At 65.1% G+C, this 54,876-nt stretch carries 55 protein-coding genes and 1 pseudogene (1 of these 56 only partly in view); 24 read left to right on the top strand and 32 right to left on the bottom strand.

Going from position 1 to position 54,876, the window contains the following annotated elements:
• Window positions 1–124: 124 nt before the first annotated feature.
• Window positions 125–904, bottom strand: a complete 780-nt coding sequence (locus IF809_RS10830; RefSeq protein ID WP_128968413.1) for a protein phosphatase CheZ — start codon at window positions 902–904, stop codon at window positions 125–127.
• Between the two features lie 316 nt (window positions 905–1,220).
• On the opposite strand from IF809_RS10830, the gene IF809_RS10835 reads away from it, so the two are divergent.
• Entirely contained in the window at window positions 1,221–2,036 is an 816-nt protein-coding gene (locus IF809_RS10835; RefSeq protein ID WP_128968412.1) for a L,D-transpeptidase, read from the top strand.
• A 69-nt stretch (window positions 2,037–2,105) separates the two neighbouring features.
• Here the strand turns inward: IF809_RS10835 and IF809_RS10840 are convergent, their stop codons facing one another.
• The 6 genes from IF809_RS10840 to IF809_RS10865 form a co-directional block, all read right to left on the bottom strand.
• On the bottom strand, window positions 2,106–2,924 hold the full coding sequence (locus tag IF809_RS10840; RefSeq protein WP_462837579.1) for a DUF2076 domain-containing protein: 819 nt from the start codon (window positions 2,922–2,924) through the stop codon (window positions 2,106–2,108).
• A gap of 125 nt (window positions 2,925–3,049) precedes the next feature.
• Window positions 3,050–3,895: a ChbG/HpnK family deacetylase gene (locus IF809_RS10845; protein ID WP_128968410.1), complete on the bottom strand. Its 846-nt coding sequence runs from the start codon at window positions 3,893–3,895 to the stop codon at window positions 3,050–3,052.
• Window positions 3,892–4,938 (bottom strand): glycosyltransferase family 2 protein, encoded by a 1,047-nt coding sequence (locus IF809_RS10850; protein ID WP_128968409.1) that lies wholly within the window; start codon window positions 4,936–4,938, stop codon window positions 3,892–3,894. The genes IF809_RS10845 and IF809_RS10850 overlap by 4 nt, the downstream gene beginning before the upstream one ends.
• Before the next feature lie 86 nt (window positions 4,939–5,024).
• Window positions 5,025–6,002 (bottom strand): ATP phosphoribosyltransferase, encoded by a 978-nt coding sequence (gene hisG / locus IF809_RS10855; protein WP_128968408.1) that lies wholly within the window; start codon window positions 6,000–6,002, stop codon window positions 5,025–5,027.
• Between the two features lie 3 nt (window positions 6,003–6,005).
• Window positions 6,006–7,157, bottom strand: a complete 1,152-nt coding sequence (locus tag IF809_RS10860) for an ATP phosphoribosyltransferase regulatory subunit (RefSeq protein ID WP_462837580.1) — start codon at window positions 7,155–7,157, stop codon at window positions 6,006–6,008.
• Between the two features lie 340 nt (window positions 7,158–7,497).
• A complete protein-coding gene (locus IF809_RS10865) occupies window positions 7,498–8,253 on the bottom strand; it encodes a 16S rRNA (uracil(1498)-N(3))-methyltransferase (protein ID WP_128968406.1) in 756 nt (251 codons plus the stop codon).
• A 209-nt stretch (window positions 8,254–8,462) separates the two neighbouring features.
• Here IF809_RS10865 and IF809_RS10870 point away from each other — a divergent pair, with 209 nt between their 5' ends.
• On the top strand, window positions 8,463–9,125 hold the full coding sequence (locus IF809_RS10870) for a hypothetical protein (RefSeq protein ID WP_462837645.1): 663 nt from the start codon (window positions 8,463–8,465) through the stop codon (window positions 9,123–9,125).
• Window positions 9,122–10,054, top strand: coding sequence for a 4-hydroxybenzoate octaprenyltransferase (gene ubiA / locus IF809_RS10875; protein ID WP_462837581.1), 933 nt, complete (start codon window positions 9,122–9,124; stop codon window positions 10,052–10,054). Before IF809_RS10870 ends, ubiA begins: the two co-directional genes overlap by 4 nt.
• 110 nt (window positions 10,055–10,164) lie before the next feature.
• On the opposite strand, the gene IF809_RS10880 is transcribed toward ubiA, so the two are convergent.
• Window positions 10,165–10,683, bottom strand: a complete 519-nt coding sequence (locus tag IF809_RS10880) for a DUF6101 family protein (protein WP_128968404.1) — start codon at window positions 10,681–10,683, stop codon at window positions 10,165–10,167.
• 279 nt (window positions 10,684–10,962) lie between these two features.
• Here IF809_RS10880 and IF809_RS10885 point away from each other — a divergent pair, with 279 nt between their 5' ends.
• The 6 genes from IF809_RS10885 to lpxK all read left to right on the top strand — a co-directional run bounded on the left by IF809_RS10885 (window position 10,963) and on the right by lpxK (window position 16,510).
• The gene (locus IF809_RS10885) at window positions 10,963–12,366 is read left to right on the top strand and encodes a TldD/PmbA family protein (RefSeq protein WP_128968403.1); all 1,404 of its coding nucleotides are present in this window, start codon (window positions 10,963–10,965) and stop codon (window positions 12,364–12,366) included.
• On the top strand, window positions 12,353–13,165 hold the full coding sequence (locus IF809_RS10890; protein WP_128968402.1) for a 3'(2'),5'-bisphosphate nucleotidase CysQ: 813 nt from the start codon (window positions 12,353–12,355) through the stop codon (window positions 13,163–13,165). Before IF809_RS10885 ends, IF809_RS10890 begins: the two co-directional genes overlap by 14 nt.
• A gap of 62 nt (window positions 13,166–13,227) precedes the next feature.
• Window positions 13,228–13,470 (top strand): DUF4170 domain-containing protein, encoded by a 243-nt coding sequence (locus IF809_RS10895; RefSeq protein ID WP_028134338.1) that lies wholly within the window; start codon window positions 13,228–13,230, stop codon window positions 13,468–13,470.
• Window positions 13,467–14,180, top strand: coding sequence for a lysophospholipid acyltransferase family protein (locus IF809_RS10900; protein ID WP_128968401.1), 714 nt, complete (start codon window positions 13,467–13,469; stop codon window positions 14,178–14,180). The genes IF809_RS10895 and IF809_RS10900 overlap by 4 nt, the downstream gene beginning before the upstream one ends.
• On the top strand, window positions 14,143–15,501 hold the full coding sequence (locus IF809_RS10905; protein ID WP_453993307.1) for a 3-deoxy-D-manno-octulosonic acid transferase: 1,359 nt from the start codon (window positions 14,143–14,145) through the stop codon (window positions 15,499–15,501). Before IF809_RS10900 ends, IF809_RS10905 begins: the two co-directional genes overlap by 38 nt.
• Window positions 15,494–16,510 (top strand): tetraacyldisaccharide 4'-kinase, encoded by a 1,017-nt coding sequence (gene lpxK / locus IF809_RS10910; RefSeq protein ID WP_462837582.1) that lies wholly within the window; start codon window positions 15,494–15,496, stop codon window positions 16,508–16,510. Before IF809_RS10905 ends, lpxK begins: the two co-directional genes overlap by 8 nt.
• Before the next feature lie 13 nt (window positions 16,511–16,523).
• On the opposite strand, the gene IF809_RS10915 is transcribed toward lpxK, so the two are convergent.
• The gene (locus IF809_RS10915) at window positions 16,524–16,751 is read right to left on the bottom strand and encodes a DUF2093 domain-containing protein (RefSeq protein ID WP_128968398.1); all 228 of its coding nucleotides are present in this window, start codon (window positions 16,749–16,751) and stop codon (window positions 16,524–16,526) included.
• Between the two features lie 168 nt (window positions 16,752–16,919).
• Between IF809_RS10915 and IF809_RS10920 the strand changes: the two genes are divergently transcribed.
• Window positions 16,920–17,750 carry a dienelactone hydrolase family protein gene (locus IF809_RS10920; protein WP_462837583.1) on the top strand — a complete coding sequence of 277 codons (831 nt, stop codon included), beginning with the start codon at window positions 16,920–16,922 and terminating at the stop codon, window positions 17,748–17,750.
• Between the two features lie 60 nt (window positions 17,751–17,810).
• Window positions 17,811–17,960: a hypothetical protein gene (locus IF809_RS10925; protein ID WP_128968396.1), complete on the top strand. Its 150-nt coding sequence runs from the start codon at window positions 17,811–17,813 to the stop codon at window positions 17,958–17,960.
• 221 nt (window positions 17,961–18,181) lie between these two features.
• On the opposite strand, the gene xseA is transcribed toward IF809_RS10925, so the two are convergent.
• Entirely contained in the window at window positions 18,182–19,816 is a 1,635-nt protein-coding gene (gene xseA, locus IF809_RS10930) for an exodeoxyribonuclease VII large subunit (protein WP_462837584.1), read from the bottom strand.
• Between the two features lie 121 nt (window positions 19,817–19,937).
• Here xseA and IF809_RS10935 point away from each other — a divergent pair, with 121 nt between their 5' ends.
• The 4 genes from IF809_RS10935 (at window position 19,938) to IF809_RS10950 (ending at window position 22,597) form a co-directional block, all read left to right on the top strand.
• On the top strand, window positions 19,938–20,948 hold the full coding sequence (locus tag IF809_RS10935; protein ID WP_462837585.1) for an alpha/beta hydrolase: 1,011 nt from the start codon (window positions 19,938–19,940) through the stop codon (window positions 20,946–20,948).
• A 205-nt stretch (window positions 20,949–21,153) separates the two neighbouring features.
• On the top strand, window positions 21,154–21,705 hold the full coding sequence (locus IF809_RS10940) for a hypothetical protein (RefSeq protein ID WP_462837586.1): 552 nt from the start codon (window positions 21,154–21,156) through the stop codon (window positions 21,703–21,705).
• Window positions 21,705–22,004, top strand: coding sequence for a winged helix-turn-helix domain-containing protein (locus tag IF809_RS10945; protein WP_462837587.1), 300 nt, complete (start codon window positions 21,705–21,707; stop codon window positions 22,002–22,004). Before IF809_RS10940 ends, IF809_RS10945 begins: the two co-directional genes overlap by 1 nt.
• 134 nt (window positions 22,005–22,138) lie before the next feature.
• Window positions 22,139–22,597 (top strand): GIY-YIG nuclease family protein, encoded by a 459-nt coding sequence (locus IF809_RS10950; protein WP_462837588.1) that lies wholly within the window; start codon window positions 22,139–22,141, stop codon window positions 22,595–22,597.
• A 166-nt stretch (window positions 22,598–22,763) separates the two neighbouring features.
• Here IF809_RS10950 and IF809_RS10955 read toward each other — a convergent pair whose 3' ends face one another.
• Entirely contained in the window at window positions 22,764–23,978 is a 1,215-nt protein-coding gene (locus IF809_RS10955) for a hypothetical protein (RefSeq protein WP_462837589.1), read from the bottom strand.
• Window positions 23,979–24,036: 58 nt separating this feature from the next.
• On the bottom strand, window positions 24,037–24,795 hold the full coding sequence (locus tag IF809_RS10960) for a hypothetical protein (protein WP_462837590.1): 759 nt from the start codon (window positions 24,793–24,795) through the stop codon (window positions 24,037–24,039).
• A gap of 386 nt (window positions 24,796–25,181) precedes the next feature.
• Between IF809_RS10960 and IF809_RS10965 the strand changes: the two are divergent.
• The 5 genes and pseudogenes from IF809_RS10965 to IF809_RS10985 form a co-directional block, all read left to right on the top strand.
• Window positions 25,182–25,372: pseudogene (locus IF809_RS10965) on the top strand (phosphoribosylamine--glycine ligase); the annotation flags it as partial.
• 1,029 nt (window positions 25,373–26,401) lie between these two features.
• Complete coding sequence (locus IF809_RS10970; protein ID WP_462837591.1) at window positions 26,402–26,590, top strand: DUF3606 domain-containing protein; 189 nt, start codon at window positions 26,402–26,404, stop codon at window positions 26,588–26,590.
• 4 nt (window positions 26,591–26,594) lie between these two features.
• Window positions 26,595–26,915, top strand: a complete 321-nt coding sequence (locus IF809_RS10975; protein ID WP_462837592.1) for a hypothetical protein — start codon at window positions 26,595–26,597, stop codon at window positions 26,913–26,915.
• A gap of 124 nt (window positions 26,916–27,039) precedes the next feature.
• Window positions 27,040–28,323 carry a phosphoribosylamine--glycine ligase gene (purD, locus tag IF809_RS10980; protein WP_462837593.1) on the top strand — a complete coding sequence of 428 codons (1,284 nt, stop codon included), beginning with the start codon at window positions 27,040–27,042 and terminating at the stop codon, window positions 28,321–28,323.
• Window positions 28,324–28,529: 206 nt separating this feature from the next.
• Complete coding sequence (locus IF809_RS10985; protein WP_462837594.1) at window positions 28,530–29,435, top strand: alpha/beta fold hydrolase; 906 nt, start codon at window positions 28,530–28,532, stop codon at window positions 29,433–29,435.
• On the opposite strand, the gene IF809_RS10990 is transcribed toward IF809_RS10985, so the two are convergent.
• Window positions 29,432–29,890, bottom strand: a complete 459-nt coding sequence (locus IF809_RS10990) for a nucleoside deaminase (protein WP_453993276.1) — start codon at window positions 29,888–29,890, stop codon at window positions 29,432–29,434. The genes IF809_RS10985 and IF809_RS10990 overlap by 4 nt on opposite strands.
• Before the next feature lie 121 nt (window positions 29,891–30,011).
• On the opposite strand from IF809_RS10990, the gene IF809_RS10995 reads away from it, so the two are divergent.
• On the top strand, window positions 30,012–31,937 hold the full coding sequence (locus tag IF809_RS10995; RefSeq protein ID WP_462837595.1) for a pseudouridine synthase: 1,926 nt from the start codon (window positions 30,012–30,014) through the stop codon (window positions 31,935–31,937).
• Between the two features lies 1 nt (window position 31,938).
• A complete protein-coding gene (gene rsmD, locus IF809_RS11000) occupies window positions 31,939–32,493 on the top strand; it encodes a 16S rRNA (guanine(966)-N(2))-methyltransferase RsmD (protein ID WP_128968387.1) in 555 nt (184 codons plus the stop codon).
• Window positions 32,494–32,613: 120 nt separating this feature from the next.
• Here rsmD and mutL read toward each other — a convergent pair whose 3' ends face one another.
• From mutL to IF809_RS11040, 8 genes are all read right to left on the bottom strand, one after another.
• Window positions 32,614–34,428 (bottom strand): DNA mismatch repair endonuclease MutL, encoded by a 1,815-nt coding sequence (gene mutL, locus IF809_RS11005; RefSeq protein ID WP_462837596.1) that lies wholly within the window; start codon window positions 34,426–34,428, stop codon window positions 32,614–32,616.
• A 110-nt stretch (window positions 34,429–34,538) separates the two neighbouring features.
• Complete coding sequence (gene arfB, locus IF809_RS11010) at window positions 34,539–34,955, bottom strand: alternative ribosome rescue aminoacyl-tRNA hydrolase ArfB (RefSeq protein WP_128968385.1); 417 nt, start codon at window positions 34,953–34,955, stop codon at window positions 34,539–34,541.
• Between the two features lie 115 nt (window positions 34,956–35,070).
• Window positions 35,071–36,522 carry a M16 family metallopeptidase gene (locus tag IF809_RS11015; protein ID WP_128968384.1) on the bottom strand — a complete coding sequence of 484 codons (1,452 nt, stop codon included), beginning with the start codon at window positions 36,520–36,522 and terminating at the stop codon, window positions 35,071–35,073.
• Window positions 36,441–37,832: a M16 family metallopeptidase gene (locus IF809_RS11020; protein WP_128968383.1), complete on the bottom strand. Its 1,392-nt coding sequence runs from the start codon at window positions 37,830–37,832 to the stop codon at window positions 36,441–36,443. Before IF809_RS11020 ends, IF809_RS11015 begins: the two co-directional genes overlap by 82 nt.
• Before the next feature lie 193 nt (window positions 37,833–38,025).
• Window positions 38,026–38,751 carry a hypothetical protein gene (locus IF809_RS11025; RefSeq protein ID WP_128968382.1) on the bottom strand — a complete coding sequence of 242 codons (726 nt, stop codon included), beginning with the start codon at window positions 38,749–38,751 and terminating at the stop codon, window positions 38,026–38,028.
• Between the two features lie 95 nt (window positions 38,752–38,846).
• On the bottom strand, window positions 38,847–39,341 hold the full coding sequence (lspA, locus tag IF809_RS11030) for a signal peptidase II (RefSeq protein WP_453993269.1): 495 nt from the start codon (window positions 39,339–39,341) through the stop codon (window positions 38,847–38,849).
• 9 nt (window positions 39,342–39,350) lie between these two features.
• Entirely contained in the window at window positions 39,351–42,359 is a 3,009-nt protein-coding gene (gene ileS / locus IF809_RS11035) for an isoleucine--tRNA ligase (protein ID WP_462837597.1), read from the bottom strand.
• 230 nt (window positions 42,360–42,589) lie between these two features.
• On the bottom strand, window positions 42,590–43,561 hold the full coding sequence (locus IF809_RS11040) for a bifunctional riboflavin kinase/FAD synthetase (RefSeq protein WP_453993265.1): 972 nt from the start codon (window positions 43,559–43,561) through the stop codon (window positions 42,590–42,592).
• A gap of 232 nt (window positions 43,562–43,793) precedes the next feature.
• Between IF809_RS11040 and IF809_RS11045 the strand changes: the two genes are divergently transcribed.
• Window positions 43,794–44,189: a response regulator gene (locus tag IF809_RS11045; protein WP_008567674.1), complete on the top strand. Its 396-nt coding sequence runs from the start codon at window positions 43,794–43,796 to the stop codon at window positions 44,187–44,189.
• A gap of 92 nt (window positions 44,190–44,281) precedes the next feature.
• Here IF809_RS11045 and IF809_RS11050 read toward each other — a convergent pair whose 3' ends face one another.
• The 9 genes from IF809_RS11050 to uvrC all read right to left on the bottom strand — a co-directional run bounded on the left by IF809_RS11050 (window position 44,282) and on the right by uvrC (window position 53,014).
• Window positions 44,282–45,136: a TIGR01459 family HAD-type hydrolase gene (locus IF809_RS11050; RefSeq protein ID WP_128968378.1), complete on the bottom strand. Its 855-nt coding sequence runs from the start codon at window positions 45,134–45,136 to the stop codon at window positions 44,282–44,284.
• A gap of 15 nt (window positions 45,137–45,151) precedes the next feature.
• A complete protein-coding gene (locus IF809_RS11055) occupies window positions 45,152–46,612 on the bottom strand; it encodes an EAL domain-containing protein (RefSeq protein ID WP_462837598.1) in 1,461 nt (486 codons plus the stop codon).
• A 135-nt stretch (window positions 46,613–46,747) separates the two neighbouring features.
• Window positions 46,748–47,884: a YihY/virulence factor BrkB family protein gene (locus tag IF809_RS11060; protein WP_462837599.1), complete on the bottom strand. Its 1,137-nt coding sequence runs from the start codon at window positions 47,882–47,884 to the stop codon at window positions 46,748–46,750.
• A 1-nt stretch (window position 47,885) separates the two neighbouring features.
• Entirely contained in the window at window positions 47,886–48,470 is a 585-nt protein-coding gene (locus IF809_RS11065; RefSeq protein ID WP_462837600.1) for a phage holin family protein, read from the bottom strand.
• Window positions 48,471–48,548: 78 nt separating this feature from the next.
• Window positions 48,549–49,508, bottom strand: coding sequence for a 50S ribosomal protein L3 N(5)-glutamine methyltransferase (prmB, locus tag IF809_RS11070; RefSeq protein ID WP_462837601.1), 960 nt, complete (start codon window positions 49,506–49,508; stop codon window positions 48,549–48,551).
• Window positions 49,508–49,990 (bottom strand): molybdenum cofactor biosynthesis protein MoaE, encoded by a 483-nt coding sequence (locus IF809_RS11075; protein ID WP_453993255.1) that lies wholly within the window; start codon window positions 49,988–49,990, stop codon window positions 49,508–49,510. Before IF809_RS11075 ends, prmB begins: the two co-directional genes overlap by 1 nt.
• Window positions 49,991–49,993: 3 nt before the next feature.
• On the bottom strand, window positions 49,994–50,245 hold the full coding sequence (gene moaD, locus IF809_RS11080) for a molybdopterin converting factor subunit 1 (protein WP_128968373.1): 252 nt from the start codon (window positions 50,243–50,245) through the stop codon (window positions 49,994–49,996).
• The gene (gene pgsA / locus IF809_RS11085; protein ID WP_128968372.1) at window positions 50,242–50,859 is read right to left on the bottom strand and encodes a CDP-diacylglycerol--glycerol-3-phosphate 3-phosphatidyltransferase; all 618 of its coding nucleotides are present in this window, start codon (window positions 50,857–50,859) and stop codon (window positions 50,242–50,244) included. Before pgsA ends, moaD begins: the two co-directional genes overlap by 4 nt.
• A gap of 94 nt (window positions 50,860–50,953) precedes the next feature.
• Window positions 50,954–53,014 (bottom strand): excinuclease ABC subunit UvrC, encoded by a 2,061-nt coding sequence (gene uvrC / locus IF809_RS11090; protein ID WP_128968371.1) that lies wholly within the window; start codon window positions 53,012–53,014, stop codon window positions 50,954–50,956.
• A gap of 251 nt (window positions 53,015–53,265) precedes the next feature.
• Here uvrC and IF809_RS11095 point away from each other — a divergent pair, with 251 nt between their 5' ends.
• Entirely contained in the window at window positions 53,266–53,889 is a 624-nt protein-coding gene (locus tag IF809_RS11095) for an outer membrane protein (RefSeq protein ID WP_462837602.1), read from the top strand.
• 86 nt (window positions 53,890–53,975) lie between these two features.
• On the opposite strand, the gene IF809_RS11100 is transcribed toward IF809_RS11095, so the two are convergent.
• Together IF809_RS11100 and IF809_RS11105 are read right to left on the bottom strand one after the other, a co-directional pair.
• Window positions 53,976–54,191, bottom strand: coding sequence for a cold-shock protein (locus IF809_RS11100; RefSeq protein ID WP_008544396.1), 216 nt, complete (start codon window positions 54,189–54,191; stop codon window positions 53,976–53,978).
• A 264-nt stretch (window positions 54,192–54,455) separates the two neighbouring features.
• Window positions 54,456–54,876, bottom strand: the final stretch of a protein-coding gene (locus tag IF809_RS11105) for a 23S rRNA (adenine(2030)-N(6))-methyltransferase RlmJ (protein WP_128968369.1). The gene runs 440 nt beyond the window's last position; only the last 421 of its 861 coding nucleotides appear in the window; its start codon lies beyond the right edge, outside the window — the gene reads right to left on this strand; its stop codon occupies window positions 54,456–54,458.

Genomic DNA, 54,876 nt, shown 5'->3' on the forward strand with positions numbered 1-54,876 from the left:
TGCGGCGAGGGTTTGCGAAGCATCCCTCAATGAATCAAAAGTCCCCGCCAATGGCGAGGACTTTGTCAGCGGTCTGACGCCGGCCCCAAGGCCGGCGTTTTGCTTTGTCCGTATTCGCGCTCTCTCAGTCGAACAGCGCGTCGATGTCGTCCTGCGAGGCGTGGCCGGCATCGCCGGCGAGCTTCGGGCCGTTGAGGAGCTTCTCGTCTTCGCTGCGGTTGTCGACCGGCGCCGGCACGTGAGCCTTGATCGCGTCGACGCCGCCCCAGATCTCCATCATCGCGTTGATGTGCTGCTCGATGAACTTCATCGTGGTCATGACCTTGCTGATGCGCTGGCCGGTCAGGTCCTGGAAGTTGCAGGCTTCGAAGATCGAGATGACGCGTTCCTGAATGTCGTCGGCGAGCCGCTTCTGCTGATCCACCGAGTCCACCTTGGACATCGCGCTCGCGGCCTGGTCGATCGACTCCGCGGCTTCGAGGATCTGCTGCGTCGCCTGTTCGGTGCCGCCGACCACTGCGCCGAGTTCGCCATTGACCTTGGCCATCTCGCCGCCGTCGAAGCTCTTGCCGTGCAGGGTCGCGATCTCGCGCTTGGTGCGGTCGATGGCGTCGTGGATGAGGTCGAGTTCGACCTTCAGCTTCTCGCACTGCTCGATCTGGGCCCGATAGGTATCGAGCATCGTGCGTGCTTCGGAAAGCTCGTGGGCAGTGGAGGCATCGATCGCAGCCATCGCTGCGCTGCCGGACAGCGGCGCCGTGCCTTTCGCCATCTGTGCGCGGATCGCGCGTAGCTCTGCCATGATCTCGCTGTGCATCGGACCTGCCTCTTCAGTCACGTCAAGAATGGGCATCTCGCCGCCGGCGATATCCTCGACACGAAAACGTTTGCGGTGAACAGCCATCAGGATACTCCCCCCACCTCATTCACGGGTCTTTGTAGGCAGAAGCACTTTAACACGAGGTTCACAGCCGGAACTGAGAAACGGCCGCGCGCGAGGGCGTGCAAACGGGCGATTAACCATGCGGCGCGCGCCTTCACCGAAAATAAACGCTGATCGCCGAATTGGGCCGCCGCTCGCGACGTGGTGAATCGAAATGCCCGATCCGTTTACCAAACGAAACCGAGTTTGCTCTTTATTGACCACGTCGAGGGCGCGAACATTCAGCCAGCGCGTCCGGCGGCGAATGCAACTAGACGAAACAGTACAGAGTACGTCGATGTTCAAGAAAATGTCTGTCGCGCTGCTCGGCAGCGCATGCGCCTTCATTGTCGGCGCTCCCAGCGCCAGCGCATTCGACAATACCGTTCCGAACGATCCGCCCGCGGTGCTCTATCAGCCGCAGGTCGCTCCGGCCCCGGTGCGCGTGGCTTCCAACGGCAATATGGGCGGCGGCTTCATCGAATTCCTGTTCGGCGACGGCCCCGGGCGCGGCCCGGCCTATGCGCCGCAGCAGCCGATCTACCAGCAGCAGCCGGCTTACGCCGATCCGCGCCGCCTGCCGCCAATGGGCGAGCCGCAGATGCAGGGCGGCTATCAGCAAGGTGCAGGCTATCAGCAGGAGGCGATCGATCCGCGGCAGCGTCCGTTCGATCCGAAATTCGAGAAACAGCTTGTCGACTATACCGGCAAGGAAAGCGCCGGCACGATCGTCGTCGATTCCACCAACAAGTTCCTCTACCTCGTCGAGGGCAACGGCCGCGCGCTGCGTTACGGCATCGGCGTAGGTCGCGAGGGCTTCACCTGGAGCGGCGTGAAGTCGATCACGGCCAAGCGCGAATGGCCGGATTGGACGCCGCCGGCGGAAATGATCGCGCGCCGTCCCGATCTGCCCAGGCACATGGAGGGCGGCCCGGAAAACCCGCTGGGTGCGCGTGCGATGTATCTCGGCTCCACGCTCTATCGCATCCACGGCTCGAACGAGCCCTGGACCATCGGCACCAACGTCTCCTCCGGCTGCATCCGCATGCGCAACGAAGACGTCATCGACCTCTACGGCCGTGTCAATGTCGGCACCAAGGTCGTGGTGATGTGATCGTCTGCTGTTCGACGTGAAACGGCCGCCTCATCGGCGGCCGTTCTTGTTTGGCACTGTCGAGCAGCCTCACGCGAAATCGCTGCCGCCGTCATCTCCGCCGCCGAAGTCGCTGTCGTCGGCCATGTCCGTATTGCCGTTGTCGTTGTTGTCGTAGTCCTGATCGTTGTCGTCGCGATCGTTCGAGCCTTGATCGAAGAAGCTCTGGCGCGAGTCGCGATTCGAGCCGATGTCGTCGAGGCCGGCATCGCGGGCGAGCGAGCTGTTCGACTGGTCACCGCCCCAAGGGCTGCCGCCGCCGCGCTCCTCGATGATGGTGGTGTCGCCGAAAGCCTGATGCGAGCCGCCGCCCATCATGCCGCGGATGCTGGAGAGCAGCAGCGATCCGCCGACCACGCCGGCCGCCGCGGCTGCCGCCGTACCCAGGAACGAGCCGCCACCGCCGACCGGAGGTGCGCCATAACCTTGTCCATAACCCTGGCCTTGCCCGTAGGCCTGACCATAGGGCGGCTGGCCGTAGCCCGGCTGGGTCTGCTGCATCGCCTGGCCACTGTTCCAGACCGGCCGCTGCTCACGCGGCGGCACGTTCGGAACCGACCCGCGCGATTGGCTTCCGCCGAACAGCGTGTCGCGCATGGTGTCGAGGAAGCCGCCGGACTGGGCTTTCTCGGGCGCCTGCGCCGCTTCCAGCTCCTGGATGCGGTTGTGGGCGCGCTTCAGTGCTTCGTCCTGCAGCAGCGTGGTCTGCACCAGCGCGTAGACGGCGCCCGGCGCCTTGCGCAAACCGTCCGAAATCGCGGCGATCGCGTCGGGATCGCGCGGTGCATTTTCCAGTTTCGAAAGCCGGTCGAAAAGATCGTCGACGAGCTGGCGTTCCTGCGGCGTCATGGTCTGTCTCCCTCGCGCGAAACAAGCGCAAGCGGGATGTAGGGTTCCATTGTGGCCCCAACAGTGGCGGCCGGATTAAATTTCGGTATGCGACAGACTGGCCGGTGGGGCGGCTTTCACCGGTTTCATGCCAATGTCACATGGCTGGTCGCGAGAAGCCGCGCAAAGGCGTCGCTGGCGAGATAGGCGTGCTCGCGCTCGCGGACGTCAGTCATCGGGTCGAGACCGGTCAGGACCTCGTCGACGAAGCCGGGATGGCACATCACCAGGCCGCCCTCTGGAAGGCCTTCGATGAATTGCCGCATCAGCTCGCCGAAATCGGCCGCGCGCGTGAAATCATAGGCGCCGGCAAAGGCCGGATTGAATGCGAGACCGGCGCGCGCTGCGCGGCGGCGGAATTGCGCGCTGAGGACATCGAGCACCATCGCTTTTGGCGAAGCCAGCCGCTGTGCCAGCGGCAGGTTGCGGCCGCCCTGGCGGACCCAGGCCTTTGGCGCGGCCTCGCTGACCGCCTCGACGAAGCCGTCGCGCACCTGCGGAAACAGCTGCACGTGCTGATGGCCGTCGACGAAGTCGGGTGCGCGGCCGAAGGCTTCCCCGAAGGCCACGAGCTGCGCTCTCACCTCGTTGCGGAAGAACTCGCTGTCGAGCCGCCGCATCAAGCCGGCGCGCAACAGTTTTGGAAAGGCCATGAACATGTCGCCGTCGAGCGGACGGAAATGCATGGTGAGCGGGCGGAACGGGGCCGACAGCGTCACGTGCAGTCCAATCGCGCAGCGCGGGCTCGCCTTCACTGCTGCCTGAAGCGCCTCGATCTCGCCGCGCTCGATCGCGGGGCCGACCATCATCACCGAGGTGGCGTTGAGGCGGCCGCGCTCGATCAGGTCGCGGATGGCGCGGTTGACCCCGGGGCTGATGCCGTAATCGTCGGCGCAGAGCCAGATCCGCCGCAGGCTCGCGGCCGCGCTCATTCGGCCGCGGTCCTGTTGGATGCGTCGCCGGCGGTGTCGGCGTCAAAATGCTTTTCGCTGTGCTCGGCGACGAAGTAGATCGGACGCGCCTTCAGCTCCGAGAGGATCTTGCCGATATATTCGCCGACGATGCCGATCATGATGAGCTGCACGCCGCCGATCGTCATCAGGCCGACCACGAGCGAGGGATAGCCAGGGACCTGCTTTCCTGTGGTGAAAACTTCCCAGAGGATGGAGAGGCCGAACAGGAAGGCGACTCCGGCGAGCGCGACTCCGAGCAGGCTGGCGAAGCGCAGCGGCGCCACCGAGAACGACGTGAGGCCCTCGATCGAGAGGCCGAGCAGACGCGCAGCATTGAAGGTGGTGACGCCATGGGCGCGCGCCGCAGGCTCGTAATCGACGCGGATCTGGCGGAAGCCGATCCAGCTGGCGAGGCCCTTGAAGAAACGGTTGCGCTCCGGGAGTTGCCGCAGCGCCGTCACCGCGCGCGGCGAGAGCAGGCGGAAGTCGCCGGCATCTTCCGGAATCTTCTGGCGGGCGCCCCAGTTGATCAACGCGTAGAAGCCGTGCACGGCGACCCGGCGCAGGAACGTCTCGTTGTCGCGATGAGCCTTGGCGGTATAGACGACGTCATAGCCGTCATCGATCCAGTGACGCACCAGCTGCTCGATCAGCGCAGGCGGATGCTGGCCGTCGCCGTCCATGAACATGACCGCGCCGAGGCGGGCGTGATCGAGGCCGGCCATCAGGGCGGCCTCCTTGCCGAAATTGCGCGACAGCGACACCACCTGAACGTCGATCGCGTCGGCCGGCAGGCTGCGTGCGATCGACAGCGTCGCGTCCGCGCTGCCGTCGTCGACATAGACGACCTCGCAGGCGAGCCGATAGCGCTGCCGCAAGGTCTTGGCGAGATCGCAGATGCGCTGGTGCAGGGCGGCGAGGCCTGCCGCCTCGTTGTAGACGGGGACGACAATCGACAGCCCCTTCGCAGCGGCATTCGCTGCGGTGGTGGTCAGGGCGGAAACGTCAGAGCCCAGCGTCATCGATCAAGGTTCCAGAGGCGTTCAAGGTCATCCAACAGCATATGGTAGCTGCCGCTTGCTGTCGCTACGCTGAACGAACATGAGACTCACCGCCGCAGGAAAGCCTCGAGCTTGGCGAACAGCGGGTTCTCCCGGTCGAACACGTAGTCGAGCGAGACCACCGAGACGGTCTCGGCGCCATGTTCGCGCAGGAAGCTCGCCAGCGCATAGAGCTGCCCTGGCGGGCAGTGCAGCGTCAGCATACCCGATGAGGTCGGCCCGCCGAACGGAGCTTCGACGCCGAACCGGCTATGGGCCTCGCCGAGAAGGGCGGCGTCGCATTGCCGGAAGCGGGTCCGGACCTCGCGGTATTTGTTGGCGCGCGCGCGTGCCGCGATGTGGTCGAGGATGACGCGCGCGGTCTCGAGGGCCTGCGGCGACCAGTCGGCGTGCTTTGACGCCACCAGATTGGCCTGGCTGCGCAGCATCACGCCGTCGTCGAGCACCCGCAAGCCGTTGGCGGCGAGCGTCGCGCCCGTGGTGGTGATGTCGACGATCAGCTCGGCGCTGCCGGCCGCCGGCGCGCCCTCGGTCGCACCGGCGCTCTCGACGATGCGGTAATCGGTGATGCCGTGGGTCTGGAAGAAGGTGCGGGTGAGGTTGACGAACTTGGTCGCGACCCGCATCCGCATGTGGTGCTGCTCGCGGAAGCCGGTGGTGACGTCGTCGAGGTCAGCCATGGTGCGGACATCGATCCAGGCTTGCGGCACCGCGACCACGACGTCGGCATAGCCGAAGCCGAGCCCGTCGATCAGCGAGACGTGCTTGTCGGCGTCCGCGATGTTCTCGCGCACCAGGTCTTCGCCGGTGACGCCGAGATGCGCGAAGCCACGCGACAGTTGCGAGGCGATTTCGCTCGCCGACAGATAGGTGACCTCGACATTGTCGAGTCCCGCGATCGTGCCGCGATAGTCGCGAGCGCCGCCGGCCTTCGACAGCTTGAGTCCTGCGCGGGCGAAGAAGGCTTCGGCGTTTTCCTGAAGGCGGCCCTTGGAGGGAACGGCCAGAACGAATGGCGCGCTCATGGCTTAAGCTCCCACCTTTCGGCCGATCCTGGTCAGCGCGTCTACCCAGACCGAGAAGCCGACGGCCGGAATCGGAGTTGGCGATCCGAGCTGGGTCATCAGCCCGTCATAGCGGCCGCCGGCGACCAGCGGTTCGGCACCATTGCCCCTGTGATGCAGCTCGAACTCGAAGCCGGTGTAGTAGTCGAGCCCGCGGCCGAACGCGGTCGAGAAGCGCGTGGTCTTCACCTCGATGCCGCGCGCGGCCATGAAGCCGACCCGGCTTTCGAACTGGTCGATCGCGCCGGCAAGATCGAGCTTGGCGTCAGCGGTGAGCGCACGCAGCTCCGCGACGGCCTCGTCCGGATTGCCCGTAATCGACAGGAAGCGCTTCAGCACCGCGATTGCTTCGCGCGGCAACGCGCCGCCCTTCAGCGTCGACTGCTCGAGGAAGCGGTCCGCGATCTCGGCCGTGGTCCGGCCGCCGACATTGGTGGTCCCGGCGATCGACATCAGATCGGTGACGAAGGCCAGCGCCGCCTTGCGGTCCGAGCCGGCGAGCGCGGCCAGCACGCCCTCGTATTCGCTGCGGGTCGCGGTGGTCGCAGCCGCCAGCCGCTCCAGATCCTGCTCCAGGCTGATCTTGCGGTTGAAGTCCTTGACCAGGCGGCGGCGCCAGACCGGGTAGAGGTTGAGGGCGTCAAGCAGCGCATTGAACAGCGCCACATCGCCGGTGCGGATCTCGACGTCGCGCACGCCGAAGGCGGCCGTCGCCTCCAGCGCCAGCGCCAGCATCTCGGCATCCGCGGCGGCGCGGTCCTGCCGGCCGAACGATTCGATGCCGGCCTGGAGGAATTCGCTCGGCTGCCCGCCGCGGTAGCGAAACACGGGGCCCAAATAGCTGAACCCGGCGGGCTGGCCGGCGCGGCCGGAAGCGAGGTAGTCGCGTGCCACCGGGATCGTCAGGTCGGGGCGCAGGCAGAGCTCCTCGCCGGACAGGTCGGTCGTGAGATAGAGGCTCTTGCGGATGTCCTCGCCGGACAGATCGAGGAACGGCTCGGCCGGCTGCAGGATCGCCGGCTCGGCCCTGACGTAGCCGGCCTGCGCAAACGACAACAGCAGCGTATCCGCCCAGGCGGCGGAGCCGGCAGCATTTGAGGTGGCAGTCGCGGTCATAACGGGTCCATCGTCCCGGCAGGCCGGGCAGGGGTAGGTGGGAAGCGAGTTGGCGCAGCCCTTAGCATGGCCCGAAACCGGTTTCGACCTCCAAAGGATCAATCGCTTAACGGCGGGGCAATGCCGGGCGCCGGCGCGCGGCCGCGAAACCGGTGCGCTCCCTCTCCCGCTTGCGGGGGAGGGCTGGGGTGGGGGTGCCTCCGCGTCGGGATCGCCAGAGGCCCACGGAAGAAATCCCGAGTAGAGAGAGCCCCCACCCGGCGCTTCGCGCCGACCTCCCCCGCAAGCGGGAGAGTTTGGGAAACCGTGGCGCGATCGGTTGACCCAGCTCGATCTGTCTCTAGGCCGACGCCCCGCCCCAATCGCCCAGCACGGCCTGCACGAGCGCCAGCGCCGCCACGGCGGCGGTGTCGGCCCGCATGATCCGGGGGCCGAGGGCCAGCCGCAGGATCTTCGGTTGGCGCAGCAACAGGGCCCGTTCTTCCTCGGCAAAGCCGCCCTCGGGTCCGATCAGGACGTCGATACCTCGTCCGGGCTCGCGCGCGGCTTGCAGGCTCTGGACGGGGTTTTCGAGCTCGGCCGCCTCATCGCAGAAGATCAGCAGGCGGTCGGCAGGGCGCTGGCTGAGGTAACGCTCCAGCGGCACCGGTTCGGCGACACTGGCGATGCTTAGAATCCCGCATTGCTCGGCCGCCTCGACCACATTGGCGCGCATCCGTTCGGTGTTGACGCGGGAGGCCTGGGTGAACCGGGTCAGGACAGGCCGCAGGCTGGCAGCGCCCATCTCGATGGCCTTCTGGACCATGTAGTCGAGCCGAGCATGCTTGAGCGGGGCGAAGACATAGGCGAGGTCGAGCAGGCGGTCCTGGGGCCGGGTCTGCTGCAAGATCACGAGGCCATCCGGCCGCTTGCGGCCTTCAATGGCCGCCTGCCATTCGCCGTCGCGGCCGTTGAAGGCCAGCACCTCGGCGCCCGCGGAAAGCCGCAGCACATTGCCGAGATAATTGCTCTGGTCGCGGTCGAGGGCGATCCTGGCGTCCTGGGCCAGGGGGGCATCGACGAACAGGCGGGCGGCGCGAAAATCGTGGGAGGGCATTGGTCAAAGGTCCGATTTGCCGCCGTTCTTAACCGAAAGCAGCCATTTCGGGGTAAATATTGCCGAAATGCTGCCTCGGCGCGCCGCGCTCTTGCCCTATTCAACGGGTTGTTAAGGCTCGGCGGGAATCGTAAAATCGCGCGCACGCTGGTTGCGCTCCAATTGGAAGACGCCGAACCCCGTAAGCTCCTGCCGGAGAGATTATCTTGATAATCCGTCGTTTGATGCTTCCGATTACTGCCGCCATGGTCGCCATGGGTGCTGCGGGTGCGCATGCCCAGGGGTTCCCGGCACCGCTGCCGAATCAGCCCGCAACCGATTCTGCGTTTCCGCCCGTGAACGGCCGGGCGCCGGTTGCCTCCGTCGGCGTCGCGCCGCAGGCTTCCTTCCCGGTCAACGGCGCCGCGCCCCTTGGGGGAGGCGGCGGCGCTTTCAGCGCGGCTCCGCCGACGCAAGCCGGTCCCGGCGAGGATTGCATGAAGGCGTTCATCCCGCTCCGCGAGGAGGCCGAGAAGCGCGGCAAGCTGATCAAGGCGGCGAGCGACCGCCATGCCTCGCCTGAGGAAGCCTGCAAGCTGATCAGGAGCTTCGGTCAGGCCGAGTCCAAGATGATCAAGTATGTCGAGGCCAACGCGGCCAAATGCGGAATCCCGCCGCAGATCGGCGCGCAGATGAAGGACGGTCACAAGAACACCGAGGCCATGCAGACGAAAGTCTGTAACGTCGCGCAGCAGATGGCGAACCAGCCGCGCGGTCCGGCCGGTCCGTCGCTCAGCGAAGTGGTGGGTTCGGGCTCGGCGCCGGAAGTCAATGCCGGCAAGAAGGGCGGCAGCACCTTCGACACGCTCAACGGCAACGTCCTCACCCGATGAGTGACACATCAGCCCGTGTTGCCGACTCCACCGGCAACTGGGTCGATACGCTCGCGCCGCAATGGGCCCGGCCATATCTGCGCCTGTCCCGCTTCGACCGGCCGATCGGCTCCTGGCTGCTGTTGATGCCGTGCTGGTGGTCGGCCGCGCTCGCCAGCGGCATGGCACATGACGTCCGCGGCCTGCCGCTCACCCTCGTGCTGTTCTTCATCGGCGCCTTCGTGATGCGCGGTGCCGGCTGCACCTGGAACGACATCACCGATCGCGATCTCGACGACAAGGTCGAGCGCACCCGCTCGCGACCGCTGCCGTCGGGGCAGGTGACCACGAAGCAGGCGCTGACCTTCATGATTGCGCAGGCCCTGATCGGGCTCGTTGTGCTGCTCCAGTTCAATCGCTTCGCGGTCCTGACCGGCATTGCCTCGCTTCTGATCGTTGCGATCTATCCCTTCATGAAGCGCATCACCTGGTGGCCGCAGATCGTGCTCGGGCTCGCCTTCTCCTGGGGCGCGCTGATGGGCTTTGCCGTCACTTTCGGACGCATCGATGTCACCGCGCTCGTGCTCTATGCCGGCGCGATTTCGTGGGTGATCGGCTACGACACCATTTATGCGCATCAGGATGCCGATGATGACGCGCTGATCGGCATCAAGTCCACCGCGCGCCTGTTCGGCGCACACACGCACCAGGCGCTGATCCTGTTCTACGGGCTGTCGGTGATGCTGATCGGCGTCGCGCTTGCCTCAGGCGATGCGCGCTGGCCGGCGTGGATCGGCCTTGCCGCGTTCGGCGCGCATTTGGCGTCACAGATCTTGCGCTTGAAGATCAACGATCCCGAACTTTGCAAACGCCTGTTCTTTTCGAACAAGCACGCCGGTGCGCTGCTGTTTGCGGGATTGCTGGCCGATGCGGTGATGCGGGCGGCGTAATTCGCAGCTCTCGTAGGCTGGCAAAGGCGCTCTTGCGCCGTGCCCACCATCTCTCAAGGATTGATAAAAGACGTGGGCACGCTTCGCTTTGCCCACCCTACGGAATCCGCTCAATTCCTTGCGATGATCTCGCGCTCTTCGCGATGGACCGGCAGCTCGCGCGTCATGGCGGTGCGGCGGCGCATCAGGAATTTCGGACGGCGGGCGCGGATCGCATTGGCGCGGCGGCGGCGGGCCGCGGGCTTGCGGGCGCCTTCGTCGAGCTGCGGCAGCGCGAAGATCTCGCTCCACATCGCCCAGGCTTGCGTGAGTTCGTCGCCATCGGCACCGACCAGCAGCGGAACGGACAGGGAAGGATCGCGATGGACCAGCACGAGGGCCTGCGCCTCGTCGGCGCCGCGCAGCGCGACGCCGGTGAAGTCGCTGACGCGCACGTTGATCGCCATCTGCATGCCGCGGACGGCACGGCGCAGCACGACGCGTTCGCGATGAAGCTCGATTTGCCTCGTGTAGCCGTCGGCGCGCGGATCATGCGCATCGAAGCGGACCGGAAGGGAATGAGGGTCGAGCCGCAGGCTGCGGCTCGACCCGGCGGGGTTGACCCCGCATGTTGATGTTTGACGCCTCACGGCTTTCATTCTCCCCGCCAGGATTATGTTCCCGGTCGATGCGAGGACCTTAGCGCAGACCTTTCCGAAACCGCTTAAAAAGGCTGGTTAACCCAGCGTCACCGGGCCGCATGATTGACAAGACCTTGGCGCGCATGATTGACGAGACGTTGCGCCGGTCTCGCGAATCTGAGCCTTTTGCGGGCTGAAAACGCTTGAAGTCCGCACCATTTGGGCACATCTGGTGTGCAGGGCCCAAGGTCGCCCCGAGACCTCCCGCGTCCCAACAGGATTTCGTTTGTGAACCCTTCACCAAGCTCGACGCTTTCGCCCCAGGATTCGTCCAAAGCCAACCGCGACCTGTTCGATCAGTCCGCGCTCTCGGATCTCGCTCAGCGTCTGGTCGAGGCGGCGAAGCGCGCGGGCGCGGATGCGGCCGATGCGGTCGCGGTGCGCGGCATCTCGCAAGGTGTCGAAGTGCGCGACGGCCGCGTCGAGGAATCCGAACGGTCCGAGGGCGATGACGTCGGCCTGCGCGTCTTGGTCGGCCAGCGTCAGGCCGTGGTCTCGACCAACGATGTCAGCGGCGATGCCGTGACCAAGCTTGCCGAACGCGCCGTTGCAATGGCACGCGTCGCTCCATCCGACAAATATGTCGGCCTTGCCGATCCCGCGCTGCTCGCGCGCGATTTCCCCGATCTCGATCTTCTCGATCCCAACGTGCCCGCAACGGCCGAGCTCGAGCGCCGCGCGCTGGAAGCCGAGGCTGCTGCGCTTGCGGTGAAGGGCGTATCCAAATCCGGCGGTGCCTCGGCTTCATCAGGCATCGGCGGCATGGTGCTCGTCACCTCGACAGGTTTCCATGGCTCGTACCTGCGCTCCAGCCAGGGCATCTCGGCGACCGCAATCGCCGGCGAAGGCACCAGCATGGAGCGCGACTACGACTTCACCTCGGCGCCGCACGGCGCCGATCTGCTGTCGCCACAAGCGGTCGGCCGATCCGCCGGCGAGCGCACGGTGGCGCGCTACAATCCGCGCAAGGTCGAGACCTGCAAGGTGCCTGTCGTGTTCGACCCGCGCGTCGCGGGCTCGCTGGTCGGCCATCTCGTCGGCGCGATCAACGGCGCCTCGATCGCGCGCAAGACCAGCTTCCTCAAGGACAGGCTCGGCCAGCAGCTGTTCGCCAGGAACATCCGCATCGTCGACGATCCCCTGCGCAAGCGCGGGCTGCGGTCGCAGACCTTCGACGCCGAGGGCGTTGCGGTGAAACGCACCGCGCTGGTCGATGAAGGCGTGCTGACGACCTGGCTTCTCGACTGCGCTACCGCGCGCGAGCTCGGTCTCACCACCACCGGCCACGCGCATCGCGGCGTTTCGTCCTCGCCGTCGCCCGGGCCGTATAATCTGCATCTCGAGCCCGGCACGCCGAGCCCGGCCGAGCTGATCGCCGACATCAGCCAGGGATTCTACGTCACCGATTTGATCGGCTCGGGCGTCAATGGCGTCACCGGCGACTACAGCCGCGGCGCCTCCGGCTTCTGGATCGAGAATGGCGAGCTCACCTATCCCGTCAGCGAGGTGACGATCGCCGGCCATCTGTTCGAGATCTTCAAATCGATGCAGCCGGCCAACAATCTGGAGTTCCGCTACGGTATCAATGCGCCGACGGTGCGCATCGAGGGTTTGACGCTTGGCGGACGCTGACTTTTCCGACGCAAACGTTCTGATGCGCGACGCAGCGCTGCTGCAAGACACGGTGCGGGAGGCGGGCGCATTGGCGCAGTCGATGTTCCGCACCGAGTTGAAGAAGTGGACCAAGGGCGCATCCTCGCCGGTCTCCGAGGCCGACATTGCCGTCAACGATCTCCTCGAGGCACGCCTGCGCGGTGCCACGCCGGATTATGGCTGGCTGTCGGAGGAGAGCGCCGACGATTCCACGCGGTTGTCGCGGCGGCTCACCTGGGTGGTCGATCCCATCGACGGCACGCGCAACTATCTCGGTGGCCATGACGATTGGTGCGTCAGCGTGGCGCTGGTCGAGGATGGCTCGCCCGTGCTTGCCGCGGTGTTCGCGCCTGTCACCAACGAGTTCTTCTTCGCCGTCCGCGGTCGGGGCACGCTGCTCAACGACGTCCCGGTCCAGGCGACGCAAGGAGCCGCGCTCGATTTCTCGCGCGTTGCCGGCCCCAAGCCGCTGGTCGAGCGGCTGAAGCCGTCGCTGGGCGAGATCAAGCTGCATCCGCGAATCGGCTCGCTGGCGCTCCGCCTGTGCCGGGTCGCCCATGGCGGGCTGGATGCGGCCTTTGCGGGGGGCAACAGCCATGATTGGGACCTTGCGGCGGCCGATTTGATCGTGCAGGAAGCGGATGGTAGGATGAGCGACCTCTCCGGAGATCCCATCCTTTATAATCGTCGGGAAGTGACGCACGGGGTGCTGGTGGCAGCGGGACGCGATCGTCATGCGAGCATTGTCGCGCATTTTCGAAACCGTCCCTTGCCCTGAAGCGCTTGTCGGCGTGCTTGTCGACCACTGCTTTGCCGGGCAGCCCGTTAGGAACAGAACTCATGCCAGATAGTGCCCCGCAGCAACTGCTTCATCTCGTGATCGGCGGCGAGCTCGTCGATCTCGAGCAAAACGTCTTCAAGAATCTCGACGACGTCGAGATCGTCGGCCTGTACCCGAATTATGCGACGGCGCACGCCGCCTGGCGCGCCAAGGCGCAGAGCACGGTCGACAATGCGCAGATGCGCTATTTCATCGTCCATCTCCACCGGCTGCTCGACCCGAATCAAGAACCGGCGCGTTGAAAAAACTGCTTCGCAATACGCTGCGAAGCAGCTGGTTTCAGCGTGCCGTCGGGGTTCTGGCGGCCGAATATCTGCGCCTGGTCTGGCGGACCAACAAATTCACCTTCGATCCGCCCGACGTCTATGAACGCGTCGAGCCGCAGATCCCCGCCATCTTCGCCTTCTGGCACGGCCAGCATTTCCTCACGCCGTTCATCAAGAACAAGGACTCCTACCGCGCCAAGGTCCTGATCTCGCGCCATCGCGACGGCGAGTTCAACGCGATCGCAGTGGAGCGGCTTGGCATCGGCACCATCAGAGGTTCCGGTGACCATGGCGGCGCTTTCCACCGCAAAGGTGGCGTCGGCGCCTTCAAGGAGATGGTGCGTACGCTCCAGGACGGTTGTAATGTCGCGTTGACCGCCGATGTCCCCAAGCGCGCGCGCGTGGCCGGGCTCGGCATCATCATGCTGGCACGGGAATCGGGGCGGCCGATCATGCCTTTCGCGATGGCGACCAGTCGCTTCATCAGGCTCAAGAACTGGGACCGTACCACCATCAACCTGCCGTTCGGGCGGGGCGCCCTGGTCGGCATCAAGGAAATCCACGTTCCCGCCGATGCCGATGCCGCCATGATGGAAACGCTGCGGCTGGAGCTGGAAGAGACGCTGAACGAAGCCACGCGCCGCGCCTATGCGCAGCTCGGACGTCCGGGGCCGGCCGATGGCTAGCTCGCTGCCCAATTCGCTGCCGAAGTCCCTGCCAATGACGCTGCGGATGTACCGGCGCCTCGCCAAAGGCCTCGTGCCGCTCGCGCCGGCGCTGATTAAGCGGCGGCTCAAGCAGGGCAAGGAAGACCCCGCCCGCGTCGGCGAGCGGCGGGGCCTGTCCCAGGACGTGCGGCCGCACGGCCCGCTGGTCTGGATCCACGGCGCCAGCGTCGGCGAGGTGCTGGCGGCCGCGGCGCTGATCGAGCGCCTGCGCGAACTCAATTTGCGCATCCTGCTCACCTCGGGCACGGTCACCTCGGCGGCCGTGGTCGCAAAACGCTTTCCGCCCGACGTCATCCATCAATACGTGCCGTATGATTCCCCGCGCTACGTCGCGCGCTTCCTCGATCACTGGAAGCCGTCGCTGGCGCTGTTCATCGAATCCGATCTGTGGCCGAACCTGATTCTCGCGGGCGCGGCGCGCCGGGTGCCGATGGTGCTGATCAACGGGCGGATGTCGCCGCGTTCGTTTCCGCGCTGGCGGCGGATGCACGGCACCATCTCGGCGCTGCTGTCGCGGTTCGACATTTGCCTCGCGCAGTCCAGGACCGACGCCGAACGCTTCGCCACGCTCGGCGGCCGCGATGTCGTCACCACGGGCAATCTCAAGCTCGACGTGCCGGCGCCGCCGGCCGATCCCGCCAAGCTCGAACGGCTGATGACGATGACGCGGGGACGACCGATCATCGTCGCGGCCTCGACCCATCCGGGCGAGGACGAGATGCTGGTCGCGGCGCATCGCAGCCTCGTCGGCATCTTCCCGCAGCTTCTGACCGTCATCGTGCCGCGGCATCCGGATCGCGGCTCCGCGATCGCAGGGATGATTACGGCGTCCGGCCTGAAGCCGGCCTTGCGCTCGCGCGACGAGCTTCCGGCGGCGACGACCGACATCTATGTCGCCGACACCATGGGCGAGCTCGGCCTGTTCTACCGTCTCTCGCCCATCGTGTTCATGGGCGGCTCGCTGATCCGCCATGGCGGGCAGAATCCGATCGAGGCGATCAAGCTAGGGGCCGCCATCGTCCATGGTCCGAACGTCTTCAACTTCTCCGACGTCTATCAGGCGCTCGATCAAAGCGGCGGGGCGCGCGTGGCCGACACGCAGGAGACGCTGGTCAAGCAGCTCGGTCTGCTGCTCGCCGATCCCGTCGTGCGCGACAAGATGCAGCGCGCGGGCGCCGGCGTGGTCGCGGAGCTCGGCGGCGCGCTCGATCGCACCATGGCGGCACTCGAGCCGTATCTGATGCAGCTTCGCATCGAGATGGGAGCCGCCAATGCGTGAGCCGGCCTTCTGGTACCGGCCGCGCTCTCCGACGTCGCTCCTGCTCAGTCCGCTGGGCGCGCTCTATGGCGCCATCACCGCGCGCCGCATGGCGCGCAAGGGCTTTGACGCCGGCATCCCCGTGCTCTGCGTCGGCAATTATCATGTCGGCGGCGCCGGCAAGACGCCGACCGTGCTGGCGCTGACGAAGCTGCTGCGCGAGCTCGGCGAGACGCCTGTCGTGCTCAGCCGCGGCTATGGCGGGCGCCTGCACGGCCCGGTCATGGTCGACCGCGAACGTCACACCGCGTCCGATGTCGGCGACGAGCCGCTGATGATGGCGCGCGATGTCAAGGTTGCGGTGGCGCGCGACCGCATCGATGGCGTCGCGCTGGCGAAGTCGCAGGGCGCGACATTGATCCTGATGGATGACGGCTTCCAGAATCCGCTTCTGCTCAAGGATGCCTCGCTGATCGTGATCGACAGCGAACGCGGCCTCGGCAATGGCAAGTTGTTTCCGGCCGGTCCCCTGCGCGCGCCGCTTAAGCCGCAGCTCGCGCGCACCGATGCGCTGGTGCTGATCGGCGACGGCCATGCTGCGGACCAAGTCGCGGCGGAGATCTCCGCGCGTGGCAAGCCGGTGCTGCGGGCGCGGCTGAAGCCGGATGCGGCCTCGCTCGCGCAACTGTTCGGCAAGCGCGTGCTGGCCTTCGCCGGCATCGGCGATCCCGAACGCTTCTTCCGCACCCTTCGTGCCTGCGGCCTCGAGGTGATCAGCACGCGGTCCTTCGCAGACCATCACGTGTTTTCGTCGGCCGAGCTCGCCGCGCTCGCCGCGGATGCGCAGCGCGAGCAGCTCACGATGGTGACGACGGAGAAAGACCTCGCGCGCCTCTCCGGCAGCGACGGCGTGCCTGACGCCATCGTGCCGTTCGCCGTCCAGCTCGAGTTCGACGATCCGGCCAGGCTCAAGCAGCTGATCAGCGAGCAGCTCTACAAGGCCCGCGAGCGGCGTTTCAGCACGCGCTGATCTCGCCGCAACATCAACTCTGCGGTTTCGGCGCGTTCGGAAAATGCCGCTGCAGCACCGCCGCCGGCGTGGCGTAGGCCTCCTGCAGATCCACGCTCCAGTATTTCAGCTCGTCGAGCGGGATCCGTGTGTCGGTGATGGCGCAGCGCACGAACGTTCCCGGCGAGATCACGCGGAAATCGCCGTCGAGATATTGCACCTGCGCTTCGCCATGGCCCGAGGGGCCGAACTTGTTCAGCACGGTCGAAAGTCTCCGTGGATGGCCCTCGAGGGGGCACGATGTGTTGCTGTGGATGTACCATAGATAGGAAGGCTTGTCCGCCCGTCAAACCCACCGGTTTGTGATGTTTTGCAACCGTTTACGCATGATAGTGCTTGAAGCCCTGCGGCACCCTTTCGACAGAGTCCGATGCGCCCCGTCATTTCCGCCCTGTTCCTGACGCTTTTGATCTCGGCTGCGCAAGCCGCGCAGATGCCTGCGCCTGCGCAGGTGGAGATACCGCTGTCCTCGGGCGTGCTGCACGCGCAGCTGTTCAAGCCGGAGGGGGCTGGTCCCTTCCCGACGGTGATCGCACTGCATGGCTGCGGCGGCCTCGGCAGCCGGTCCGATTCCGTCCTGCCGCGCTATCGCGATTGGGCCGAGCGCCTGCTCAAGGCGGGGAACGCCGTCCTGCTGCCGGACAGCTACGGCTCGCGCGAGCTCGGGCCGCAATGCCGCGTCAAGGAGGCGCACGTCAAGGCGCGGCGCGAGCGCGTCACCGACATCGCGGCCTCGCGCGCCTGGCTGATGAAGCAGAACTGGGTGGAGCGCGACCGCGTCAGCCTGATCGGCTGGGCCAACGGCGCCAGCGCGCTGCTCTGGGCGGTGCGTCCGCAGGCCGCGGCGCGCGATGCCGGCCCGGATTACCGCGCCGCGATCGCGTTCTATCCGGATTGCCGGATCTCCGCCGGTCTCGGCTGGAGCACGCGCGTGCCGACGCTGCTCCTGATCGGCGCCAATGACGACGTGTCCTCGCCGCCGGCCTGCCGCCAGATGGTCGAGGGCGCGCACGGCCGCAGCGCGCTCGCGCGCATCGTGGTCTATCCCGGCGCCTATCACGATTTCGACCGCGCCAACACGCCGCTGCATGCCGCCGGCGGCAGCCCTGATGCCGCCGCGCCCGAGCACGGCCATCTCGGCACCGATTCCGAAGCGCGCGCGGAGTCGCAGAAGGAAGTCGCGGAGTGGCTGGCGCGGTAGCTCTATAGAGCGAAGGCGGACGTCATACTTCGACCATGATGTCGGCTAAACGCATCCTTCATGCGTAGTCGCATCGTCATCTTCTCCTCCGCACTGGCCGTCTTCACCGTCGCGGTGTTCCTGTTCGAAGCCCACGCCGGCTCACCCCTGCGCGCGCCCGATCATTGCGGCTTCTGGACCACGATCGACGCGGGCTTGTCCTGCCGGTAGGGGCGCACGCATGTGCCATAGCGCACACTGCGCTCCCTCCCCCCTTGTGGGAGAGGGCGGGGGAGAGGGGTAGCCCAGCAAAAGGTCTATCGATTCTGTCGAATGCAATCCTGGCGCATAGTTGAGAGAGTGTGCCGTGTGGTACCCCTCTCCCTAACCCTCCCCCACAAGGGGGGAGGGAACGCAGCGGTGCTGGCGGCGCCACCGCATTCCCAACGCGCTCAGAACAAGCTGCCCTGATCCACCGGCTTGGCCACGCGCTTCGGCGCGGGCTTCGTGTCCTGCGGCGCGGCCTTCGCTGGCGCGCGCTTGGGCGCGGGCGCCGGCCGGTCCGCATCCGCGGTCGCGCCGACGCGGCCATCCGCGAACTCGATCTCGACACGTGCGCCGGGCCCCACCGCGTCCGCCGAATGCAGCGGGTGCCCCGCCTCGTCGCGCACCAGCGCGAAGCCGCGGGCGAGCACGCCGCGATAGGACAGGGCGGAGAGCAGCTTGCCGCTGTTCTCGACGCGGGCGTCCAGCCGTTGCAGCAGCGTGAGCAGCGCGCGGCCGGCGCGCTCGGCGAGGCGATGGGTTCGCTCGCGCTGGCGGAGAATCGCGTTGCGCTGCGCCTGGGCGTTGGAGAGCTTTGAGGCGCGCAAGCGGACTTCAAGCCCGGCGAAGCGGTCGCGCCGTCGCCGCAGCAGCGACCGCGCGGAGAGGCCGAGCCGTTCGCCTGATACAGTGAGGCGATGATCGGCCTGCGCGATCTGGCCGTGCAGCACCCGCAGCGTCAGCTTGGCGCTCGCCGCCGTGAACCTGCGGAAATGTGCATGCGTGCTCGCCTTGAGCCCGCGGGGCAGGGCGCTGCCCGCCGAATCCAGCCGCTGCCGGGGGATCGCGAGCAGATCGCCGGCCGCCGGCAGCGCACGCGCAGCCGCGCGAAGCTCGTTGCGGCGGTTTTCATGGCCGCGCTGCCAGCAGGCCCGCGTGCGCCGCGCGAGGTCGGCGACCTCGACGAACAGATCGCTGCGCACCGGCACCGCCATTTCGGCCGCCGCCGTCGGCGTCGGCGCGCGCTTGTCTGCGACGAAATCGATCAGCGTGATGTCGGTCTCGTGCCCCACCGCCGAGATCAGCGGGATCATGCTCTCGGCCGCCGCCCGCACCACGATCTCCTCGTTGAACGACCAGAGATCCTCCAGCGAGCCGCCGCCGCGCGCGACGATGAGCACGTCGGGCCGTGGAATCCTGCCGCCCTCCGGCAGCGCGTTGAAGCCGCGGATCGCCGCCGCGACCTGCTCGGCCGAGCCTTCGCCCTGCACCTTCACCGGCCACACCAGCACGTGGCGGGGGAAGCGGTCCTCCAGCCGATGCAGGATGTCGCGGATCACGGCGCCGGTCGGCGAGGTCACGACGCCGATCACCTCGGGCAGCCAGGGCAGGAGCTGCTTGCGCGCCTCGTCGAACAGGCCTTCGGCGGCGAGCTTCTTCTTGCGCTCCTCCATCAGCGCCATCAGCGCGCCGATGCCGGCCGGCTCCAGCGCCTCGATGACGATCTGGTATTTCGAGGAGCCCGGATAGGTCGTGAGCTTGCCGGTCGCGATCACCTCGAGCCCCTCCTGGGGCTTGAAGCGCATGCGGCCGTGCACGCCCTTCCAGATCACCGCCTCGATCTTGGCGCTCTCGTCCTTCAGCGCGAAATAGCAATGGCCGGAGGAATGGGCGCCGCGGAATCCCGAGATCTCGCCGCGCACCCGGACATGGCCATAGGTGTCCTCCACCGTCCGCTTCAGGGACTGCGACAGCTCGGAGACGGTGAATTCAGGCGCGTTGTGAAGAGGTTCCGCGGGCGGCATCTGCAAACGATTCGGCATGTTGGGGTTCGGACTCGACGTTAAGGATTTTCGCCTGGAAGCGCCATCTGGCCGATTGACCGAAAGAGTACTCTGTAATATAGAGTTCTCTATCGACTGTACATCCCGAGGAGTTTGCGTCATGGCGATCCAGTTGCTGCGAGGTACGCTGAGCCTGCTGAAATGGGGTCTGTGCGCGGTGGGCGCGCTCGCCCTTGTCCTGACCGCGCTGATCGCGACGCCGCTGCAGCGGCCGCCGGAGCTGCGTTCGGTCTCCGACTCCGTCAAGGGCATCGACTTCACGCGCCAGGTGGCGCTCGAGCAGTTCCAGGCCCGTGACGGCACCTGGCTCGGCTACCGCCATTATCAGCCGAAGGGACCCGCCACCGGCCGCGGCGCCATCTTCATCCACGGCTCGTCCGGCTCGAGCGGCTCGATCAATTTCGTCCTGACCGCGGAGCTGGCGGCGCACGGCGTCGAGACCTGGGCGCTCGACATGCGCGGCCATGGCGCCTCCGGCACCCGCGGCGACATCGGTTATGTCGGCCAGCTCGAGGACGATCTGGTCGACTTCGTCGCCCATGTCCGCAAGAGCGCGCCGGACCTGCCGCTGACCCTGATCGGCCATTCCGCCGGCGCCGGCTTCTCTCTGCGCGTCGCCGCGACGCCGATCGTGCAGGACCTGTTCGTGCGCACCGTGCTGCTCGCGCCCTATCTCGGCTATGACGCGCCGACCAACCGGCCGCATTCCGGCGGCTGGGCCAACGCCGATGTCCCGCGCATCCTCGCCCTCACCACATTGCGCAAGCTCGGCATCGATTGCTGCGCGCAGCTCCCGGCGCTCGCCTTCGCGGTGCCGGTGAATTCGGAAGCGATCCTGACGCCTGTTTATTCCGACCGCCTGATGCGCAACTTCGCGACGCGCGGCTATCGTCTCGACCTTGCCGCCACGACCCGCCCGATCACCATCTTCGGCGGCACCGACGACGAGATGATGATCTCGGAAAATTATGCCGCGGCGGTGCAGGCGATCAAACCTGATATCGACGTCAAGCTGATCGAGGGCGTCAACCACATGGGCATCGTCACCAATCCGAAGGCGGTCAACGCCATCGCCGAGGACGTCGCCACGCGCGGGAGCGGCCAGTCATGATGCGACCCGCTGCCGGCAGGGCAATCGCACATGGTTTTCACGAGGATGGTCCGTCGGCTTGCCCCGCCTCTCCCGCTTGCGGGAGAGGCCGACACGCCGCGGGCGATGCGCTAGCATCGATCCGCGCGTGGCGGGTGAGGGTTCTTTCCAACCGGGGATTGTCCCGTTGCGGACACAGCCCAACCCTCTCAGCACGAGCCCTGACATGATCGACAGCAAGCAGGCCGCCGAAGCCCTCGCCGACATCGACGACATCGTCCAGCGCCTGCGGCAATCGCAGCTCTATGAGCTCGCCAGCACGGCCGCTATATGGTGGGGCGTGCTGGTCTTCGCCGGCAATCTCGTCACCTGGCTGTGGCCGTTTTACGCGCGCTACGCCTGGCCCGCCGTCGACATCCTCGGTGTCGGCGGCCTGATCGCGATCCGGCTGCTGGCGCCGTCGCAGGCTCAGCCGGCGGCCTTCGACGTCAGGCTGGTGCTGGTCTTCTTGCTGTTCTTCGCATTCGGGACCATCTGCACCAGCGTGCTCGGCCATTTCGGCCCACGCGAGCTCGGGGCCTTCTGGCCGATCTATTTCATGCTGTTCTACACGCTCGCCGGTCTCTGGTTCGGCACGGCGTTCGTCGCCATCGGCCTCGTCATCACCGCGCTGACGCTGATCGGCTTCTTCTACATCGGCGAGCCATTCCCGCTCTGGATGGCCTTCGTCAACGGCGGCGGCCTGATCGTCGGCGGCCTCTGGATGCGGCGGATCTGATGGCCGAGCTCGACGACATCATCCACCAGCCGCTCCGGCTGAAGATCATGGCGGCCCTGAACGCACTGCCGGCGACATCGGGCCTCGAATTCGCCCGCCTGAAGAAACTCACCGGCGCCACCGACGGCAATCTCGGCGCGCACATCGAGACGCTGGCGAAGGCCGGCTATGTCTCGGTGGAGAAGGCGTTCGTGGGCAAGAAGCCGCAGACGAAGGTGACCGCCACGGCGGCCGGCCGCGGCGCCTTCGCGCGGCATGTGGCGACGTTGCAGGAGATCATTGCGGGGAGGCAGGTTTAAGCTCGTCGGTCAAACGATGGATGGCCAACCGCTGGACGGCGCTCAATCCTTGACGAGCTAGTATTGGCGCAGTTGTAGTATTTCCTTTTCGAAGGACTTTTGCGCTGCGGCGAATACCCTGCTGGGAAGTGTCAATGAACGAGCAATTTCAACAGGCGACTGCCGCTATCCCCGGATTGTTTGCCAAGCTGATCGCATCGCCCCCCTTCAGCAGCAAAGGTATCGCTGCTCAGAAGGGTAGAGCAGGCGTTTACGCGTTTCTCGAAAATGGGGTGCCTGTCCACGTTGGCCGCACCCGAAATCTTGGTGGACGTCTCCGAGACCATATCACAAAAAGTCATTTCTCAGCTTCATTTGCTTTCAAGCGAACGCGAATTGAACACGGTAAAAAGGCGACCTACGTCCCTGAGGGCTCTCGCAGAGACCTTCTAAAAGATCCCGCCTTCAAGGAAGCCTTCCTAAGGCAAGTGAGCCTAGTCAAAGAAATGGCTGTTCTCTTCGTTGAAGTTGCGGATCCCGTGCAGCAGTATCTGCTCGAATTGTACGCGCATCTCGAATTTGGCCTCACCTTAGACGAGTTCGATACCCATTAGCCGCATCGAACTACGATGATAGTTCGTAGGGTGAGTCGAGCCGTTGTAAATCCATCTCTTTTCGCATTCCGATTTTTCGTGCTCGTGGCTATTATGCGCCTCCAAGTGACAATGAACGCGGCTGGCGCTCGGTTGGCTACCCAACCTCCGGACTACTCAGCTTCATCTATCTCTCCGCACCGTACAGTTCACTTGCAAGTTGTCGAACCTCGTTGGTAGCAGAGTCGCCAAGCTGTTTGAGATAATCCAAAAATTCTTGCTGGTTGCTCATCGAGAATATGCGCGCCTTATAGGCCAATTCCGTCCGAAGCTGGCCCTGCTGCAATAATGACGCACACTGTTTGTCTACGAACATGGCATCCACAAAAGGCGCATACGTGGCGATAGCCGTAAAGTCGGTTAGGATGCTGGCACCGACGTTCGGACTCTGTCCAGACGACACCCTCCAAGCGAGGGCGGCGATCAGGTAAGCGAAGATTTTATGCGCAGGCTGTTCCTGATTTCCTGGCCAATCAAGAAACTTGGATACTTCGTCGAACGCATATTGAGGTGGTACGCCTCGACTGACGAACATCGCGGCAAGTTGCCGATATCGATCCATTAAGCCAAAGCGCAACTCCAATATACTCGATGGATCGTCCGAAGCCATTGCCGCCTCTGTTTTGGCGATCTCATCACGCAGAGCTTGGCGCATGGCGGACCCGTAGCTAGATAGCTCATGTCTCAGTATTTGGTCGAACGTCGGTCGCCTCTTAGCCCAACCTTCGGCAAGGCTTTTCAAACTCGTCTCTGCGGTCGACCGATCCCTACGTAGGCCGGGAGCAAAAATCGAGTAATCGGAATTTACGTTGATGTGGAAGATTGGAAGCCAATCGTTGCGCTCACCAGACAGAATATCATCGACATTAAAAGTCAGAGCAGGAGGGCTGGACCCGCTGATGTAGGCCTCAGCAAATGCCCACTCTTGATCTGTTGCAATTTCGTCGGTTCTGTCAAAGAACGTTTCACCGCTGAACATCTCGTGCGCCAACCTTAATTCGCCTGGTGAGTGCCAGACAATTGTCTCGTCTGAATGCAGGTTGGACGACGGAAATATGACCTGCTGGCGCTTGTAAGCGAGGGCAGCAAGTTCGTAACATCGTTGCCAAAATGTAGCGCTCGGTGCGCCAGGCCGACGCTTTCCTTCTTTTGTCTTGTAGAGCTCGGATATCGCAAACTGATCCAAGTAGACGACACGCTTATCGACTTTAGGGAGCATCTCGTCATGCGAGTATCTGCAATCCGCGCAGCGCTTGGTCACACAGTTGCCACCTACTGAAAGCGTTCCAAACCCTTCTTTTCTGCACTTTGGGCATTTTCGAAACGGCGGCAATTCGAACATCTTAGTGTCCAATGGCGAGATGTTGGCTCGGTGCTTACCGATTCCGAGCAGCTTCGAACTAAGCGGTGAGGTTATCCCACTCTCGGGCAACCCACTGGCACATGTGGAGGAGCTGGCGCAGACTCTCATCCGCGTTTGACGTGTCAATGGGACTTGCCTGCCCGTGTGCAGCATCGTCTCGCCAAAGAGAGACGATGCCTGCAAAGGTAGTCAAAGTATTGCGCCTCGGCGCGCCGGCTTGACCAGCAATCATGTTCAGCACCGCTTGGCGTCCCCGATTGCCGCGATACAAACTTAGTACTTGTTCCTCGTTCCCACTCTTCGTGATCGCAGTTGCAAGTAAAATAGACTCGGCGGCTGCGCCCACCATTGCACAGCAAGCCAGCCATGCTTCGGCGTTTCGGCACCTGATGGCTTCCATTGCGCGTTGATGAAATCCATCACCAAAAAGTTGTCGATAGCCGTTGAATGTCGCCGCAAGTGAGCCGGGCTGGGCTATTAGTATGGTTGCGTCGTCAAGGTTTGCGAGAGCGGCGCGCCCGGCAACCGTCAGCGAATAACCGCCTTCCTCGACCGCTTGCTCGCCAGATCGTCGGACGCCAGGGCGAACAATTCCGCGCCTGCACAATTCCCAAGCTGCTTCGTAGAATATCGGCGACAGCTCGCGAACTGGACCGTCCAAGTAGTGCTCGTGCGGATGCCGCTGTCGAGCAGCAAATTCTGCGCCAGTGCGTGCGTACAGGTCGTATCCGTAGTTTCGTGCGCGGTCATGCCGCAGAAGCTCGATTAGTATGGCGATTGCCTCATCTAAATCCATGTGTCTCTCCGGAGAGCTACGCTAATGGCTGAGCGCTACGATCAGCGGGCGCAATGACGTGCGCGTATTTCCCGATGGCTTCGTTCGAATCAGCGTGTTAGTCAGGATGGCACAATGCTGGGTAGCAATATGCATCTTAGGGTGCCTGTCCCGGTTATTCACAGCGAGCGCTACGGCTCGATCATCCTCAGCGAATCGGCAGCGGAGTTGGTGGATCGATCGAACGGTCCTTCCCCAGAAACCGAAGCGTTCCACTGGGACCAAGAGTGCACATCGTAAGCGTCTGCTACTTCGAGTCAGGTCAACTCGGGGCCATCCCCCTTGAGCCCCACCCCGATACGTGCGGCCTCCGGCCCCAGCAAAACCCCTCATTTTCCGAGCCTTCGATGCACATTCTCCTGCGGTTCCGGCGGCCGCGAACATGCTCTGCCGTGGAAGATCGCAGCCTCTCCCCTGGTGACCAAATTCTGGTGCGCGCCCGGCAATGCCGGCATCGCACGAGGCGGAATGCGTGGCGCTCGATGTCGCCGGTCATGCGGTCGTGATGGACTTCTGCAAAAAGAATGCGGTCGAGCTGTCGTGAAATGACGCTGACACTGCACTAAACCTGTTTTGGCAATTTCCTAGGCTCGCGGCAGCTCATTCGGCCAAAGCCATTGCGCCTAGCAGCCGCGGCAGATGCTCTTGAGCTTTTTATCCAGGGCTTTGTCGGCGGGATCGCGAGGCGGATCCACATCAGGCTTCCTCGCGTTGGGCTCGCCTGCCGCTGTAGCGACGGGATGCGGATGCTGCCTGTGGCGTCTGGCCTCGGCAGGCTCATTCAACGCAAGCGCTGCGGCGAAAGCGATGCACAGGGTGCAATTCAGCAGTTTTTGCAAATCTTCCCCACGATCTTGTCGGCGCGGTTGTTCTCTTGATCGATCTTGTCGTCACTGCCCTTTTCGTCCTGTGTCATCGGCCTGCCGATGCCGCCCGCAGGGGCCGTAGCTTGTGCGTTCGCGGGCGAACCCGACGGGGCTGCCGTGCCGGCCGTGTTGGTGCCGGGCGCCGCTCCCGTTGTCAGGCCATTGCCGTTCCCTGTTGGACGATTTGCACCTGACTGGGCGGGCGAGGGGCTGTTGGTGTTCTCGCCCGCAACGTTTCCAGTGGCCGATCCATTGCTGAGGTTGGGTGCCGTCGTCGTGTTCGTATTTGCACCAGTCCCTGCAACACCAGTCCCTGCAGCGCCGGTCCCGGCTGAACCGGATGGAGATGTTGCGGCTGCACCCGCCGTCCCTGACGAGGAGGCTGCGCCTGCCGCGCCGCCGGCTGAAGATGATGCTCCGCCTGCGCCGCCACCACCAGCTCCGCCGCCACCTCCGCCACCCCCGCCTCCACCGCCGCCTTGAGCGAATGCGGAGCAGGGAATGACAACGGCCATGACGAGCGCAAGACGGGAGATGTTCATGATGGCACTCCTTTGAGCCATCAAGCCATCCGCTGTCTGGTCGTTCCTATCAGCGTCGCACCGCGAGCGGCGCATCTCGCAGCGCGCGGTCATCAAAGGTGGGAAAGGCGCGCGGAACTTGGCGACTTATCCCTGCGTTGCGCCATGAGGAGGCGTGTCATGGCCAGGACGGCAAAGAAACAGACCATCCGCGGGCGCAAGCAGGACCGCAGCCGCGTCGCCGGCGGGCAAGAGGACGAGGTCCGGTACGAGGCCCGGAAGTCAGGACGGCCGGCCTCCGCCGTCAAGACGGCGGTCAGAGAAGTCGGCAACACCAGGAAGCAGGTGGAGAAGAGGCTGGGGCGATAGTCCGATGTCGCAGCCCGCGTCACATCAGCCATCGCGGCTACGTCGCCACATCGAGGGATTGGGGCCTTACCAATCCCTGGTGCTGCTTCTGATCCCGGCCAGCATCGTCGAGCCCTTGAAGCTCGGTGCCGTCGCGATTGCGGGTGAAGGGCATTGGATCACCGGCACCGCCGTCATCGTTTGCGCCTACGCGGCCAGTCTCTTTCTGGTCGAAAGACTGTTCAGGATCGTCCGCCCGAAACTGCTCACGCTGCCGTGGTTCGCCCGCCTCTGGAATTGGCTGCTCTCCTTGCGCGCCAACGCTCTTGGATGGCTCCGCCGCTGAGCCGGAGCCGTTGCGATGCGGGCCGCGCCCGGAATGCCGGGGAGTCCGCCCCCATCCCCCTTGAGCCCCACCCCGATTCGTGCGACCTCCGCCCCAGCAAAACCCCTCATTTTCTGAGCCTTCGATGCACATTCTCCTGCTTGGTTCCGGCGGCCGCGAACATGCTCTGGCGTGGAAGATCGCAGCCTCTCCCCTGGTGACCAAATTCTGGTGCGCTCCCGGCAATGCCGGCATCGCGCGGGAGGCGGAATGCGTGGCGCTCGATGTCGCCGACCATGCGGCGGTGATCGCGTTCTGCAAGGCGAACGCGGTCGAGCTGGTCGTGGTCGGCCCGGAGACGCCGCTGGCGGCCGGCATCGTCGATGATCTCACCGCCGCGGGCATCAAGGCGTTCGGGCCGAGCCGGGCGGCGGCGCAGCTTGAGAGCTCCAAGGGGTTTACCAAGGCGCTGTGCACCGAGTTCGGCATTCCCACCGGCGCCTACCAGCGCTTCACCAAGCCTGAGGACGCGCTCGCTTACGTGCACAGCCAGGGCGCTCCGATCGTGGTCAAGGCCGATGGCCTTGCCGCCGGCAAAGGCGTCGTCGTCGCGAAGTCAGTGCGCGAGGCGGAGGACGCCATCGCCATGATGTTCGAGGGCGCCTTCGGCGAGGCCGGCGCGGAGGTCGTGATCGAGGAGTTTCTCCCCGGCCGCGAGATCTCTTTCTTCGCGCTCTGCGACGGCGAGACCGCCATCCCGCTCGCCTCCGCCCAGGACCACAAGCGCGTGTTCGACCACGATGTCGGCCCCAACACCGGCGGCATGGGCGCCTATTCGCCGACGCCGCTGGTGACGCCTGCCGTCCACGACGCCATCATGGCGAAGATCATCCTGCCGACGGTCGCCGGCATGAAGCAGCGGGGCACGCCGTTCCGCGGCGTGCTCTATGCCGGCATCATGCTGACGACGCAGGGCCCAAAGCTGTTCGAGTTCAACGTCCGCTTCGGCGACCCCGAATGCCAGGTCTTGATGCTGCGCATGATGAGCGACATCGTGCCGGCGTTCCTGGCCTCGGTCGACGGCCAGCTGAAGAATTTCGACCTGCGCTGGTATCCGGAGTCCGCGCTCACGGTGGTGATGGCCGCCAAGGGCTATCCCGGCGACTACCAGAAGGGCACGCGGATCGAAGGGCTCGATGACGCCGCCAAGGTCGACACCGTCGAGATATTTCATGCCGGCACGATCGCCAAGGACGGCGCCATCCTCGCCAATGGCGGCCGCGTGCTCAATGTCTGCGCGCTGGGGGCGACGGTGACGGAAGCGCAGGCGCGCGCCTATCAGGCGGTCGACCGGATCAAGTGGCCGCAAGGCTTCTGCCGCCGCGACATCGGCTGGCAGGCGGTGGAGGCGGAGAAGGCGAAGACCTAGGGCGTCATGCCCGCCGGCGCGCGCCTGCGCCGGTCCGGAGCCGCGATGCGCGGGCGTCATCACGGCGCCATCTCGACATTCCAGAAATGCGCAATCAGCAGATAGGCTTAGCCACCCCGCTGATAATACCGCTACTGTGCATGGGCTTGTTTTCGACTTTTTGTCGGCAGCAGCTCCGCGACTGACCTGACCAAGGATGCAACAAGATGTCCGACCTCGCCGACCTCTATCCCGGCTTCGCCTCCGAATGGATCAACACCTCGTTCGGCCGCATCTTCGCCCGCGTCGGCGGCAAGGGGCCGCCGCTGCTCCTGCTGCACGGCTTCTCCGAGACGCATGTGATGTGGCACCGCGTCGCGCCCGAGCTTGCCGAGCAGTTCACGCTGATCATCGCCGACCTGCCGGGCTATGGCTGGTCCGACATGCCCGAGAGCGATGCGCTGCACATGCCCTACAGCAAGCGCGCGATGGCCAAGGCCATGGTCGAGATGATGGAGCGGCTCGGTCACGTCCACTTCGCGCTCGCCGGCCACGACCGCGGCGGCCGCGTGTCGTATCGCCTGGCGCTCGACCATCCCGGCCGACTGTCGAAGCTCGCCGTGCTCGATATCCTGCCGACCTATAATTACTGGGAGCGGATGAACCGCGCCTACGCGCTGAAGATCTATCACTGGACGTTCCTGGCCCAGCCCGCGCCGCTGCCGGAAACGCTGATCGCAGGTCAAGGCGAGTTCTTCCTGCGCTTCAAGATGGCGAGCCAGACCAAGTCGCGGACGCTGGACGCGATCGACCCCCGCGCGCTCCAGCACTACATCGCCCCGTTCCGCGATCCCGCCCGCATTCATGCGATGTGCGAGGACTACCGCGCCGGCGCCTATATCGACTACGACCTCGACAAGGCCGATTTCGACTCGGCCAAGAAGATCACCGTGCCGATGCTGGCGCTGTGGGGCGGCGCCGGCATCGCCCAAGCCGCCGCGACGCCGCTCGACGTCTGGAAGCAATGGGCGACCAACGTCGAGGGCATGCCTGTTGATTCCGGCCACTTCCTCACCGAGGAGAACCCCGAGGTGACCGCACGGGCGCTGCTGTCGTTCTTCGCCGGCCCCTAGCGCCGCTCGCGAAAGAACTCCTTGAGCAGCCGCGCCGCCTCGCTCTCGCCGACGCCGGAATAGACGTCGGGGGCGTGGTGGCAGGTCGGGGATGCAAAGAACCGCACGCCGGATTCCACCGCGCCGCCCTTCGGGTCGGCGGCGCCGTAATAGAGCCGGCGGACCCTTGCAAACGAGATCGCGCCCGCACACATGGTGCAGGGCTCCAGCGTCACGTAGAGGTCGCAGTCGACCAGGCGCTCGCTGCCGATCTTCTTCGCCGCCTCGCGCAGCGCCACGATCTCGGCATGGCCGGTGGGGTCGCAATCGGTCAGCGTCCGGTTGGCGGCGGTGGCGATGACCTCGTAATTGCGGACGATCACGCACCCGATCGGAACTTCGCCCGCCTTTCCGGCATTTTCGGCCGTTTTGAGCGCCAAATCCATGAAAGAGGGGGCTTTCAAGCCTCGTATCATCCGAAGAAACCTGCTAGTAGCTGCGCCTTCAGCAGAAGTGCTAACCCGATTTTGCCTGAGCATGCGGCTCTGAACGAGCGCGCACAATGCTTTCCGGCCACCCCCGTAAGTGAGATTATTCATGCCTCGCGACAGCGACAAAGACAACGAGTCCCGCGGCCGGCGAGGCCCGCCCAAAGGCGGCCGCAGCGGCAAGCCCCGCGGCCCCGAGAAGAAATTCGCCAAGCGCGGCTTCGAAGCGCGGGGCGAGGGCAGGGGCGACCGCGACAGCCGCCCGCCCCGCGAGGGCCGCCCGTTCCGTCGCCGCGAGGACGGCGATGCCCCGCGCCGCGATTTTTCCGACCGTCCCCGCTTCAAGCGCGACGAGCGCGGCGGCGAGGGCCGCGGCGAGCGCAGCTTCAAGCCGCGTGGCGACCGTCCCTTCTCCGATCGCGGATCGCGCGATGGCGAGAAGCGCTCGTTCAAGCCACGCGGGGATCGTCCATCTTATGGCCGCGACGACCGTCCACCGCGCAGCCGCGATCGCGACGATGCCCGTCCCGCCGGCCGCTTCGGCGACAAGAAATTCGGCGACAAACGGCCCTATGCGCCGCGCGGTGACCGTCCCGAGCGCAAGTTCGAGGGCGACCGGAAGTTTTCGCGCGACCGCGGCGAGCGCGGCGATTCCAAGCCGTGGCAGAAGCGCGAGGACCGTCCCCGTGGCGATCGTCCGCGCAAGAGTTTCGACAAGGACTTCAGCGGTCGCGATCGCAGCGAGGAGAAGCCCTGGCGTCAGCGCGATGATCGTCGCGAGGGGGGCCGCGGTGAAGATCGTCCGCGTTTCTCGCGCTCCCGCGATGATCGCTCATCCGGCGATCGTCCGTTCCGTGACCGGCCGAAATTCGATCGGCCGCGCGAGCGGCCGGAAGGCCGCATGGACTGGCAGGAGCATCCGCGCAACGAGGGCCGCTTCCGCGACCGCCCGCGCCGCGACAACGAGGACGACGGCCGGATCTTCGAGAAGCGCCCCGCCTTCGGTGGCCGCGGCGCATATCGCGAACGCGAGCGCGATTTCGAGGGCCGGCCGCGCCGCGAGGAAGCGCCGAAGCCGAAGAAGGCCGGCGAGCGCATCGCCAAGGCTCTGGCGCGTGCAGGTCTCGCCTCGCGCCGCGACGCCGAGGAGATGGTCACGCAAGGCCGCGTCACCGTCAACGGTCGCGTTATCAACTCGCCGGCGCTCGACATCACCACGAACGACGTCGTTCTGGTCGACGGCAAGCCCTTGCCGGAGCGCGAGCGCACGCGGCTGTTCCTCTATCACAAGCCGCGCGGGCTGATGACGACGCATGACGATCCCGAGGGACGTCCGACCGTATTCGACAACCTGCCCGAGGGGCTGCCGCGCCTGATCAGCGTCGGCCGGCTCGACTTCAACACCGAAGGCCTCCTGCTGCTCACCAACGATGGCGGCCTCGCACGTACGCTCGAGCTGCCTGATACCGGCTGGCTGCGCCGCTACCGCGTTCGCGCCCATGGCGACATTACGCAGGCGCAGCTCGACCAGCTCAAGAACGGCATCGAAGTCGACGGCGTGAAATACGGTCCGATCGAAGCGACGCTGGAGCGTGACCAGGGTGCCAATGTCTGGCTGGTGTTCGCGATCCGCGAAGGCAAGAACCGCGAAGTGCGCAACGTCTGCGCTCATCTCGGGCTCGAGGTGAACCGGCTGATCCGCGTCTCCTACGGTCCGTTCCAGCTCGGCGAGGTTCCCGAGGGCCAGGTCGAGGAGATCCGCGCGCGCGTGCTGCGCGAGCAGCTCGGCGACAAGGTGATCGAGAAGTCGGGCGCGCAGTTCGACGTGCCGAAGAAGTCATCGCCGGGCGAGGGCGAAAAGACCTCCAAGCGCGCGGTGATTGCCGACCGCAAGGGCCGCCGCGTGCTGGTGCAGCGCACCGGCAGCGACGAGGCGCGCGAGCGCAACGAGGAAGAGGCCAACGGCTACGGTCCGCCGCGTCGTCCCAAGCGCGGCTATCACGGCAAGCGCGATCTGACGCCGCGGGACGAATAACATGCGGGTGGTCGGCGGTCGCTTGAAGGGGCGCAACCTCGCCTCACCGTCTTCGCGTGACATCCGTCCCACCGCGGATCGCCTGCGCGAGTCGGTGTTCAACATCCTCGTGCACGCCTATGGCAACCCGATCGAGGATGCGCGCGTGCTCGATCTCTTCGCCGGCACCGGTGCGCTCGGCATCGAGGCATCCTCGCGCGGCGCGAAGTTCACGCTGTTCGTCGACAACGGCGCAGAGGCGCGCGCACTGCTTCGCAACAATGTCGAGGCGCTGGGCTTGGGTGGCGTTACAAAAGTCTATCGCCGCGACGCGACCGATCTCGGGCCCGCGCATCCCGTCGAGCCGTTCTCGCTTGTGTTCCTCGATCCGCCCTACGGCAAGGGTCTTGCGGAGAAGGCGCTTGCGTCCCTGCGCGACGGCGGCTGGCTGACGCCGGGTGCGGTGCTCGTGGTGGAAGAAGCGAAGGCCGCGCAGTTCGCGACGCCGGAGGGGTACGAGGAGCTGGAGCGGCGGGCTTATGACGATACGGAGTTCGTGTTTTTGAGGAAGCCATAATCGAGCTGCCGTAGTCGCCGTAGGGTGGCCAAAGCGAAGCGTGCCCACCCTCTCTCGCAATCATGAAGAGATCGTGGGCACGGCGCGTTGCGCCTTTGCCCACCCTACAAGACTGTCGGCTCATCTCCGCCCGAACAGCTTCTCCACATCTGACAGCTTCAGCTCGACGTAAGTCGGCCGCCCGTGATTGCACTGGCCGGAGTTCGGCGTCTCCTCCATCTCGCGAAGGAGCGCGTTCATCTCCTCTGGACGCAGCCTGCGGCCGGCACGCACCGAGCCGTGGCAGGCCATAGTGGCGGCGACGTGCATCAGGCGGCGCTCGAGAGGAAGCGCTTCGTCCCATTCGGCCATGTGCTCGGAGAGATCGCGCAGCAGGCCGCCCGCATTGGTCTTGCCGAGCAGCGACGGCGTCTCGCGCACCGCGACCGCGCCGGGACCGAATGATTCGATGGCGAGGCCAAAGGAAGCAAGCTCCTCGCTGCGCTCCAGCAGCCGCTCCACCGTCGCCTCGTCCATCTCGACGATCTCGGGGATCAACAGGATCTGCCGCTGCACGCCGTTCTCGGCGAGCGAGGCCTTCAGCCGTTCATAGACGATGCGCTCATGCGCGGCGTGCTGATCGACGATGATGAGGCCGTCGCGAGTCTGCGAGACGATATAGGTCTCGTGGATCTGCGTGCGCGCCGCGCCGAGCGGGCGGTCGACGAGATCGGCCACCGGCAGTGTCTCGATCCGAACGTCGGCGCTCGGCGCGCCGACATCGAACGCGGCCTGCGCGCGCTCGGCGAAGGCAGGCGCGGCGGAGCCTTCGAATGACGGCATCGGCGCAACCGGGGCGGCTGGCGAAGCACGCCAGTCCCAGCTCGCAGGGCGCTGCGGCGTGAATGCAGGCCGGAACGAGGACAAAGCGCTCTCGCCGCTGTTGGCGGCAGTGCGGCGGCCCTCGCGCGCAAGACCTTCCTTCAGCCCGTGCACGATCAGCGCGCGGACAAGGCCTGCGTTGCGGAAGCGTACCTCGGTCTTGGCCGGATGCACATTGGCATCGACCTCGCGCGGATCGAGCGTGACGAACAGCGCGAGCACCGGATGGCGGTCGCGCGGTAGATAATCGGCATAGGCGCCGCGCACGGCACCCAGGATCAGCTTGTCGCGCACCGGGCGGCCGTTGACGAAGAGATATTGGCCGAGCGCGTTGGCTTTGGTCAGTGCCGGCGCCGCGGCATAGCCGGCGACGACGACGCCTTCGCGCTCGGCATGAACCTCGAAGGCATGGCTGCGGAACTCCGCGCCCAGAATATCACCGAGCCGCGTCAGTCGCCCGGCCGCGCCGGGCAGCGCCGCGGCCCAAGTCACGGGGGCGCGCTCCTCGCCCGCCAGCGTGAAGGCGATGTCGGGCCGCGCCATGGCGAGGCGCCGCACCACCTCGCGGATCGCTTCGGCTTCCGTGCGATCGGTCTTCAAGAATTTCAGCCGCGCCGGCGTTGCGTAGAAGAGATCGTTGACCTCGACGCGGGTGCCGTGCGCCAGCGCCGCCGGCATGATCTCGGACTTCTCGCCGCCCTCGACAGTGAGGGCCCAGGCGTGCGGCTCGCTCGCATGGCGCGTAGTGATGGAAAGCCGCGCGACCGAGCCGATCGAGGGCAGCGCCTCGCCGCGGAACCCGAGCGTGCGGATCTGAAGCAGATCCTCGTCGTCGAGCTTGGAGGTGGCATGGCGCTCGACCGCGAGCGCGAGATCCTTCGCGGTCATGCCGCTGCCGTCGTCGGTGATGCCGATCCGCCGCCGGCCGCCGCCCTCGGTAAAGACGTCGATCCGGCTCGCGCCAGCATCGATCGCGTTCTCGACGAGTTCCTTGACCACACTCGCCGGCCGCTCGACCACCTCGCCGGCGGCGATGCGGTTAACGACCTGTTCTGGTAATTGGCGGACGGGCATGGAAAGACTCAAAGGGCGCGTTCAGCGCCCAATCTAGTCCTGCTGACACGCAATTGCATGGGGCAAGTCCCGGCTACCCACATGCTCAGTTTGTTCCGAGTCGGTCCCTCCTAGTCGTCGAAGCGGCCGCCGCGACCGGCTTTGACGTCGCTGCGGCGTTTCTTGCCCTCGAGCCGGCGCTGCTTGGAGGCGAAGGTCGGTCGCGTTGCGCGCCGTGGCGTGGGGCGAACCATGGCCTCGCGCAGCATCTCCGTGAGGCGGTCGATGGCATCCTGCCGGTTACGCTCCTGGGTGCGGAAGCGTTGCGCCTGGATCACGATGACGCCGTCCTTGGTCATGCGCTGGCCGGCGAGGCGGACAAGGCGCAACGCGGCGTCCTCCGGCAAGGTCAGCTTGCGGGTATCAAAGCGCAGTTGCGCCGAGGTCGCGACTTTATTGACGTTCTGTCCGCCCGGACCTGAGGCACGGACGAAGCCGATCTCGATGTCGTCCTCGTCGATGACGAGATCGCGGGATATCCGCAGCATGATGGCACCAATTGCGATGTCACGACATATCGCGGATCGTCCATGTTCGGCAATGGTACATCTGGAAGCGCAAATGGCCGGGCGAGCCCGGCCATTTCAGGAAGCGTCAGAGATCTCAGTTCGACTTGGTCACCGGTGCTGCGGCTGGCTGCGCCGCAGCCTGTGGCGCGCGACCTACGACGACAGTGAGGAGCCCTTGGCCCCACAGCCGCTTGGCGGCGGCCTTGGCGTCGTCCAGCGTCACGGCATCGACGATGGCGTTGCGCTTTTCGATATAGTCGATCGGCAGCTTGTCCTGCTGATATTGCAGCAGCGCCTGCGCGAGCTTGGAGGACGTGTCGAGCGCCAGCATCTGCGAGCCCTTGAGATAGGACTTGGCCTCGTCGAGCTCCTTCTGGGTCGGCCCCTCGTCGGCGATGCGGCGTACTTCCTTCTCGATCGCATCCATGGTGTCGCCGGCCCGGTCGGCGCGGGTGCCGGTGTTGCCGATGAAGACTGCGGAATGCTCCATCCAGAGCAGCGATTCGAACACCGAATAGGCCAGGCCGCGTTTCTCGCGCACCTCATGGTAGAGCCGCGAGGACAGGCCGCCGCCGCCGAGGATGTGATTGACGACGTAATAGGCCATGAAATTCGGGTCGCTGCGCATCACGCCGGGGCCGCCGAAGGTGATCACGGTCTGCGGCACGTCGAGCGGCACGAAGGCGCGCTGCGGCGGCTTTGCGGCCTCGACATCGGGGACCGGCACGAGATTGGCCTTGGCAGGCAAGGCCCCAAAGGTGTGATCGAGCAGCTTGCCGAGCGTGTCCGGATCGACATCACCGACAACCGCGATCTTCAGCGTGTCTTTGGCGAGCACACGGCTGACATAATCCTTCATGTCGGCAACCGTGATCGTCGGCACGCTCTCCAGCGTGCCGTTGGTCTGCCGCCCATAGGGATGATCGCCGAACGCCATCTCCAGGAATTTTTTGCTCGCGAGCGAGGTCGGATTGGTGGTGTCGCGGCGCAGGCCCGAAATGACCTGCGAGCGGATGCGTTCGACATCGGCGGTGTCGAAATGCGGCGAGGTCAGTGCCGAGCGCAGCAGGTCGAAGGCCTCATCCTTGTTGTCACGCAGCATACGCAGGCTGCCGCGGAAAGTGTCGCGGCTGGCGCTGAAGGAGAGCTCGATGGCACGGCGATCGAGTCGCTCATGGAATGTCTTGGAATCGAGATCGCCAGAGCCCTCGTCGAGCAGGTCGCCGACGAGATTGGCGACGCCGGACTTGTCCTTGGGATCCTGCGCCGAGCCGCCGGCGAATGAATATTCCATGGCGATCAACGGCACGGTCGCGTCTTGAACGAACCAGGCCTCGATACCGCCCGGCGAAACCAGGTGCTGGATCTTGGCTGCGGCTTGCGACGGCGAGATCGAAGCGAGCGCGAGCGTCGCGCCGGTGACGAACGACAAGGCGAAATGGCGAGCGCGAAGGACGGGATTATTCACGAACGCTTCTCCTCGCGCTTGGCGGCACTGGTGTCCTTGATCAGATAGCCCGTCACCGAGCGCTTCTTCTCGAGCCATTTCTGCGCGGCGGCGCGCACCTGCTCGGCGGTGACCGCACGGATGCGATCCGGCCAGCTCCTGATGTCCTCGATCGACAGGCCTGTGGTCAGTGCGCCGCCGTACCAGCGCGCCAGCACCGCCTGATTGTCCTGTGCGTAGATCGCCTCGGCAATGAGTTGGGTCTTGACCCGTTCGAGATCCTCGGCGCGGATCGGGTTCTGCGCGACGTCGGTGATGACGCCGTCGATGACTTGTTCGACGTCAGCGAAGCTGACACCGGACCTCGGCGAAGCCGAGATCGCGAACTGGGTCGGGTCGAGCGAGATGCTGGAATAGCTGGCGCTGGCCGAGACCGCGAGCGGCTTGTCGACCACGAGCGCGCGGTAGAGATAGGAGTTGCTGCCGCTGCCCATCAACTGCGCGAGCACGTCGAGCGCCGCGCTCTCGCCGGCAGCGGCCGTTGTCGCCGAAGGCACCAAATAATAACGGCGCAGGCCCGGCTGCTCGACGCGCGGGTCGGACAGCGTGACGGTGCGCGGCGCCGCCGGTTCCGGCTCCTGCGGGCGGATGCGACGCGCCGGGATCGCGGGCTGGGCCGGAATGGGTCCGAAATTGCGTTCGACCAGCTGGCGCACGTCGGCGGCCTCGACATCGCCTGCGATCACCAGGATCGCGTTGTTGGGCGCATAGAAGCGGCGGTAGAAGGCCAGCGCATCCTCGCGATCGAGCTTCTCGATCTCCTGGTGCCAGCCGATGACCGGCCGGCCATAGGGATGGTTGAGATAGAGCGCGGCCATGATCTGCTCGTTGAGCCGCGCATCCGGATTGTTGGCGACGCGCATGTTGTACTCTTCGAGCACGACGTCGCGCTCGGGCAGCACGTTCTCGTCCTTGAGGATCAGGCCGGTCATGCGATCGGCCTCGAACTCCATCATGGTCGGGAGCTGCTCTTTCGGTACGCGCTGGTAATAGTTGGTGTAATCGACCGAGGTCGAGGCGTTCTCGTTGCCGCCGACGCGAAGCACGGTCTGGGAGAATTCGCCGACCGGATGCTTCGAAGTGCCCTTGAACATCAGATGCTCGAGGAAGTGGGCGAGACCCGACTTGCCCGGCGTCTCGTCGGCGGAGCCGACCTTGTACCAGATCATCTCCGTGACCACGGGTGTGCGATGGTCCGGAATCACCACGACTTGGAGGCCGTTGCTGAGCGTGAAGCTGGCGGGAGGCGCCGATGTGACCGTCGTCTGGGCGAATGCGCTACCGACGTCTAAGCCAGATGTCGAGAGCAGCGCGGCGAAAAGGCAGGCAACCGATCGGGGTGAGGGCATCACGATCCTTGTGAAAGCCCAGACCCTGATGTCCGGGCGTAAAAGCGCGGCATGCTACACCGCGCGGCTATGAGCTTCGGGTCACGAAGCAGAGAACGCGGTCAACTGGTACTTAAAAATAGGTCATCTGCCGCGCCCGGCCTATGCCGTACGTCTGCGGCGGGTCCGCGCCTGCGTGCGACGGGCAAGGAGCCTATTGCTCCTTCTCCTTGCCGGACATGATATCGTAGTACATCCGCCGCGACTTGTCCTCGCCGGCGCCATAGGCATAGTTCGGCGAAGGCGTCTGATAGCCCGGCGGCGGCTCGACCAGGGATTGACGCGGCGGTTCGCTGGTGAATTGCTTCGCCTCGCCCTTGTTGTTCGTCATCATGTTCCACAGACCGCCGGTGAATCCCAGCTGGGCCGGGCTCAGCGACGGGTTGTTGTTGGTTCCCGGCTGGATCGGATCGTTGCTGGTCCGCTCGGGGGCGGCCGTCCTGCCGGCGTTCAACTCGGCGGGAGTCAGCGGCCGGGCCGCCTGCCAGTTCTCCGTCGCCTTGGATTCTTTCTTCCGAGCGGCGATGGCCTCCTTGCGGCGCTTCTCGTCGGGATCCTTCGGCCAGTTCGGCGCGTTCTTGGCTTCGGTGCCGGCGGGCGGCGGCAGGTCGAGCTTGGGCGGCACCACCAGCGGCGAGCGCTCGCGGTATTCGATGCCCTTCTTCTCCATGCTCTTGGCGCCGATGCCGGACATCAGATTGTCGATGATCCTCTCTTCGAAGGTCATCCCGTCATCTTCTTCGTCGTCGTCACCGGCGCGGACCGGGCCTGCCGACATGACGAGACCGACACCGAGTGCGACGGCGGACAATTTGAGCGCCAGCCAAAATCCCCGCCGGGGGTTTCGATCCATCGAACCGCTGGTCTCGGAGCTGCGCATACCTGTACCTGTTCCAAATTGTGGCAGTCGTGTCGCGTCTCGCGCGACGACCCCTCGCTAAGCGAGGTTCCGCCTCCGGCCCGTATCAGCCGGGATCAGGGCGCTTTTGCGGCGGGTATCCCCAGAAAGGAATCATACAATAGGGCCGCCACGCCAGCAACGATGGCCACGTCCGCCAGGTTGAAAACGTACCAATTATAGGTATTTCCGGCGATTTCGACGTGGAACAGGGCGAAATCGACCACCGCGCCGTAGGCGAGGCGGTCGATACCGTTGCCGATGGCGCCGCCGATGATCAGCCCCAGCGCCACGGTGGCAAGCCGGGTCTGAGACCGCGCCATCCAGATTGCGAGCGCGACCACCGCGGCGATCTTCACCGCCATCAGCGCCAGCTGTGCGGCCTGACTATCGTTCTGGAGCCAGCCGAAGCTGATCCCGATGTTCCAGGCCAGCACCAGGTCGAAGAACGGCGTCACCTTCACCACGCCGCGACGGGCGAGGTCGAAGCCGTTCAGCAGCCAGAGTTTTGAGGTCTGGTCTGCCACGAGGGTGGCCACAGCCGCGAGGATGCCGGCGCGGAGCGGGGTCATGGCTGCCTATCAGACCGCTACCCCGAGCGCCTTCCATTCGCGTAGCGCCTGGGCGTCGCGCGGGGTGACGTCGGGATATTCGGCGTCCTCGCCGACCAAGGGCGAGATCTTCCAGGAGCGGGCGCATTTGGTGCCGACCGCTTTCTCGACCACGACAGCGACACCGGGCACGGCATCGAGACGGAAAGCATTGGCCGGCGCCTCGCCCTCCCGCACCTCGTAATTCGAGGTGATGCAGATCTCGGCGAGATCAGTGTCGAACAGCGTCCCCAGCATGTCGCGCTCGGCAACATAGATCACCGGCGAGGCCTCCAGCGAGGAGCCGATGTTCTTGGCGGCGCGTTCGAGCTCGAGCGCACCGGTGACGACACGCCGAACGTTGCGGATCGTCTCCCATTTCGCAGCGAGCTTGTCGTCGCGGAACTGCTCGAGGCCCTCCGGGAAAAGGGTCAAATGGATGGAAGGCGCGGCATCGGGCCGGAACATCCGCCAGGCTTCGTCGGTCGTGAAGCTCAGGATCGGAGCGAGCCATTTCAGGATCGCATCGCACAGGATGTCGATCGTGGTCAGCGCCGCCTTGCGCGCTGGCGAAGACGGCGGATCGCAATACAGCGTGTCCTTGCGGACATCGACGTAGAACGCCGACAGCTCCGAGTTCATGAACGCCGAGAGGCTCGCGACGACGGTCTTGTAGTCAAAGGCTGCATAGGCCTTGCGGATGGTCTCCGCCTGTCCGGCGAGTTTGTGCAGCATCAACCGCTCAAGCTCGGGCATATCGACAGGAGCGACCTTCTCGCCCGGCTTGAAATGGTGCAGCGTACCGAGCATCCAGCGTAGCGTGTTGCGCAGCTTGCGATAGGTTTCGATGGTGTTCTTCAGGATCTCCGGGCCGATGCGCTGGTCGTCGGCATAGTCGGTGGCGCAGACCCACAGGCGCAGGATGTCAGCGCCTGAATCCTTGATCACCTTCTGCGGCTCGACGGTGTTGCCGAGCGACTTCGACATCTTGCGGCCGTTCTCGTCGAGCGTGAAGCCGTGGGTGAGCACGATATCGTAGGGCGCGCGGCCGCGCGTGCCGGCACTCTCCAGCAGCGAGGAGTGGAACCAGCCGCGATGCTGGTCGCTGCCTTCCAGATACATCACGGTGTCGTTGCCGCCGTCGACCTTGCGTACGATGTTGCCGAGCTGGGGGAAGTTCTGGCGATCCTCGAGCACGAAGGCGTGCGTGGAGCCGGAATCGAACCAGACGTCGCAGATGTCGTCGACCTTCTTCCAGTCCTCGGCGGCACGCGATCCGAGGAAGCGCTCGCGCGCGCCGTCCACGTACCAGGCGTCGGCGCCTTCTTCCATGAAGGCTTCGGCAATGCGCTGGTTGACGATCTCGTCCTGGAGGATCTCGGCCGAACCGTCGGCCTTCTCGCGCACGAACACGGCGATCGGCACGCCCCAGGCGCGCTGGCGCGAGATCACCCAGTCCGGACGATTGGCGATCATGCCGTTGATGCGGTTTTCGCCCGAAGGCGGCACCCATTGGGTGACCGAGATCGCATGCAGCGCGCGGGCGCGCAGCGTGTCGCCCTTCTGCGCATGGCCGTCCTCGCTGATGTCCTTGTCCATCGCGATGAACCATTGCGGCGTGTTGCGGAAGATCACCGGCTTCTTCGAGCGCCATGAGTGCGGATATTGGTGCTTGAGGCGGCCGCGCGCGAGCAGCTTGCCGCCGTCGATCAGCGCCTTGATCACGGCCTCGTTGGCGTCGCCCTTCTCGCCCTTGTCGGTGAGCACGCGCTTGCCGACGAAGCCGGGGGCCTGTGCGGTGTAGGCGCTGTTCTCATCGACGGTGTAGGGGATCGCGGTCGAAATGCCGCGCGCATCGAGCTCGCGCGCATTGACCATCCAGACATCGAAGTCCTCGCGGCCATGGCCGGGCGCGGTGTGAACGAAACCGGTGCCGGTGTCGTCGGTGACGTGATCGCCCGGTAGCAACGGCACGATGAACTCGTAACCGCCATCGAGGCCGCGCAGCGGATGGGCGCATTCGACGGCATCCAGCGTGTCGGCGGGAATCTCGCGTACCTTCTCATAGGCCGTGACGCGCGCCTGCTTGAACACGTCCGCGGCGAGCGCATCGGCCAGGATCAGGAGATCGCCGGTCTTCGCCCAATTGTCCGCGGGTGCGTCCGTCACCTTGTAGAGGCCGTAGGCGATCTTGGGCGAGAACGAGATCGCGCGGTTGCCGGGCAGCGTCCAAGGCGTGGTGGTCCAGATCACGACGCTGGCGGAAGCGAGCGCGCCATGCGCGGGCGAGGTGACCGGAAATTTCACCCAGACCGTATCGGAGGTATGGTCCTCGTATTCGACCTCGGCCTCGGCCAGCGCGGTCTTCTCGACCACGCTCCACATCACCGGCTTGGAGCCGCGATAGAGGGTGCCGTTGGCCGCGAACCTCATCAGTTCGCGGGCGATCTGGGCTTCGGCGGGATAGCTCATGGTCTGATAGGGGTGATCCCAATCACCGATGATGCCGAGCCGCTTGAACTCCTCGCGCTGGATGTTGATCCAGTGGGTCGCATAGGCACGGCATTCCTTCCGGAACGCCACCATCGCGGCGGAGTCGCGGAAGTCGGGCTTCTGCTTGCCCTTCTTGCGGTAGTTCTCCTCCTCGATCTTCCATTCGATCGGCAGCCCGTGGCAGTCCCAGCCGGGCACGTAGTTGGAGTCGAAGCCGAGCATCTGCTGGCTCTTGGTCACGACGTCCTTGAGGATCTTGTTCAGTGCGTGCCCGATATGGATGTTGCCGTTGGCGTAGGGCGGGCCATCGTGCAGCACGAATTTGGGGCGGCCCTCCGCTTCCTTGCGCAGCTTGTCGTACAGGCCGATGTCGTTCCAGTATTTCAGGAGCTCCGGCTCGCGCTGCGGCAGGCCGGCGCGCATCGGGAATTCGGTCTGCGGGAGGAACAGCGTCTTCGAATAGTCTTTGACGTCGGAGTTTGCGGACTTCTGCGGCTTTTCGGACATGAGACTGACTGGCTCGGAATGGCGCGGGAATGAATGGCGATGCGGAATCGCGGGGTGGAACGACAAATCCCGGTCTTGCGCCGAGCCTTTAGGCTCAGGCGGAAGCCGGGCCGCTAATCCCTATGATGCGCCGCGCAAACATGGGCTCTCCATAGCAGGGGGCCAAGGGAAGCGCAAAAGGTAGAAGCGCAAAAGGGAAGCGCAAAGGTCCGGCGGGCCGGCTTGGGCCCTCAATCGATGGTCCCAAGCTGCGGAAACGCATCCGGGGCGGCGGCCAGCATGGCGCGGGCACGGGCGGAATCGTCGTCCATCTGGCGGATCAGGGCTTCGATGTCGTCGAATTTCAGCTCCTCGCGGATGAAGCCGATAAAGGCGCAGTCCAGCACCTGGCCGTAAAGGTCGCCCTTGAAGTCGAACAGGAAGATTTCGAGGAGCGGGGCGCCATTATCAAAGGTCGGGCGACGGCCGAAGCTCGCCACCCCGTTCAGACGCTCGGACCCGCGGCCGACCCGCACTGCATAGATGCCGTGCTTGAGCCCGCAATTGGCGTCGAGCCGGATGTTGGCGGTGGGATAGCCGAGGTCGCGGCCGCGCTTCTCGCCATGGATGACCTCGCCGGTGATGAACCAGGGCGCGCTCAGCATGGCCGTGGCCTCGTCGAGCTGCCCCTCGGCGAGCGCGATCCGGATCGCGCTGGAGGACACCGGCCGCTCGTCGATATCGACATGCGGCTGCACGTCGACTTCGATGCCGAGCCGGGGCGCCTCGTTGACCAGGAGGCTCGGCGAGCCGACCCGGCCCTTGCCGAAATGGAAGTCGTAGCCGACCGCAATCCCGCTGACGCCGAGGCGCTCGATCAGGTCATGGTGAATGAAATCTTGTGCGCTGGTGCCGGCCCTGGCCTTGTCGAAGGTCATCAGCACGGCACCGGCTAGCCCGGTCCCGGCCAGAAGCCGCAGTTTTGCCCGTTCGTCCGTCAGGCGAAACTGCGGGGTGTTGGGGCTGAAAAACCGGCGTGGATGCGGCTCGAAGGTCAGCGCCAGCGCAGGGCGGCCATGCGCCCGGCCCATCTCCAGGGCGGCGGCAATGACGGCCCGGTGGCCGAGATGGACCCCGTCGAAATTGCCCATGGCGACCACGGCGCCCTTGGGGATCGCAGAATCCGGCGTGCTGTCGCGGATAACGGTAAATTGCGGGGCCATCAGGGGAATTCTCGAGCCGGCGGGGTCGGCCGGGACCGTGGCTTGAGCCGGCCGTCGAAGTCAAGCGGGCCGATAGGGCCGCAGGGAACATGGATTTCGGTCTGCCGCGGGGTACCCCGGTTAACGCGCTGTTTAACGCCTTGGTGCTAAGTGCTTGGACGGTGGAACTGAGGGCCCCCGGCCTGTCAGGTCCGTTTTTGAATATTCCTGGGTATGCGTTGGGGGAGTCGAGATGGCGGTTGATTTGTCGATGCCGGTTCTGGTGGTGGACGACTACAGCACCATGATCCGTATCATCAGGAATCTGCTGAAGCAGCTTGGCTTCGAAAATATCGATGATGCCAGCGACGGTTCGGCGGCGCTTAACAAGATGCGTGGCAAGAAGTACGGCCTCGTGATTTCCGACTGGAACATGGAGCCGATGACGGGTTACGACCTGCTTCGCGAAGTGCGGGCCGATCCCAATCTGGCCACCACGCCCTTCATCATGATCACGGCGGAATCGAAGACCGAAAACGTGATCGCGGCCAAGAAGGCCGGCGTGAACAACTACATCGTCAAGCCGTTCAACGCGGCGACGCTGAAGACCAAGATCGAGGCTGTGTTCCCTGACATGGCGAGCGCGTAAGCGCGCTTCAAACCATCAGCTGAATTTGGAAAGCCCGGGCGCTCGTCCCGGGCTTTTTGCTTTCTGCGTCGTTCGGTTTGGAACGACGGGGTTCACCACTTCAATTCGCGCATCAGCGCTTTCGGCGGGTGGCCGAACAATTCCAGCACCGACTTGGGATCGAGCTGGTCGAGGCCCTCGAACTCCTCGGCGTGGATGCCGCGGGTGACGAACAAGCAGTCGATGCCGAATTCGCGCGCGCCGGTCAGGTCGGTGCGGACGGAGTCGCCGATCGCCAGCACCTTCTTCCTGTCGATCGGATGGCCCTGACGCTCGCCGGCCAGCGCCATTGCGCGTTCGTAGATCGGCCGGTGCGGCTTGCCGTAGAAGATCACCTCGCCACCGAGCTCGCGGTAGAGCTCTGCGATGGCGCCGGCGCAATAGATCAGCCGGTCGCCGCGCTCGACCACGATGTCGGGGTTGGCGCAGACCAGTGTGAGCTTGCGCTCGCGTGCCTTCAGCATCATGCCGCGGTAGTCTTCCGCGGTCTCGGTCTCGTCGTCATAAAGGCCGGTACAGACGATGTAGTCGGCCTCCTCCAGCGGAGCAGTCGTCGCATCGAGGCCGCGATAGATTGAGTTGTCGCGCTCGGGACCGAGCCAGAACATCTTGCGGCCGGGATGCTCGGCGACATAGAGCCGCGTCAAATCGCCCGACGAGACGATCGCGTCGTAAGTTTCGTCGGCGACGCCCAGCTTGCGCAACTGCCGCTGCACGGAATCCGCTGGGCGCGGCGCGTTGGTAATCAGGATCACCGTACCGCCATGGCTGCGATAGGTGTGCAGCGCCTCGCAAGCCTCGGGGAACGATTCCAAACCGTTATGGACCACGCCCCAGATGTCGCTGAGCACGACCTCGACTCCACCCACGAGTTCGCGCAGGCTCTGTGCGAAATGTAGCGTGGTCATGACGCGCGCGGCCGATCAGATGCGGCGCGCGAGCGCTGCGTTGCCGGTGAGGCGTGATGACGGGGTGGCAGGCGTCGTGCCTGCGCTGGGTATACCGGGGCCATTGGATCCCTGAATGTCCTGCGCCTGTTGCGGCGCGGCCCCGCCGGTAGCAGATGCCCCTTCGGGCCGCAATGGCCGGGGCGGGGCGAACAGAAAGCCCTGGCCGAACCGCACGTCATAGTCGAGCAGGTCGACCACCGCGCGTTCGCCCTCGATCCGCTCGGCGATCAGGTCGATGCCGAAGCGGCCCAGAAGATCGGACAGATCGGAGGGGTGAATGTCCGAGCTCGATGCCTGCTTCGGGTCGAGCAGGAGAGAGGCTGGAACCTTGATGAACCGAACGCCACGGTCGGCGAGCTCGCGCGGCTCGATCCGCAGGTCGGTGACATGGTCGATCGAGAAGCGAAAGCCGCGCTGTGCGAGTGCCGCGAGATTCTCGGTCTCGGCCGGGCCGAGACTGCGGAAGGTCGATTGCTTGAACTCGAGCACCAGGGACGGCGCCAGCGCCCGGTTGGCCTCGAGGAAGTCGAGGCATTGAGCGAAGCTGGTGGAGTTGCCGAGCGTTGACGCCGCGATGTTACAGAAGACGCCGACATCCTTATTGCGCACCATCAGCCGTCGCAGCACCTGAACACAGCGCAGCAGCACCATGTTGTCGATGCGCCCGATCAGCCCTGAGGCCTCGGCGATGCTGATGAACTTCTCGGCGGCGATCAATTGGTCGCGTTCGTCGCGCACCCGCGTCACAGCCTCGTAGAACCGCACCTTGCGCTGCGGCAGCGTCACCATGGGCTGGAGGAAGATGTCGATGCGGTTGTCGTCGATGGCGTTGCGCAGCGTCGCCAGCATCTGGGTCTGGTTACGACCGATGACAGTCTGAGCGGCGCTCGCGGTCTTGGCCGCCGGCGCTGTCGGCCGCGGCGGCGCAGGAAGCGGAGGAGGAGCGGCCGGCCGCTCCTCGAAGGGTGCAATCAGGTCGACCGGCACTTCCGGCTCCGGCTTTTCGGTCGGAGCGGGCGCCGGCGCATGGCCAGCCAGCAGGTCCTCATGCGTGGACACCGTGGCGGCGAGCTGCCTGACCAATCCGCCGAGCTCGTTGATCTCGCCGATCACCGACTGGACACGGTCGGAATTGGCCGAATTGGACGAGGCGATGCGGCCCTCGATCGCAGCCAACCGGCGCCCGAACTCGGCCACCTGGCGGGCCAGGTCGGCCGTGCCGCGCGACAGATCGGCGATCTGGCCGCCGACGTCGCTGCGGTCGCGCAGCCGCATCGATACCGCGTTGTAGAGGATCAGGAAGGTCAGCGCGGTCAGCGCCACGATCGCGGATTCGGTTCCACTGATGCCAGCGACCGCGTAGAGCACGAGCCCAAGCGAGGCCGCGACCAGAACCATGCAGATGGCGATGAAGATCGTCGAAATGCGAATCATGCCGCGCGTTATGCCTCAAGAGCTGACTGCCTCACCCGGGAAAACACGGGCCGCAATTCGCACCCGTCGCGCCTCATGCTCCCCTGAGCAAGGCGAGCTTAACATCATTGTTGATTCGGAGGGATAGCTGCGAGATCAAGACGGAGCAGCGGCGCCCACCGTGTCGGCCGAGACGGCCTCGCGACTGCCGAGCGGCTTGGGCCGTCCGGTGGTCGTGTCGCGCAGGGTCTGCCGCTCGATCTCCGAATTCAGCTCGGCGCCGAACATGATGACGATCGCCGACATCCACATCCACATCATCAAGCCGATCGCGGCGCCGAGCGAGCCGTAGGTCGCGTTGTAGTTGGCAAAGGACGAGAGATACCAGGAGAGCAGCGCCGAGCCCGCAATCCAGAGGATGGAGGCCGTCACCGCGCCGAGGCTCAGCCACTGCCAGCGCGGTGCATCACGGCTCGGGGCGAAGCGGTAGAGGATAGCGAGCGCCACCAGCAGGATGAGGAACAGCAGCGGCCATCGTGCCAGCGCGACGATCAGCTTGCTTTCGGGGGCCATGCCGAGGTGATCCAGTGCGAGCGGGAAAGCGACGACGGCTCCCACCATCAACAGGAGTGCCACGATGCCGCCGACCGTGAAGGCGAGTGACACCATGTTCAGCTTGATGAAGCTGCGTTTCTCGCGTTCCTCATAGGCGACGTTGAGAGCGTCGAAGATCGACTTGACGCCCGCATTGGCACTCCAGATCGCGAGGACGAGGCCGAACAGGAAGGTGGCGCCGAGCGCCGTATTGCCCTTCGACACTACGCGTCCGACCTGCTCCTGGACGATCTGGAAGGTGCCTTCGGGAAGCATCATCGCCAGCTTCTGGAGGTTGTCGCTGATGGTCGCAGGATTGGCGAACAGTCCGTAGGACGAGACGAGTGCCGTCACGGCAGGAAAGATCGCAAGCAGCCCGAAGAACACGACGCCGCCGGCGGTCGCGAGCAGGCGATCGTCGCCGATGCGTTGATAGGTGCGCCAGAAAATATCCTTCCAGCCGGCCCAGGGAATCGTGAAGGGGCTTTTCGCAGCCCGGCCATGGCCGGGCTGCGTCGCCGCACGTGCCGGGTTTGTTTCAGGCGAATTTGCCTCGCGGTTGCGGTGGTCTTGCGGAGGCCCCGACGCGATCAAGCCGGCCTCCTGGAAGTAGCGCTCGGCGCTCAGCACGAAGACAGCCGTGGCGGCGACCAGCAGCCAGGAGTCGATTTGGGAGTCGATTTGGTCGGAGCGCCGCAATTCAGGCGTCCAGTCTTTGGCTGTGACGCCTTCGTCGCGCCGCCGTGAACCCCGCCAGCCCAATTGCCGCGAGCATCAGGCCAAGCTGCACGGGGCGGTTGGCGCGGACCGGCCAAGCTTTGCCGCGGCCGCGTTCGCCCGGCGCAAGCGGCACCAGGGGAATTGTCGTCGCGACCTCTTTTACAGCCTGTTTGACCGTTCCACGCGGGATCCGCGGCGTCGCGACCGCCACGCGCAAACGGCTGGCAAGCGGAACGACCGGCTTTGCCTTGCGCTTCATCTGCGCCATCGCAATCCCGGCGCAGGCGCCGGCGAGCACCAGCAGCACGGCCGCGACGGCACCAAAACCCCAGAATTGTCCGTAAGTGATCGCTACCCAGCGGTAGAGGGCGATCAGTCCAACGAAAAATGCGGCGATCAGGAACAGCCCGGCGACCGCGAATAGCCCGCCGGCTACCGCGTAAGATGTCACCTTGCCGGTGGCCTGGCTGGTCTGGTCGCGCAAATAGGATTGAGCGGCGCGTTTGACGTGGTTGAGCTTCAGCGCCATGCCGGCGCGCAGCAATTCGCCCGATGGCGCGAGCATGAGGACATCCTCCGAGAGCGAGACATTCGCCGGGGATGAACGTGGCCGAATTTGACTTGTTCCGCCGGGCGCGCGCGATCAGCCGAGATCGGCGGCCGCGATCCAGAACACCTCGCCCTCGGACTCCTCGGTGTCGAGCCAGAGCAGGGGCAGTTCCGGGAAGGCCTCGTCGACCAGTTCACGGCCGCGGCCGATCTCGCAGAGCAAGCCGCCATCCGGCGTCAGGTGATCGGGCGCATCGCGCAGGATGCGGCGGACCACGTCGAGGCCGTCGGCGCCGCCGTCGAAGGCGAGCTTGGGCTCGGCCCGGCATTCCGGCGGCAATGCCGCCATGCCTTCCGCGTCGACGTAAGGCGGGTTGGTGAGGATTAGATCATATTTGCTGTCGCCCAGCGGAGCGAACAGATCGCCGCGATAGAGCGTGATCCGCTCGTCCAGCCCATGCTCCCCGACATTGCGCGCGGCGACCGCGAGCGCATCCTTGGAGACGTCGACGGCATCAATCGCCGCGTTCGGGAAGTGATACGCGGCGAGAATCGCAAGGCATCCCGATCCCGTACAGAGATCGAGTACGCGCTCGACGGAAGCGGGATCGTCGATCAGCGAGCCCGGCTCGCCGTCGCCGCCGAAATGCGAATCCAGGAGCTCGCCGATGAAGGAGCGCGGAACGATGACGCGCTCATCGACATAGAAAGGCAGGCCGCGCATGTAGATCTTGTTGACGAGATAGGCCGCGGGTTTCCGCGTCGTCACGCGCCGATGGATGAGGTCGAGCAGCGTCTTGCCTTCCGCCGCGGTGACGCGGGCCTGGGCAAAGCTCTCGAACTGGTCGGGATGCAGATGCAGGGCCTCGCAGACGAGGAAGACGGCTTCGGCGACCGGATCGGTCGTGCCGTGCGCGAAGGCAAGCTTTGCCTCGACGAACCGGCTGACCGCATAACGGACGTAATCGATCAGCGTGAGCAGCTCGCCGCGCCCGACTTTGGCGAGCTTGGGTGCGGCGCGGCCGCGCGTCGTCTTTTTCGAAACTTTTGCCATCAGGATTTGGTCCAGCGTGCGGCGGCCTCGTCGTCGCGGGCCTGGGCCTCGACCCAGCCGGTGCCGGTGGCGCTCTCTTCCTTCTTCCAGAACGGCGCGCTCGTCTTGAGATAGTCCATCAGGAATTCGGCGGCCTCGAACGCCGCCCGGCGGTGTTGCGAGGCGGTGAGCACCAGCACGATGTTCTGCCCCGGCATGAACCGCCCGACGCGATGGATGACGGTGACCCCGTTGAGCGGCCAGCGCGACATGGCTTCGTCGACATGTCGCTTGATCTCTTCCTCGGCCATCCCGGGATAATGCTCGAGCGTGAGCGCCGCGATCTTCGAACTGTCGTCATCGGCGCGGCAGATGCCGGAGAAGCTCACGACGGCGCCGATATCGGTGCGGCTCCTGGTCAGCACCGCGATCTCGCGCGCAATGTCGAAATCGTCTTCCTGAATGCGGATGGCGACGGGGCAGGTGGTGACAGGGGAAGACATGGCCTAGCCGCCGGTCATCGGCGGGAAGAACGCGATCTCGCGGGCGCCTGCGATGGCGGCGTCCGCCTTGACATGGGCGTGGTCGATCGCGGTGCGGATCACCTTCGGCTTCTCGAAGGCATAGGCATAGGCTTCCCCTTGGGCGGACAACCAGGCGATCAGTTCCTCGACGGTGCGCACGCTTGCGGGCGGCTCGATGGTCTCCTCGGCCTTGCCGACGCGCTCGCGCACCCAGGCGAAATACTTCACCTTCATCCCTCGTCCTCCTTGATGAGGTGATGGATGCCGGCGCGGAAATAGTCATAGCCGGTGTACATGGTCAGGATCGCCGAGGCCCACAGCAGGACGAGGCCGATCAGCGAAACCACGGGAATGACCTCGTCGCCGGCCGGACCTGCGAGCAGGAAGCCGATGGCGACGAGCTGCACCGTGGTCTTCCATTTGGCGAGCTTGGTGACGGGCACGCTGACGCGCAGCGCGGCGAGGTATTCGCGCAGGCCCGAGACCAGGATCTCGCGACACAGGATCACGATGGCGGCCCACAGCGACCAGCCATGGATGATGCCGTCGGCAGCCAGCATCAGCAGGCACGAGGCGACCAGCAGCTTGTCGGCGATCGGGTCGAGCATCCGGCCGAACGCCGATTGCTGATTCCAGATCCGGGCGTAATAGCCGTCGAGATAGTCGGTTACCGCCGCGCCGATGAAGATCGCGACCGCGACCCAGCGCAGCCACAACGGGTAATCCAGGATCGACTGCGCGTAGATGCATCCGACCACGACGGGGATCGCCGCGATCCGGCCATAGGTCAGGATGTTCGGGAGGGACATCGCGCGGCTGGTCGTCCCTCGTGTCGTGGCGATGTTCATCCGTCCTACCAATACCGCTCAAGCCAGAAGGTCAACCGTCCGTCCCCAATTGAGGTGCGGCATGCGACGACCATATGACTACAGCCCCTTTAGTTCATCCCGGCTGGGGATGGAAATAGTCGAAAATCCTGCGGGCGCTCTCGGCGCTCACGCCAGGAACCTTGCCGAGATCGGCGATCGAGGCGCGTTCGATCTCCTTCAGGGTTCCAAAATGATGCAGCAAGGCACGTTTGCGTGACGGGCCGATACCCGGAATCTCCTGCAAACCGGCCTCGCGGATGTCCTTCTTGCGCAGCTTGCGGTGTGAGCCGATGACGAAGCGGTGGGCCTCGTCGCGCAGGCGCTGGATGAAATAGAGCACGGGGTCGCGTGGCTCCAGCTTGATCGCCTCGCGCTCCGGCATGAACAGGGTCTCGCGGCCGGCATCCCGATCCGGGCCCTTGGCAACCGACATCAGCGACACCTGGGTCAATCCGAGATTGGCGAAGATCTCGCGGACCGCGTTGAGCTGGCCGCGCCCACCGTCGATGATCACGAGGTCGGGCCATTGCGGGAAATCGTCGTCCTTGGCTTTGGCCGCGCTCTCCTCGGGCGGGTTGATCAGGCGCTTGAAGCGGCGCTCCAGCACCTCGCGCATCATCGCAAAGTCGTCGCCCGGCGTAATCCCTTCCGACTTGATGTTGAACTTGCGGTACTGGTTCTTCACAAAGCCGTCCGGGCCGGCGACGATCATGGCGCCGACCGCGTTGGTGCCCTGGATGTGGCTGTTGTCATAGACCTCGATGCGCTTGGGCGCATGCGGCAGGTTCAGCGTCGCGGCCATGGCCTCGAGCAGGCGGCTCTGGGTTGCGGTATCGGCGAGCTTGCGGCCGAGCGCTTCCCGCGCGTTGGTCAGCGCGTGGGTGACGAGCTCCTTCTTCTCGCCGCGCTTGGGCGCGATGACCTCCACCTTGTGGCCGGCCTTGATCGAGAGTGCGTTGGCGAGCAGCTCCATCTCCTCGATCTCGTGCGAGAGCAGGATCGACTTCGGCGGCGGCTTGTCGTCGTAGAATTGGGCGAGGAAGGCCCCCAGCACTTCCTCGGGTGTAAAGCTCTTCTCCGCGCGCGGGAAATAGGCGCGGTTGCCCCAGTTCTGCCCGGTGCGGAAGAAGAACACTTCGACGCAGGAGAAGCCGCCCTCCTGGTGGATGGCGAACACGTCGGCTTCCTCGACCGTGCGCGGATTGATGCCCTGCTGCGACTGGATCGCCGATAGTGCGGCGAGGCGGTCGCGGTAGAGCGCGGCGCGCTCGAATTCGAGCTCGCCGGAAGCTTTCTCCATCTCGCCGGCAAGCTCCTGCTTCACCGCATGGCTTTTGCCGGACAGGAAGTCGGTGGCCTCGCGCACCAGCGTGGTATAGCCGCCGAAGTCGATCTCACGGGTGCAGGGGCCGGCGCAGCGGCGGATCTGGTAGAGCAGGCAGGGCCGGGTGCGACTCTCGAAGAAGGAGTCGGTGCAGGAGCGGATCAGGAACGCGCGCTGAAGTGCGGTGATGGTGCGATTGACCGCGCCGGCGGAGGCGAACGGGCCGAAATAGCGACCGGGGCGGGTCTGCGCGCCGCGATGCTTGAGGATCTGCGGTGCCCAATGGTCGCCGGTGATCAGGATGTAGGGAAACGATTTGTCGTCGCGCAGCTGCACGTTGAAGCGCGGCCGCAGCTGCTTGATGAGATTGGCTTCCAGCAGCAGCGCCTCGGTCTCGGTCGTGGTCGAGACGATCTCCACGGTCACCGTGGCCGCGATCATGCGCAGGATGCGCGCGGGCAGGGGCGCACTCTGGCGCGCGTAGCTGGACAGCCGCTTTTTGACGTTCTTGGCCTTGCCGACATAGAGCACGTCGGCGTTGGCACTGAGCATGCGATAGACGCCGGGCGAGGTCGGCGCGAGCCGGACCGCACGCTCGATTGCCTCGTGACCGCTCGCCAGCGGCTCTGCACCGATCGCGCCGCTCTCTTCCAGAATGTCCGGCAGCCGCGCTTCATCCTCCTCCTCGCCGCCGGCGGCGGGATCGAGGTCGGGCGGGGACAGCCCTTCGAGGGCGGCATCGGCTTTCGCGGCGTGCGGCGATTTGCCGGTACGCGCGTCGTCCGGATTGTCGGAGGAATCGTGAACCATGGAGCGAATTTAGGCGCTGGGGGGACCGATTTGAAGTTCCGGCCGTGCCGCGCGCACAGGACGGTGCGCGCAGTTCCCGGTAACGCTTCCTTAAGTCTGTTAACAGCGCGGTAACGGGTCTTAACAGGCCTTTAACTTAAAACTCTCGATAAATCCTACGCGAAAAGATGGTGGTTCCGTAACCAAGCGGTCCTGCCTGGCGCGGCGGCGCGGGCATCGCAGGCGTTGCGGCAGTTGCGTTGGAGTGTGTGATGAAGAGGCTCGTTGTGGGCGCAGCCGCGTTGGCTGCAGCCGGCTGGACAGCTTCGGCAGTGGCCGCCGATCTCAATTACGGGCAGCGTGCGCCCTATACCGTCAACCAGCCGCTCAACGCCTATAGCTGGGCCGGTCCCTATCTCGGCGGCAACGTCGGCTATGAATGGGGCTCGGTGAGCAATACGTCCGTGAAGCCCTCCGGCTTCGTCGGCGGCGTGCAGGCCGGCTACAATTTCCAGAACGGCCCGTGGGTCTTCGGCGTCGAAGGCGATATCCAGGCCGCCGGTGCCGACGATACGTTCGCATCCTGGAAGTTCTCCAATCCGTGGTTCGGCACCCTGCGCGGCCGCGCCGGCTATGCCTTCAGCAACGTGCTGTTCTACGGCACCGCGGGCCTCGCCTTCGGCGAGCTGCGCGCGCAGACCTTCGGCTGGACGGAGTCGCACACCACGGCCGGCTGGACCGCCGGCGTCGGCGCGGAAGTCGGCCTTGCGCCGAACTGGAGCGCCAAGCTCGAATATCTCTACGTCGATCTGTCGACGAGCCAGTTCGCGATTACAGGCGTGTCAAACGGCTATAGCGCCAGCATTGTGCGTGCAGGCGTGAACTATCACTTCTGATAGCCAAATAAGAAAGTACCGGACTACAACCTCCCGGCCGCTCGCGGCCGGGACTTTTTTGCGCCGATTGTTTGGAGACAGGTCCGCTAGGAAAGGATCACGAGATTGACCGCTTTCGGGCCCTTCCCCTTCTTGTCCGGTTCGACTTCGAATGTGATACGCTGTCCTTCGGCAAGGTCCTTCAGTCCCGCTCGCTCTACAGCGGTGATGTGAACGAAGACGTCGCGACCGCCGTCGTCAGGCTTGATAAAACCGTAGCCGCGTTCGCCGTTGAAGAACTTGACCGTTCCCGTCATGGCCATCGGGAAACTCCCCCTCATTGCTCCTCCGTCGCAACGCAGACGCGCGCCGCGACATGACCGGGCATTACGAAGCCCGGGAGCTGGCCATCCTTGGGCAGACCTCATCGGTCCGACTGGATCTTTCTTAGGCCTTCACTCCGCCGCAACCATTCGCGGAAGCGGAACGTAAAGCCAGTCACGGAAACAGCATAATACGGTTCTTTGCAGATTGACTACCGCCCCTGCATATTTTTCCCAAGAATGCCGGAGTGTTACGGCCTCACGTTAAGGCTTGGGCACCTCTAATCGGAATCTGGCAGCACCTCCCTGGCCGAGCGGCATTTCCAGCTCCGGCAGGATGGTCTTGAGCTCGCCTTGCAGCGTGTAGGGCGGATTGACGATCAGGAGCCCGGCCGAGGTGAGGGCCGCGCCGTCGGCTTGCGGCGCCACGCTGAATTCGAGACGCAGGCATTTGCCCTGCGGCTTTGCTGCAGCTGCGGCGCGCGCCACGAGTTGCGCCAGCGTGTCGGTGGCGCGCCTGGATTTGGCGGGGTACCAGATTACATAGATACCGGTCGGCCATTTCGCAAAGGCGGTGGAGAAGGCCTCGCCCAGCCTTTCGAACTCGTCCTTGGCTTCGAAAGGCGGATCGATCAGCACCAGCCCGCGCCGCTCCTTCGGCGGCACGAACGCCGGCAGCGCCATC

The sequence above is a fragment of the Bradyrhizobium sp. UFLA06-24 genome (assembly GCF_054967145.1).

What these genes read in the sequence shown, in the direction of transcription:
- IF809_RS10830 (WP_128968413.1), bottom strand. Translation starts at nt 904, where the DNA reads ATGGCTGTTCACCGCAAACGTTTTCGTGTCGAGGATATCGCCGGCGGC.
- IF809_RS10835 (WP_128968412.1), top strand. Translation starts at nt 1,221, where the DNA reads ATGTTCAAGAAAATGTCTGTCGCGCTGCTCGGCAGCGCATGCGCCTTC.
- IF809_RS10840 (WP_462837579.1), bottom strand. Translation starts at nt 2,924, where the DNA reads ATGACGCCGCAGGAACGCCAGCTCGTCGACGATCTTTTCGACCGGCTT.
- IF809_RS10845 (WP_128968410.1), bottom strand. Translation starts at nt 3,895, where the DNA reads ATGAGCGCGGCCGCGAGCCTGCGGCGGATCTGGCTCTGCGCCGACGAT.
- IF809_RS10850 (WP_128968409.1), bottom strand. Translation starts at nt 4,938, where the DNA reads ATGACGCTGGGCTCTGACGTTTCCGCCCTGACCACCACCGCAGCGAAT.
- hisG (WP_128968408.1), bottom strand. Translation starts at nt 6,002, where the DNA reads ATGAGCGCGCCATTCGTTCTGGCCGTTCCCTCCAAGGGCCGCCTTCAG.
- IF809_RS10860 (WP_462837580.1), bottom strand. Translation starts at nt 7,157, where the DNA reads ATGACCGCGACTGCCACCTCAAATGCTGCCGGCTCCGCCGCCTGGGCG.
- IF809_RS10865 (WP_128968406.1), bottom strand. Translation starts at nt 8,253, where the DNA reads ATGCCCTCCCACGATTTTCGCGCCGCCCGCCTGTTCGTCGATGCCCCC.
- ubiA (WP_462837581.1), top strand. Translation starts at nt 9,122, where the DNA reads ATGAGTGACACATCAGCCCGTGTTGCCGACTCCACCGGCAACTGGGTC.
- IF809_RS10895 (WP_028134338.1), top strand. Translation starts at nt 13,228, where the DNA reads ATGCCAGATAGTGCCCCGCAGCAACTGCTTCATCTCGTGATCGGCGGC.
- IF809_RS10905 (WP_453993307.1), top strand. Translation starts at nt 14,143, where the DNA reads ATGCGCAGCTCGGACGTCCGGGGCCGGCCGATGGCTAGCTCGCTGCCC.
- lpxK (WP_462837582.1), top strand. Translation starts at nt 15,494, where the DNA reads ATGCGTGAGCCGGCCTTCTGGTACCGGCCGCGCTCTCCGACGTCGCTC.
- IF809_RS10920 (WP_462837583.1), top strand. Translation starts at nt 16,920, where the DNA reads ATGCGCCCCGTCATTTCCGCCCTGTTCCTGACGCTTTTGATCTCGGCT.
- IF809_RS10925 (WP_128968396.1), top strand. Translation starts at nt 17,811, where the DNA reads ATGCGTAGTCGCATCGTCATCTTCTCCTCCGCACTGGCCGTCTTCACC.
- xseA (WP_462837584.1), bottom strand. Translation starts at nt 19,816, where the DNA reads ATGCCGAATCGTTTGCAGATGCCGCCCGCGGAACCTCTTCACAACGCG.
- IF809_RS10935 (WP_462837585.1), top strand. Translation starts at nt 19,938, where the DNA reads ATGGCGATCCAGTTGCTGCGAGGTACGCTGAGCCTGCTGAAATGGGGT.
- IF809_RS10940 (WP_462837586.1), top strand. Translation starts at nt 21,154, where the DNA reads ATGATCGACAGCAAGCAGGCCGCCGAAGCCCTCGCCGACATCGACGAC.
- IF809_RS10945 (WP_462837587.1), top strand. Translation starts at nt 21,705, where the DNA reads ATGGCCGAGCTCGACGACATCATCCACCAGCCGCTCCGGCTGAAGATC.
- IF809_RS10950 (WP_462837588.1), top strand. Translation starts at nt 22,139, where the DNA reads ATGAACGAGCAATTTCAACAGGCGACTGCCGCTATCCCCGGATTGTTT.
- IF809_RS10955 (WP_462837589.1), bottom strand. Translation starts at nt 23,978, where the DNA reads ATGTTCGAATTGCCGCCGTTTCGAAAATGCCCAAAGTGCAGAAAAGAA.
- IF809_RS10960 (WP_462837590.1), bottom strand. Translation starts at nt 24,795, where the DNA reads ATGGATTTAGATGAGGCAATCGCCATACTAATCGAGCTTCTGCGGCAT.
- IF809_RS10970 (WP_462837591.1), top strand. Translation starts at nt 26,402, where the DNA reads ATGGCCAGGACGGCAAAGAAACAGACCATCCGCGGGCGCAAGCAGGAC.
- IF809_RS10975 (WP_462837592.1), top strand. Translation starts at nt 26,595, where the DNA reads ATGTCGCAGCCCGCGTCACATCAGCCATCGCGGCTACGTCGCCACATC.
- purD (WP_462837593.1), top strand. Translation starts at nt 27,040, where the DNA reads ATGCACATTCTCCTGCTTGGTTCCGGCGGCCGCGAACATGCTCTGGCG.
- IF809_RS10985 (WP_462837594.1), top strand. Translation starts at nt 28,530, where the DNA reads ATGTCCGACCTCGCCGACCTCTATCCCGGCTTCGCCTCCGAATGGATC.
- IF809_RS10990 (WP_453993276.1), bottom strand. Translation starts at nt 29,890, where the DNA reads ATGATACGAGGCTTGAAAGCCCCCTCTTTCATGGATTTGGCGCTCAAA.
- IF809_RS10995 (WP_462837595.1), top strand. Translation starts at nt 30,012, where the DNA reads ATGCCTCGCGACAGCGACAAAGACAACGAGTCCCGCGGCCGGCGAGGC.
- rsmD (WP_128968387.1), top strand. Translation starts at nt 31,939, where the DNA reads ATGCGGGTGGTCGGCGGTCGCTTGAAGGGGCGCAACCTCGCCTCACCG.
- mutL (WP_462837596.1), bottom strand. Translation starts at nt 34,428, where the DNA reads ATGCCCGTCCGCCAATTACCAGAACAGGTCGTTAACCGCATCGCCGCC.
- arfB (WP_128968385.1), bottom strand. Translation starts at nt 34,955, where the DNA reads ATGCTGCGGATATCCCGCGATCTCGTCATCGACGAGGACGACATCGAG.
- IF809_RS11015 (WP_128968384.1), bottom strand. Translation starts at nt 36,522, where the DNA reads ATGGCTCGAGAAGAAGCGCTCGGTGACGGGCTATCTGATCAAGGACAC.
- IF809_RS11020 (WP_128968383.1), bottom strand. Translation starts at nt 37,832, where the DNA reads ATGCCCTCACCCCGATCGGTTGCCTGCCTTTTCGCCGCGCTGCTCTCG.
- IF809_RS11025 (WP_128968382.1), bottom strand. Translation starts at nt 38,751, where the DNA reads ATGCGCAGCTCCGAGACCAGCGGTTCGATGGATCGAAACCCCCGGCGG.
- lspA (WP_453993269.1), bottom strand. Translation starts at nt 39,341, where the DNA reads ATGACCCCGCTCCGCGCCGGCATCCTCGCGGCTGTGGCCACCCTCGTG.
- ileS (WP_462837597.1), bottom strand. Translation starts at nt 42,359, where the DNA reads ATGTCCGAAAAGCCGCAGAAGTCCGCAAACTCCGACGTCAAAGACTAT.
- IF809_RS11040 (WP_453993265.1), bottom strand. Translation starts at nt 43,561, where the DNA reads ATGGCCCCGCAATTTACCGTTATCCGCGACAGCACGCCGGATTCTGCG.
- IF809_RS11045 (WP_008567674.1), top strand. Translation starts at nt 43,794, where the DNA reads ATGGCGGTTGATTTGTCGATGCCGGTTCTGGTGGTGGACGACTACAGC.
- IF809_RS11050 (WP_128968378.1), bottom strand. Translation starts at nt 45,136, where the DNA reads ATGACCACGCTACATTTCGCACAGAGCCTGCGCGAACTCGTGGGTGGA.
- IF809_RS11055 (WP_462837598.1), bottom strand. Translation starts at nt 46,612, where the DNA reads ATGATTCGCATTTCGACGATCTTCATCGCCATCTGCATGGTTCTGGTC.
- IF809_RS11065 (WP_462837600.1), bottom strand. Translation starts at nt 48,470, where the DNA reads ATGCTCGCGCCATCGGGCGAATTGCTGCGCGCCGGCATGGCGCTGAAG.
- prmB (WP_462837601.1), bottom strand. Translation starts at nt 49,508, where the DNA reads ATGGCAAAAGTTTCGAAAAAGACGACGCGCGGCCGCGCCGCACCCAAG.
- IF809_RS11075 (WP_453993255.1), bottom strand. Translation starts at nt 49,990, where the DNA reads ATGTCTTCCCCTGTCACCACCTGCCCCGTCGCCATCCGCATTCAGGAA.
- moaD (WP_128968373.1), bottom strand. Translation starts at nt 50,245, where the DNA reads ATGAAGGTGAAGTATTTCGCCTGGGTGCGCGAGCGCGTCGGCAAGGCC.
- pgsA (WP_128968372.1), bottom strand. Translation starts at nt 50,859, where the DNA reads ATGAACATCGCCACGACACGAGGGACGACCAGCCGCGCGATGTCCCTC.
- uvrC (WP_128968371.1), bottom strand. Translation starts at nt 53,014, where the DNA reads ATGGTTCACGATTCCTCCGACAATCCGGACGACGCGCGTACCGGCAAA.
- IF809_RS11095 (WP_462837602.1), top strand. Translation starts at nt 53,266, where the DNA reads ATGAAGAGGCTCGTTGTGGGCGCAGCCGCGTTGGCTGCAGCCGGCTGG.
- IF809_RS11100 (WP_008544396.1), bottom strand. Translation starts at nt 54,191, where the DNA reads ATGGCCATGACGGGAACGGTCAAGTTCTTCAACGGCGAACGCGGCTAC.